General features: G+C 67.0%; 52 protein-coding genes and 2 pseudogenes (1 of these 54 running past the window's edge). 23 read left to right on the forward strand and 31 right to left on the reverse strand.

Annotated features, from left to right (window positions below):
* The coding region (locus E1263_RS10100) for a sialidase family protein (RefSeq protein ID WP_132166953.1) at positions 1-1237 on the reverse strand (1237 nt) is incomplete at its 3' end.
* Positions 1238-1315: 78 nt separating this feature from the next.
* On the reverse strand, positions 1316-2020 hold the full coding sequence (locus E1263_RS10105) for a FadR/GntR family transcriptional regulator (RefSeq protein ID WP_202868807.1): 705 nt from the start codon (positions 2018-2020) through the stop codon (positions 1316-1318).
* A 187-nt stretch (positions 2021-2207) separates the two neighbouring features.
* Between E1263_RS10105 and E1263_RS10110 the strand changes: the two genes are divergently transcribed.
* Genes E1263_RS10110 through E1263_RS10130 form a run of 5 tightly spaced genes read left to right on the forward strand, consistent with a single transcriptional unit; the run spans position 2208 to position 8707 of the window.
* Entirely contained in the window at positions 2208-3827 is a 1620-nt protein-coding gene (locus E1263_RS10110) for an ABC transporter substrate-binding protein (RefSeq protein WP_238161152.1), read from the forward strand.
* A gap of 11 nt (positions 3828-3838) precedes the next feature.
* Positions 3839-4798, forward strand: coding sequence for an ABC transporter permease (locus E1263_RS10115; protein ID WP_132166955.1), 960 nt, complete (start codon positions 3839-3841; stop codon positions 4796-4798).
* The gene (locus tag E1263_RS10120; protein WP_132166956.1) at positions 4798-6759 is read left to right on the forward strand and encodes a dipeptide/oligopeptide/nickel ABC transporter permease/ATP-binding protein; all 1962 of its coding nucleotides are present in this window, start codon (positions 4798-4800) and stop codon (positions 6757-6759) included. Before E1263_RS10115 ends, E1263_RS10120 begins: the two co-directional genes overlap by 1 nt.
* Complete coding sequence (locus E1263_RS10125) at positions 6756-7775, forward strand: oligopeptide/dipeptide ABC transporter ATP-binding protein (protein WP_132166957.1); 1020 nt, start codon at positions 6756-6758, stop codon at positions 7773-7775. Before E1263_RS10120 ends, E1263_RS10125 begins: the two co-directional genes overlap by 4 nt.
* Positions 7772-8707 (forward strand): dihydrodipicolinate synthase family protein, encoded by a 936-nt coding sequence (locus tag E1263_RS10130; RefSeq protein WP_132166958.1) that lies wholly within the window; start codon positions 7772-7774, stop codon positions 8705-8707. The genes E1263_RS10125 and E1263_RS10130 overlap by 4 nt, the downstream gene beginning before the upstream one ends.
* 4 nt (positions 8708-8711) lie before the next feature.
* On the opposite strand, the gene E1263_RS10135 is transcribed toward E1263_RS10130, so the two are convergent.
* The 5 genes from E1263_RS10135 to E1263_RS10155 form a co-directional block, all read right to left on the reverse strand.
* The gene (locus E1263_RS10135; protein WP_132166959.1) at positions 8712-9890 is read right to left on the reverse strand and encodes a hypothetical protein; all 1179 of its coding nucleotides are present in this window, start codon (positions 9888-9890) and stop codon (positions 8712-8714) included.
* A gap of 152 nt (positions 9891-10042) precedes the next feature.
* Positions 10043-10300 (reverse strand): hypothetical protein, encoded by a 258-nt coding sequence (locus E1263_RS10140; RefSeq protein WP_132166960.1) that lies wholly within the window; start codon positions 10298-10300, stop codon positions 10043-10045.
* Between the two features lie 202 nt (positions 10301-10502).
* A complete protein-coding gene (locus E1263_RS10145; protein WP_238161153.1) occupies positions 10503-11258 on the reverse strand; it encodes a GAF and ANTAR domain-containing protein in 756 nt (251 codons plus the stop codon).
* 12 nt (positions 11259-11270) lie between these two features.
* Positions 11271-12005: a GAF and ANTAR domain-containing protein gene (locus E1263_RS10150; RefSeq protein WP_165956563.1), complete on the reverse strand. Its 735-nt coding sequence runs from the start codon at positions 12003-12005 to the stop codon at positions 11271-11273.
* Between the two features lie 347 nt (positions 12006-12352).
* Entirely contained in the window at positions 12353-13081 is a 729-nt protein-coding gene (locus tag E1263_RS10155) for a GAF and ANTAR domain-containing protein (RefSeq protein WP_132166962.1), read from the reverse strand.
* A gap of 321 nt (positions 13082-13402) precedes the next feature.
* On the opposite strand from E1263_RS10155, the gene E1263_RS10160 reads away from it, so the two are divergent.
* The 5 genes from E1263_RS10160 to E1263_RS10180 all read left to right on the forward strand — a co-directional run bounded on the left by E1263_RS10160 (position 13403) and on the right by E1263_RS10180 (position 17088).
* A complete protein-coding gene (locus E1263_RS10160) occupies positions 13403-14473 on the forward strand; it encodes a fatty acid desaturase family protein (protein WP_132166963.1) in 1071 nt (356 codons plus the stop codon).
* Positions 14470-14694 carry a hypothetical protein gene (locus E1263_RS10165; protein ID WP_132166964.1) on the forward strand — a complete coding sequence of 75 codons (225 nt, stop codon included), beginning with the start codon at positions 14470-14472 and terminating at the stop codon, positions 14692-14694. Before E1263_RS10160 ends, E1263_RS10165 begins: the two co-directional genes overlap by 4 nt.
* Before the next feature lie 140 nt (positions 14695-14834).
* A complete protein-coding gene (locus tag E1263_RS10170) occupies positions 14835-15386 on the forward strand; it encodes a hypothetical protein (RefSeq protein ID WP_132166965.1) in 552 nt (183 codons plus the stop codon).
* 44 nt (positions 15387-15430) lie between these two features.
* A complete protein-coding gene (locus E1263_RS10175) occupies positions 15431-15982 on the forward strand; it encodes a flavodoxin family protein (protein WP_202868808.1) in 552 nt (183 codons plus the stop codon).
* Positions 15983-16122: 140 nt separating this feature from the next.
* Positions 16123-17088 carry an Acg family FMN-binding oxidoreductase gene (locus E1263_RS10180; RefSeq protein ID WP_132166966.1) on the forward strand — a complete coding sequence of 322 codons (966 nt, stop codon included), beginning with the start codon at positions 16123-16125 and terminating at the stop codon, positions 17086-17088.
* Between the two features lie 45 nt (positions 17089-17133).
* Here the strand turns inward: E1263_RS10180 and E1263_RS10185 are convergent, their stop codons facing one another.
* Positions 17134-17493, reverse strand: coding sequence for a hypothetical protein (locus E1263_RS10185; RefSeq protein ID WP_132166967.1), 360 nt, complete (start codon positions 17491-17493; stop codon positions 17134-17136).
* A gap of 99 nt (positions 17494-17592) precedes the next feature.
* Positions 17593-18033 (reverse strand): hypothetical protein, encoded by a 441-nt coding sequence (locus E1263_RS10190; protein WP_132166968.1) that lies wholly within the window; start codon positions 18031-18033, stop codon positions 17593-17595.
* Between the two features lie 166 nt (positions 18034-18199).
* On the opposite strand from E1263_RS10190, the gene E1263_RS44315 reads away from it, so the two are divergent.
* Both E1263_RS44315 and E1263_RS10200 read left to right on the forward strand, forming a co-directional pair.
* On the forward strand, positions 18200-18553 hold the full coding sequence (locus tag E1263_RS44315) for a DUF3892 domain-containing protein (RefSeq protein WP_475009298.1): 354 nt from the start codon (positions 18200-18202) through the stop codon (positions 18551-18553).
* Between the two features lie 94 nt (positions 18554-18647).
* Complete coding sequence (locus E1263_RS10200) at positions 18648-19574, forward strand: SMP-30/gluconolactonase/LRE family protein (RefSeq protein ID WP_132166970.1); 927 nt, start codon at positions 18648-18650, stop codon at positions 19572-19574.
* Here the strand turns inward: E1263_RS10200 and E1263_RS10205 are convergent.
* Genes E1263_RS10205 through E1263_RS10215 form a run of 3 tightly spaced genes read right to left on the reverse strand, consistent with a single transcriptional unit; the run spans position 19571 to position 21935 of the window.
* Positions 19571-20653: an ArsR/SmtB family transcription factor gene (locus E1263_RS10205; protein ID WP_238161154.1), complete on the reverse strand. Its 1083-nt coding sequence runs from the start codon at positions 20651-20653 to the stop codon at positions 19571-19573. The genes E1263_RS10200 and E1263_RS10205 overlap by 4 nt on opposite strands.
* Positions 20635-21339, reverse strand: coding sequence for a M23 family metallopeptidase (locus E1263_RS10210; RefSeq protein ID WP_202868809.1), 705 nt, complete (start codon positions 21337-21339; stop codon positions 20635-20637). Before E1263_RS10210 ends, E1263_RS10205 begins: the two co-directional genes overlap by 19 nt.
* Before the next feature lie 14 nt (positions 21340-21353).
* Positions 21354-21935: a hypothetical protein gene (locus E1263_RS10215; RefSeq protein ID WP_132166971.1), complete on the reverse strand. Its 582-nt coding sequence runs from the start codon at positions 21933-21935 to the stop codon at positions 21354-21356.
* Between the two features lie 190 nt (positions 21936-22125).
* Between E1263_RS10215 and E1263_RS10220 the strand changes: the two are divergent.
* Positions 22126-23007: pseudogene (locus tag E1263_RS10220) on the forward strand (bile acid:sodium symporter family protein); the annotation flags it as partial.
* 263 nt (positions 23008-23270) lie between these two features.
* Here E1263_RS10220 and E1263_RS10225 read toward each other — a convergent pair.
* Genes E1263_RS10225 through E1263_RS10235 form a run of 3 tightly spaced genes read right to left on the reverse strand, consistent with a single transcriptional unit; the run spans position 23271 to position 25548 of the window.
* Positions 23271-24995, reverse strand: coding sequence for a SulP family inorganic anion transporter (locus tag E1263_RS10225; protein WP_132166973.1), 1725 nt, complete (start codon positions 24993-24995; stop codon positions 23271-23273).
* Positions 24992-25330: an ArsR/SmtB family transcription factor gene (locus tag E1263_RS10230; protein WP_132166974.1), complete on the reverse strand. Its 339-nt coding sequence runs from the start codon at positions 25328-25330 to the stop codon at positions 24992-24994. The genes E1263_RS10225 and E1263_RS10230 overlap by 4 nt, the downstream gene beginning before the upstream one ends.
* A gap of 11 nt (positions 25331-25341) precedes the next feature.
* Positions 25342-25548, reverse strand: a complete 207-nt coding sequence (locus E1263_RS10235) for a hypothetical protein (protein WP_202868810.1) — start codon at positions 25546-25548, stop codon at positions 25342-25344.
* A gap of 228 nt (positions 25549-25776) precedes the next feature.
* Between E1263_RS10235 and E1263_RS43575 the strand changes: the two are divergent.
* Positions 25777-25935: pseudogene (locus E1263_RS43575) on the forward strand (glyceraldehyde 3-phosphate dehydrogenase NAD-binding domain-containing protein); the annotation flags it as partial.
* Entirely contained in the window at positions 25933-26454 is a 522-nt protein-coding gene (locus E1263_RS10240) for a PEP/pyruvate-binding domain-containing protein (RefSeq protein ID WP_238161157.1), read from the forward strand. The pseudogene E1263_RS43575 and the gene E1263_RS10240, both read left to right, overlap by 3 nt.
* 143 nt (positions 26455-26597) lie before the next feature.
* Here E1263_RS10240 and cydC read toward each other — a convergent pair whose 3' ends face one another.
* Genes cydC through E1263_RS10260 form a run of 4 tightly spaced genes read right to left on the reverse strand, consistent with a single transcriptional unit; the run spans position 26598 to position 32342 of the window.
* Positions 26598-28301, reverse strand: a complete 1704-nt coding sequence (gene cydC, locus E1263_RS10245) for a thiol reductant ABC exporter subunit CydC (RefSeq protein WP_132166976.1) — start codon at positions 28299-28301, stop codon at positions 26598-26600.
* Complete coding sequence (gene cydD, locus E1263_RS10250; protein ID WP_132166977.1) at positions 28298-29923, reverse strand: thiol reductant ABC exporter subunit CydD; 1626 nt, start codon at positions 29921-29923, stop codon at positions 28298-28300. The genes cydC and cydD overlap by 4 nt, the downstream gene beginning before the upstream one ends.
* Complete coding sequence (gene cydB / locus E1263_RS10255) at positions 29923-30939, reverse strand: cytochrome d ubiquinol oxidase subunit II (RefSeq protein WP_132166978.1); 1017 nt, start codon at positions 30937-30939, stop codon at positions 29923-29925. Before cydB ends, cydD begins: the two co-directional genes overlap by 1 nt.
* Before the next feature lie 11 nt (positions 30940-30950).
* Complete coding sequence (locus E1263_RS10260; protein ID WP_132166979.1) at positions 30951-32342, reverse strand: cytochrome ubiquinol oxidase subunit I; 1392 nt, start codon at positions 32340-32342, stop codon at positions 30951-30953.
* A gap of 237 nt (positions 32343-32579) precedes the next feature.
* On the opposite strand from E1263_RS10260, the gene E1263_RS10265 reads away from it, so the two are divergent.
* Entirely contained in the window at positions 32580-33641 is a 1062-nt protein-coding gene (locus E1263_RS10265) for a zinc-dependent alcohol dehydrogenase family protein (protein ID WP_132166980.1), read from the forward strand.
* A gap of 9 nt (positions 33642-33650) precedes the next feature.
* Here E1263_RS10265 and E1263_RS10270 read toward each other — a convergent pair whose 3' ends face one another.
* On the reverse strand, positions 33651-34460 hold the full coding sequence (locus E1263_RS10270) for a universal stress protein (RefSeq protein WP_165956565.1): 810 nt from the start codon (positions 34458-34460) through the stop codon (positions 33651-33653).
* A gap of 214 nt (positions 34461-34674) precedes the next feature.
* On the opposite strand from E1263_RS10270, the gene E1263_RS10275 reads away from it, so the two are divergent.
* From E1263_RS10275 to E1263_RS10285, 3 genes are read left to right on the forward strand one after another with little or no spacing between them, the layout of a single operon-like run.
* Complete coding sequence (locus E1263_RS10275; RefSeq protein WP_132166982.1) at positions 34675-35577, forward strand: universal stress protein; 903 nt, start codon at positions 34675-34677, stop codon at positions 35575-35577.
* Positions 35577-36560 (forward strand): universal stress protein, encoded by a 984-nt coding sequence (locus E1263_RS10280; RefSeq protein ID WP_132166983.1) that lies wholly within the window; start codon positions 35577-35579, stop codon positions 36558-36560. Before E1263_RS10275 ends, E1263_RS10280 begins: the two co-directional genes overlap by 1 nt.
* A gap of 29 nt (positions 36561-36589) precedes the next feature.
* Positions 36590-39283 carry a bifunctional acetate--CoA ligase family protein/GNAT family N-acetyltransferase gene (locus tag E1263_RS10285; RefSeq protein WP_202868811.1) on the forward strand — a complete coding sequence of 898 codons (2694 nt, stop codon included), beginning with the start codon at positions 36590-36592 and terminating at the stop codon, positions 39281-39283.
* A gap of 88 nt (positions 39284-39371) precedes the next feature.
* On the opposite strand, the gene E1263_RS10290 is transcribed toward E1263_RS10285, so the two are convergent.
* From E1263_RS10290 to E1263_RS10310, 5 genes are all read right to left on the reverse strand, one after another.
* Positions 39372-41921, reverse strand: coding sequence for a cation-translocating P-type ATPase (locus tag E1263_RS10290; protein ID WP_132166984.1), 2550 nt, complete (start codon positions 41919-41921; stop codon positions 39372-39374).
* Positions 41922-41964: 43 nt separating this feature from the next.
* Positions 41965-42837, reverse strand: coding sequence for a universal stress protein (locus E1263_RS10295; protein WP_132166985.1), 873 nt, complete (start codon positions 42835-42837; stop codon positions 41965-41967).
* Positions 42838-42879: 42 nt separating this feature from the next.
* A complete protein-coding gene (locus E1263_RS10300; protein WP_132167023.1) occupies positions 42880-43350 on the reverse strand; it encodes a DUF1003 domain-containing protein in 471 nt (156 codons plus the stop codon).
* Positions 43340-43831 (reverse strand): pyridoxamine 5'-phosphate oxidase family protein, encoded by a 492-nt coding sequence (locus tag E1263_RS10305; RefSeq protein WP_132166986.1) that lies wholly within the window; start codon positions 43829-43831, stop codon positions 43340-43342. The genes E1263_RS10300 and E1263_RS10305 overlap by 11 nt, the downstream gene beginning before the upstream one ends.
* Before the next feature lie 174 nt (positions 43832-44005).
* Complete coding sequence (locus E1263_RS10310; RefSeq protein WP_132166987.1) at positions 44006-44953, reverse strand: hypothetical protein; 948 nt, start codon at positions 44951-44953, stop codon at positions 44006-44008.
* A gap of 234 nt (positions 44954-45187) precedes the next feature.
* Here E1263_RS10310 and E1263_RS43195 point away from each other — a divergent pair, with 234 nt between their 5' ends.
* Entirely contained in the window at positions 45188-45355 is a 168-nt protein-coding gene (locus E1263_RS43195) for a hypothetical protein (protein ID WP_202868812.1), read from the forward strand.
* A gap of 27 nt (positions 45356-45382) precedes the next feature.
* On the opposite strand, the gene E1263_RS10320 is transcribed toward E1263_RS43195, so the two are convergent.
* Positions 45383-47362, reverse strand: a complete 1980-nt coding sequence (locus tag E1263_RS10320; RefSeq protein WP_238161155.1) for an APC family permease — start codon at positions 47360-47362, stop codon at positions 45383-45385.
* Between the two features lie 130 nt (positions 47363-47492).
* Entirely contained in the window at positions 47493-50327 is a 2835-nt protein-coding gene (locus tag E1263_RS10325; protein ID WP_132166988.1) for a X2-like carbohydrate binding domain-containing protein, read from the reverse strand.
* Between the two features lie 66 nt (positions 50328-50393).
* On the opposite strand from E1263_RS10325, the gene E1263_RS10330 reads away from it, so the two are divergent.
* Positions 50394-52607, forward strand: coding sequence for a M14 family zinc carboxypeptidase (locus tag E1263_RS10330; RefSeq protein WP_132166989.1), 2214 nt, complete (start codon positions 50394-50396; stop codon positions 52605-52607).
* A 382-nt stretch (positions 52608-52989) separates the two neighbouring features.
* Entirely contained in the window at positions 52990-53997 is a 1008-nt protein-coding gene (locus tag E1263_RS10335; protein WP_132166990.1) for a helix-turn-helix transcriptional regulator, read from the forward strand.
* 323 nt (positions 53998-54320) lie between these two features.
* Here E1263_RS10335 and E1263_RS10340 read toward each other — a convergent pair whose 3' ends face one another.
* Genes E1263_RS10340 through E1263_RS10355 form a run of 4 tightly spaced genes read right to left on the reverse strand, consistent with a single transcriptional unit; the run spans position 54321 to position 57379 of the window.
* Entirely contained in the window at positions 54321-55451 is a 1131-nt protein-coding gene (locus E1263_RS10340) for an OmpA family protein (RefSeq protein WP_132166991.1), read from the reverse strand.
* A 10-nt stretch (positions 55452-55461) separates the two neighbouring features.
* A complete protein-coding gene (locus E1263_RS10345) occupies positions 55462-56253 on the reverse strand; it encodes a hypothetical protein (RefSeq protein ID WP_132166992.1) in 792 nt (263 codons plus the stop codon).
* Positions 56250-56687 carry a hypothetical protein gene (locus E1263_RS10350; RefSeq protein WP_132166993.1) on the reverse strand — a complete coding sequence of 146 codons (438 nt, stop codon included), beginning with the start codon at positions 56685-56687 and terminating at the stop codon, positions 56250-56252. Before E1263_RS10350 ends, E1263_RS10345 begins: the two co-directional genes overlap by 4 nt.
* Positions 56684-57379: a hypothetical protein gene (locus tag E1263_RS10355; protein ID WP_132166994.1), complete on the reverse strand. Its 696-nt coding sequence runs from the start codon at positions 57377-57379 to the stop codon at positions 56684-56686. The genes E1263_RS10350 and E1263_RS10355 overlap by 4 nt, the downstream gene beginning before the upstream one ends.
* 98 nt (positions 57380-57477) lie before the next feature.
* On the opposite strand from E1263_RS10355, the gene E1263_RS10360 reads away from it, so the two are divergent.
* Positions 57478-57671, forward strand: partial view of a hypothetical protein gene (locus E1263_RS10360; protein ID WP_132166995.1) — the start only. It continues 862 nt past the right edge of the window; the window shows 194 of its 1056 coding nt (coding positions 1-194); its start codon is at positions 57478-57480; its stop codon lies off the right edge, out of view.

The raw sequence follows: 57671 nt of genomic DNA on the forward strand, positions 1-57671 counted from the left end.
GGCCGGGGATGCCCGGGGGAGTGCCGTTCGGTGTTGCGAGATAGGCCTCGTTGAACCGCGCGTACCGAATCGATTCGTACGGCGTCGCGACGCCGGCCTCGTAGAGCAGGGCGGCCTGGTCGCCGTCGAGCCGGACCAGGTCCGAGTACGCCGTCGGTCCCCAGTAGAAGACCTTGCCCTGCTGCCAGGTGTCCCAGGTGCGTGCTTCGTCGTACGACGATCGGACCGCCATCACCTCGCGAGCCGCCGGGTGGGCAGGCGCGGAGAGCAGGATCCGGTTGCGGCGGTCGCCGTCGTTGCGGGCGCTGAACCGAAGCAGCGATCCCTGGACATCGGGCATCGCGAGCCGGGGCAGAGTCCGGAACGGGCGATCGAAAGACTCGCCGCCGTCGCTGCTGATCGCGTACGCGCGGCTGCCTGGGTCGGTGCCGCGTTCTCGAGCCAGTGAATAGATCCGGCCGTCGGCCAGCTCGACCACGGTGACCTCCTGGGCGATCACTGTGCCGTCGTCGCGTGAGGTGGTCGCTCCGATGTGCCAGGTCTGGCCGGAGTCGTCGCTGTACAGCAGGTGCGTGCCGTAGACGTGCGCACCAACGCCGTCGTACGACTCGAAGTTGGCGCCGACGATCAGACGACCTGCGTGTGGACCGTGCTGGAGCTGGATGCCGTGCATTGGTCCAGTGGCGTACCAGAAGTTCCAGCTCGGAAGCTTTCCCTCGGTGAGCTCTCGGGGCGCCGTCCAGGTCGCACCGGAGTCGTCGCTGGTCTGCACGTAGGGGTCGCGGTCGCAGCCGTTCGGACACGGCGCCGCGCCGTTGTGAGTCGTCACCAGGACGATCCGGCCGGTCCGGTCGTCCACAATCGGCACCGGGTTGCCGTGCGTGTCGCCGCTTCCCTCGGACACCACCTGCAGCGGGCCCCACGTCTTGCCGCCATCGGTCGATCTCCGCAGTACGACGTCAATGTCGCCGTCGTCACCGCAGTCGGCGACCCGGCCCTCGGCGAACGCCAGCACCGTGCCGTTCGTCGTACGGACGATCGCCGGGATGCGGAAGCAGGCGTACCCGTTCGTGCGCTGCTGGAACAGCGGTGCGTCCTCGACGAAGGGCGCGGCGGCGGTCGGACCAGTTTCACTCACCGCCGGTGTGGAGGCTTGTGCAGGAGCGACGGACACAAGCAGCGCGCCGACAACGAGCAGAGCGGGAGCCGCGAGGCGACCACGACTGGACTTGCGCATAGGACTCTCCCTGGGCTGGACATAGGACGTGGGATGTCCTGCGCCAAGCTAGCGGACCCATCGCGGTTCGCCAAGAGCTCAGGGCCCCCGCGGACTGCGGTAGGGGCCGGTACCGAGGCGGTCGCGGACCTCGCTGAAGTGCGCATGCACGGCCTGCTCGGCCTGTTCGGCGTCGCCGGAACCGATCGCGTCGACCACCCGCTGATGCCTCGCCGCGGTCTCCTCAGGTGAGGGGCTCAGGGTTTCCACGTCGGTCTCGACGGCGCGGTAGACGTCCCAGAACAGGCCGACCAGCTCGCGGGCCAGCGGGACCCCCGCGGCGTTGCAGATGTGTTCGTGGAACTGGCGGTCCGCGGTGGCTGCGTCCTCGCCCTCGACGCGCATCCGGTCGACGCAGCCGGACAGTTTCTGCCGCAGTTCGACGCTGTCGCCACCGGCGACCCGGCGGGTGAGCTCGGTCTCCAGGATCTCCCGGATCTCGAGCAGCTCACTCAGTCGTTCGACGCTGCTGCCGGATGCCCGGGTCCGGAACAGCAGCCAGGGGTGCAGCGCTGCCGAGCTGGCTGAGCCGACGAAGGTGCCGTAGCCGTGCCGGATCTCGACGATCCCGTGGGCTTGCAATGCCTTGAGTGACTCACGGACCGAGTTGCGGCTGACCTGGAAGTCGGCCATCAGTACGTTCTCGGTCGGCAGTGGGTCGCCGGGTTGCAGGTTGCGCTCGATGATCAGGTCGGCGATTGCGCTGGCGAGCTCATCACTGCGTTTCGGCCGCGTCAGTGCCACAACGCACTCCCACTCTTCCGCTCCTGCATGGCCCCACATCCTACGTCCGAGGTCAGCCGGCTCCCGGGCTTGACCGGCCGGGGACAGTCTCTTAAGGTCGGCGCACATAGGACGTAGGATGTGGGATGACTGGCTGCAGCCTACCTCCTGCGACCGCGCAGTCACACCCCCTGTTGCTGGAGGCATCGTGAACGAGTTCGTACGACCCGGGTTCGACCGTCGGTCGTTCCTGAAGTACTCCGGTGTGCTGGGCGCAGCGGCGACGATCACTGGTGGGTTGTCGGCCTGTTCCGGTGGTCCGGCCTCGACGGGATCCGTCGGCGCGGGCGCCGACACCGACCTGGTCACCGCGGTGATCGGCTACGGGAATAACCAGAGCTGGGATCCGACCCTGAGTGCGTCCGCATTCACGATGGCTGCGATGCAGCACGTCTACGAGGGCCTCCTCGACACCGACCCGCTCACCCGGCAGCCGTACGCCGCATTGGGCACCGAGGTGCCGGCCGACCTCAATGCGACCTCCTGGAAGTTCACCCTGCGGGACGGGGCGAAGTGGCACGACGGTCAGCCGGTCACGGCCGACGACGTCGTCTTCACGTTCCAGCGGATCCTCGACCCGAAGCTGAAGGTGCTGACCTACAACTTCTTCGCGAGCTGGCTGAAAGAGGTCAAGAAGGTCGACGAGAAGTCCGTCGAGCTGCTCCTGAACTTCCCGTTCCCCGACGGTGCGCCGCGGCTGACGATCGCGAAGATCATGCCCAAGCACGTCTTCTCCCAGCCTGGTGCCTGGGATCTGGCCAAGAACGGCAAGGCGGTCGGGTCCGGTCCCTACAAGCAGGTCTCGCACCAGCCGAAGTCGAACACCACCTTCGAGGCGTTCGCGGATTACAACGGCCCGCGACCGGCGGCGTTCAAGAAGATGAACTGGCTGAGCATCGTCGACGCCTCCGCCCGGGTGGCGAAGATCTCCGGTGCCAGTGCGGAGGCGCAGATCTCCGACAACATCCCGTACGCCAACATCGAGCAGTTGAAGACCTCGGGCCTCACGGTCGAGGGCGGCAAGGGGATGAACCACCTGTTCCTGATGTTCAACACCGCGAACAAGCCGTTCGACGACGTCCGGGTCCGGCAGGCGCTGTTCACCGCGATCGACACCCAGAAGCTGATCGAGGTCGCGCTCAAGGGCCGTGGTAGGGCGAGTACGTCGTTCCTGAACGAAGACAACCCGGCGTACGCCAAGGCGAAGACCGTCTACAGCTACGACCCGGCGAAGGCGAAGGCTCTGCTGGCCGAGGCCGGCGTGACGGATCTGACGATCAACCTGCTCGCGGTGAACCTGAGCTGGATCGTCGACTGCCTGCCGACCATCGCCGCCTCATGGAACGCGATCGGCGTCAAGACCACACTGCAGCCGCAGGACACCGCCGCTGTGTTCACCAAGATGGACCAGAACGCCGACTACCAGGTCGTCGCGGCGGCGTCGAACCCGAACCAGTTCGGTGCGGACGCGGACCTGATCCTGCGCTACAACTACACCCAAGGCGGGTCGTGGATGAAGTACACGCGCTGGGAGAACAGCGCCGGGGCCAAGGCGATCTTCGCGAAGATGGACCAGGCGGTCCGGGCGACCGACGCGGACACCAGGACCAAGCTGACCCACGAGTACCTCGACCTGGTCGCCGAGCAGGCAGTGCTGTATCCGGTCGTCCACACCGAACTGATGACGGCCTGGAACGGAAAGAAGCTGAGCGGCGTCAAGGCGCAGCCCTATCCGGGGATCAATCTGCTGCAGACCAAGCGAGCTTGAGGTAGCCGACGGTGGCCGTCATCATCCGAATGCTGGTTCGCCGGCTGCTTTTGCTGATCCCGTTGCTGCTCGGCATCATCGCGTTCGTCTTCCTCGTGATGCGGTTCTCGAACAACGATCCCGCGGTGGCCTACTTCCAGGGCGCGAACCCGACCGAGGAGCAGTTGCACATGTTCCGGCAGGAGAACGGCCTGCTGGATCCGCTGCCGGTACGGTACGTGCACTTCGTCGGCGACCTGCTGCACGGTGACCTGGGCACCAGCGTGCTCACGAAGGCCTCGGTGCTCCAATCCATCACGACGGCGATGCCGTTGACGTTCCAGCTCACTGTGCTGGGACTGCTGATCGCAGTGGTACTGGCCTTGCTGCTCGGTGTCACCGCAGCGATCTTCAGGGACCGCTGGCCAGACCAGGCGATCCGTCTGGTCTCGCTGATCGGCGTCGCCGCGCCGTCGTTCTGGCTCGCGCTGCTGATGATCCAGTACGCCGCTGTCGAGCGTGGCTGGTTTCCACCGAGCGGATATGTGAATCCGGCCGACGGGGTCGGCCCTTGGCTGCGGACGATGACGTTACCGGCGCTCGCGCTGTCGCTGCCGGTGGCCGCTCAGCTGACCAGGATCATCCGTACGTCGGTTGTCGAGGAGCTGGACAAGGACTACGTCCGGACGGCGATCGGCAGCGGCCTGCCGCCGGTCGTGGTGGTGGGACGCAACGTCCTGCGGAACGCACTGATCAACCCGCTCACCGTGCTCGGTCTGAGGATCGGCTATCTGCTGGGCGGAGCTGTCGTGATCGAGCAGATCTTCACCCTGCCAGGGATGGGCACGTTGATGATCAACGCCGTCCGCGACGGTGATCCGGCAGTCGTCCAGGGCGTCGTACTGACGATCGCGATCGGCTTCGTGGTGGTCAACCTTGTGGTCGACGTGCTGTACCTGCTGGTCAATCCGCGACTGAGGAGCGCTGCCTGATGCGTGCACGCCTGGCCCGGCAGCTGTCCCGCCCCGGGATCAACTTCCGGCGGCTACCACTGCCTGCCTGGATCGCGGTCGCCGTACTGGCGGTGGTGATCCTGGCTGCGGTGTTCGCTCCGCTGCTGACGCCGTACGACATTCTGACGCAGGAGAACGCCGGCGGTGGGCCTTCGGGCGCGCACTGGTTCGGGTTGGACAGTGCGAACCGCGACATCTTCACCCGCCTGGTGTACGGCGCTCGTTGGTCGCTGATGATCGGCCTCGGCGCGACGGCGCTCGCACTGACCGCGGGCGCGATCATCGGAGCTGTCGCGGCCACCTCACGCAAGGCGGTCGACGAGACCGTGATGCGGATCCTGGACATCGTGATGGCGTTCCCGGGGATCGCGCTGGCCGCCGTGCTGGTCGCGGTGTTCGGTGGATCCATCCCGGTGCTCGTGTTCGCGATCGCCTTCCTGTACACGCCGCCGGTGGCCAGGGTGGTCCGCGCCAACGTGCTCGCGCAGTACGGCGAGGACTATGTGGTCGCGGAGAAGATCATCGGTGCCCGTACGCCGCACATCCTGCTCAGGCACGTGGCGATCAACTGCGCCGCTCCGGTGCTGGTGTTCTGCACGGTGATGGTTGCCGATGCCATCGTTTTCGAGGCGTCGCTGTCCTTCATCGGAGCAGGGGTCCGGCCGCCGGAGCCTTCCTGGGGCTCAGTGATTGCCGATGGCAAGAATATGGTGCTGCTGGGTGGATGGTGGGCGACGGTGTTCCCGGGGCTGCTGATCCTGGTCACCGTGCTGGCGCTGAACATCCTGTCCGAGGGCGTCTCCGACGCGTGGGCGGCGCCGGGCGGGCGCCGGGTGGAGAGCAAGAAGCAGGACAAGGACGCGGTGGAGACCGCGCAGCCAGGCTCCGGTGAGCTCGTCGAACTTCCAGGTCTGGACCTGGCGGCGGCGCGGCTGCGGGAACGAGCGCGGCCGTTGCCGGACGGCGATCCCGTGTTGTCCGTACAGCAGTTGGCGATCGGTTTCGAAGGCCGGCACGACGGAGTCGACATCGTCGACGGGATCAGCTTCGACGTACGGCCCGGTGAGGTGCTCGGCCTGGTCGGCGAGTCCGGTTGTGGCAAGTCGCTGACCGCGCTCGCTGTGATGGGACTGGAGCCGCGCGGTGCCAGGATTCGTGGCCGGATCCGGTTCGACGGCAAAGACCTGCTGAGCCTGGGGCGCTCCGAACGGCGACGGCTGCTCGGCCATGACATGGCGATGATCTACCAGGACGCGTTGTCCTCATTGAACCCTGCGATGCCGATCAAGGCACAGCTGAAACAGGTGGTGCGGCGCGGCGGACGGCGTACTCCGACAGAGCTGCTGGAACTGGTCGGTCTGGATCCCGAACGGACCCTGACCAGCTATCCGCATGAGCTGTCCGGTGGTCAACGCCAGCGCGTGCTCATCGCCATGGCGCTCTCTCGTGAGCCCAAGCTCATCGTCGCGGACGAGCCGACCACGGCACTCGACGTCACCGTGCAGGCCCAGGTGATCCAGTTGCTGCTGCGACTGCGAGCCGAGCTCGGCTTCGCCTTGATCCTGGTGTCGCACGACCTGGCGCTGGTCGCCGACGTCACCGACAGGGTGGTCGTGATGTACGGCGGCCAGATCGTCGAGACCGGCGTTACGGCCGACCTGGTCGGTGCGCCCGCTCACCACTACGCCCGTGGTCTGCTCGGCTCGGTCCTGTCGCTGGAGTCCGGCGCAGCCCGGCTGACCCAGATCCGCGGCGTAGTGCCGTCGCCTGCCGACTTTCCTGCCGGTTGCCGATTCGCCGACCGATGCCCGATGGTCACCGAGGTCTGTCGGACCACCGCTCCTGAGCTGGTTGGGCAGGTGGGACACCTGGTGGCTTGCCATCACCCGGCGCTCGCTCTCGTCGTACCCGAGCCGTTGGAGAAGGAGGCACTGCGATGACGGAGCCTGTGCTCGAATTGTCCGGCGTACACGTCGTCCACCGAGCTCGCTCCGGCGGTCTCTTCCGCAAGGATCGGGTCTATGCCCTGACGGGGGCCGATCTGGCGATTGCCGCGGGGGAGACCGTCGGGGTGGTCGGGGAATCCGGCTGCGGAAAATCCACGCTGGCCAAGGTGCTGGTCGGCGTACAACAACCGACCGCCGGTACGGCGTCCTTCCGCGGCCAAGACATCTGGTCGATGAAACCGGCCGAACGCCGGCACGCGATCGGCACCGGGACCGGGATGATCTTCCAGGACCCGTCGACCGCGCTGAACCGCCGGCTGCCGGTGCGCCGGGTGCTCCGCGACCCACTCGACGTACACCATCGTGGAACCGTTGCTCAGCGCAACGAACGGGTCAAGGAGCTGATGGCGCTGGTAGGGCTGCCCCGCAGCGTCGCCGACGCCCTGCCTGGCCAGTTGTCCGGTGGCCAGCGGCAACGGGTGGCAATCGCGCGGGCCCTTGCGCTCGAGCCGTCGCTGCTGGTCGCTGACGAACCGACGAGTGCTCTCGACGTCTCGGTCCGGGCACAGATCCTCAACCTGCTGCTGGATCTCAAAGAACGCCTGGGGTTGTCGCTGGTGTTCGTCTCTCACGACATCCAAACCGTACGGCGGATGAGCGATCGCGTGGTCACCATGTACCTCGGCCGGATCGTCGAGGAAGCACCAGCCGTCAGGATCGCTCAGCGGGCGCGGCATCCGTACACCCGGGCGCTCTTCTCTGCGACGCCTGGCCTCATCTCCCCGATCGATCCGATCCCACTGACCGGGCCAGTGCCCTCGGCGACCCGGCCGCCGAGCGGATGCCCGTTCCGGACCCGCTGCTGGAAGGCCGACGACAGCTGCTCCGGGTCGATGCCGGACTTCGAGCCCGATGCCGCCGACCCGGCGCACCGCTTCCGCTGCTACCACCCGGTCGTGGAGCGCGAGTCCACCGACGACCTGATCACCCAAGCATTGGAGCGTTCATGACCGTGCCTTCCCGCCTGACCGGTGTCATCCCACCTGTCTGTACGCCGTTCACGCCGGATCACGAGGTGGATACCTCCTCTCTGGTGCGGCTGGTCGACCACCTGATCGACGGCGGCGTGAGCGGATTGTTCGTGCTCGGTTCCACCTCCGAGGTGGCGTACCTGCCGGACGGACACCGCAAGGTGGTGCTCGACACTGTGGTCGGCCATGTGGCCGGCCGCTTGCCGGTGCTGGCGGGCGTGATCGACACGGCGACCCTGCGGGTGATCGACCACGTCCGGACGGCGGTCGCGGCTGGCGTGGACGGCATCGTGGTGACCGCGCCCTTCTACACCCGCACGCATCCGGCGGAGATCGACAAGCACTTCCGGATGGTCGCGGCGGCTGCGGGACTGCCAGTGTTCGCGTACGACCTGCCTGTAGCGGTCCACTCCAAGCTCGGTGCGGACCTGGTGCTACGGCTCGCAGCGGACGGCGTACTGGCTGGTTTGAAGGACTCCAGCGGCGACGAGAGCGGTCTGCGCAACGTCATCCTGGGGGCGCGCGACCGGGGCGACATCACCGACTTCAGCGTGCTAACGGGATCCGAACTGACCGTCGACAACGCGCTGTGGATGGGAGCCGACGGAGTCGTCCCGGGACTCGGCAACGTGGACCCCCACGGCTACGTGAAACTCTTCAAGCACGCTGCAGCCGGCGAGTGGGAGGACGCACGTGCCGAGCAGGAACGGCTGATTCGTCTGTTCGAACTGATCGGCGTCGGCGACCCGGCCCGGATGGGCCCGAGCTCCTCCGCTCTCGGAGCCTTCAAAGCAGCGCTACAGCTGCGCGGTGTGATCGCGAACGGCATGATGGCGCCACCCCAGATCCCCTTGGACGCCGACGAGATCGCCCGCGTCGAAAAGTACCTGGTCGCCGCGAACCTGCTCTGACTGGCTAGGTGTGGACTCTCGTTCTCTTCCGGACGAGTATCACCAGGGCCAGCAGGAGCGCCGGCAGCCAGCACAGCAGCAGCCACGGCAGGCGCCACCACCAGGTGAGGTGGTGGACCGAGGGGGAGTCAGCGGTTGACGATCCTGGGCTTCGTGCGGTGGCAGACCAGGCGAGGAACGCATCGCCGACGGGGAGGAGACCGAAGGCGTAGCGTTTTGTGGTGAGGCCTGTGATCGGTGCTCCGACGACCTCGCCTACACGCATCAGGGCGCCTTCGAGCGGGTCGCCTTGAATTCGGGCTGCACCGGCCGTCACCACCGTGGCGGACAAACTGATGCCCAGCACCAACGGTCCCGAGTCGACGTCCCCTGAACCGCTGAGCCCTTTCGGGAATTCGCGGACGCCAGGCGCGGAGCCGACGACGAACTTGTCCCGGAACAGCTGGTACTGCGACCGTGCGAACTCGCGGTCGATCTCCGGCAGGAACCGCTGGATGATGCTTTGTGAGGTTGCTCGGGCGCCGGTCGGTCCCGGCTCGGCCTGGTGTGGCATCAACCCGGTGCCAGGGTCCAGGCGTTGCCGTACCAAGTCGAGCCAGCGACTTCTGGACTGCGTGAAGCGTGGCGTCGTGATGCGATCGTGCAACGCCAACGAGGCGATCGCCACGGTGGAGTCGACCGGCCACGCCTGACCCGGATAGGCCATCAGAAAAGGAGAAGCCGACGCATCGAAGGCTTTGGCGATCTCGATCGAGGACTGGGTGAACTCGTTCATGGCACTGGAGTCGAGGGTGGCGATGGCGCCGCGCAGCCAGTTCGTCCAGCCGGCATGGAAGATCCCGTACGGCGGATCGAGCTGGCGCGTGAATGGCGCCGTACCGTCGGTCGATTGCAGGCGGTCGAGCGACCAGCGCGCCTCTCGAACGGCCTCTGCTTCGTACTCCGGGCGGGCTGTTGCCACCTGCACCCAGGTGAGTCCGTACAGCACGTTCAGGAAGAAGTAGCCCTCCGGGAACAGTCCCTGTGCCTGACGGTCGGCGCCGTCCTCGATCGCGCCCCGCAAGAAGTGCAGTTGCTTGACCGCTCCCACCTCTACGTCCGGTCGCGGTCCGGCGAGGCGCCAGGTTCCAGTAAGGCCCGCCAGAATTGTCACCACGATCAGTCCCCAGCGCAGTACTTTCACTGCGCGAGTCTCCCACCTCAGCGGCCGGACAGCTCCGAGCCTTGCGCAGCCGTGAGACAGCCAACGTAGTCGCCGGCCCGGGTTCACACCCTCGGGCGCGCCCTCACCCGGAGCGGACGCCGCCTCATCCAGGCGCGTTTCACCACTCCTGGTCAGGCCCGCAGGCAGCGCAGGTAGGTCAGTCGCGCCAACTCGTAGCGCGACGGCAGCCTGACGATGCCGCCAGGTCCGACGCACCGAGTGGAGACGACATCGACCACGACCATCTCCGCAGCCGCCGAGTTCCTGAGGATCGTTGCTGCCAACGCACGCAACGCGTTGCCGTGGATTGTCCAGACCGCCTGGAAAGCAGCACCGGAGCGTTCGGGAGCGAGCGGCGGCTCGGTCGTTGGCAACGAACGTCTGCTCATGACTTCCGGGTCCCCCTCGACGATGGATCGTCGCCGAGGTCCGTGCTGCTGATTGGGCTTCAGCCGCACGGCAGCTTGCAGTGCTCTCGCCCGCAGTTCCTGGAGTAGCGCGCCGCTGCTTTGGTCCGGCGAAGCGACGTGCCGGCGTCAGCGCTACCTCGCCCAGCGACCGCGGCCGTCGTACGACGGGATCCGCTGTGAATCAGGTCAGGTCTGAGGACGTGATGGTGCCATCGATGATCGCACCGGCAACGGCGTGTAGCTGCTGGCGGTTGCGACGGGCATAGGCCCGGATCAGAGTGAAGGCATCGTTGACGTTGATCCCGGCGCGTTCGGACAAGACGCCCTTGGCTTGCTCGAGCATGATGCGGCTGTTCAGCGCGGACTGAAGCTGTTCGGCCAGGAGTGCGCCTTGGCGCACGGTGCGTTCCTGAAGGAGGCCGACGGTGGCAATGTCGCAGAGCGCCTGGCCGAGGGCGACGTCGGCGTCGCCGAGGGTGGTGCGGTCAGCGCAGAAGAGGTTCAGCGCCCCGAGGACCTGCCCGCGGAGCCGTAACGGGATTGCATGGGTGGACTGGTAACCCGCGGCGATGGTTGCGGCGCGGAACCTGGGCCAGCGTTCTTCGACTTCGTTCAGGTCGATGTTGACCATTTGCTGACCGGTGGAGTAGCAGTCAAGACAGGGGCCTTCGTCGTTCTGCAGGACGAAGAGCTCCAGCAGCTTGGCCTCCTCGGTGGTGGAGGCCATGACGTGCAGCATGCTGCGCTGGTCCGCCAGGATCAGCCCGGCGGCGTCGGCCTGCAGAAGTTCGACACTACGCTCACACAAGGTGTGAAGGAGATCGATGACGTCGAATTCGTCGACGAGGGTGTCGGCCAGTTCGACGAACACCTCTGCGAGGCGCTGCTCCCTGCTCATGTGATGCCGCCTTTCCGGACCAGAAGGTTTCGTGTGCACGAGGTCAGTGTCTTATTCATGATGGTCGTCCTCGGGGTGGAAGGTCACCCGCCGGGCGACCACGTCTTCAGCTAGTTCTCGCAGCGGACGTTCTTCGGCATAGGCGCGGGCGCGGAGGAGCAGCAGCGCCTCGCTTATTCCGACCGATGCCTGGACGGTGATGATGCCGGTGGCTTGGTGGATCTCCCGATGGTTGTCGGCCGCGTCGGCGAGCTGGGGGGCCAGCCCGCCAGGCACAGCGTCGTACTGCAGGTCCAGCAGAATCGTCGCTGCAGCCGTTGCATGGTTGAGTGCTTCGGCCAACTGCAGGCTGTCCAGTGGGCCAGGTGTGTTGCGGTAGAGATCGAGGACGCCGAGCCGGATGGCGCCAACCTGAAGAGGGAACGCGAAGATCGCCGCGATTCCGGCTTCGGCAGCGGCGGGCGCGAAGCCTGGCCAGCGTGCTGCCGCCCGGGCGAGGTCGTGCTCCAGAACAGGCCGTCGCTCGTGAAACGCGGTCAGGCACGGGCCTTCGCCCAAAGTCTGCTGCAGGTTTTCCATCACCGCGGCCGGCCCGTCGGTCGCCGCGAGGGTGCCGCCGTGACCGATCGGCGTCATCAGCGCAACGCCCGCGCCGCTCACCGGCACCGAACCGGTCGCCGAAGCGCACAATCTGGACCACACCGTGTCGCCGTCGAGACCGGGCGGATCAGGCCGGTCGATCGCCAGCACCTCGAGCAGAATCTGCCGTACGCGCAGTGATGTCACTGCCTTCACACCTGTCCCTGACCGGTTATCGCGCGCCGTGAACGGCTGACCGTGACAAAGCGGCCTTGACGTCGTCTGTCTACAGTGCCCGCTGCGGCTGCCTTCAACCGCACGCCGCGCCGCACCGGTCGACGCAGGCATTGCTCGTAGCGTGGTCCGCCGCGCGTTCGGTGCGAGGAGCCCGCGAGGCCTTGGCCGCGGCAGGGTGGGGTGGGGTGGGGTGACGCAGGGCGGCTCGCCGTTTGAAGGCAGCCCCGGCGCTGCTGGTTGAACGCCGAGACCTGGGATGGGCGGTGGCTCGAGACACCGTCGTCCGTGAGTACGGCCGGTGCCCGGTTCGGCGCGTTCTATGCGTCGCGAGCGGCAGGACCTTGATCGGTGCGTATCGGCCGGTTCGAGAGTTTGCGGGTGTCGATCAGTTCCTGGGCGACGTCGCGGAGCTTCCGGTTGTTGTCCTGGGAGTAACGCTTGAGAACGGCGAAGGCCCGGGCGTTGTCGAGGTCGTAGCGTTCCATCAGGATCCCGATCGCCTGACCGACCAGGTTTCGGGCATCCGCTGCGTGGGCCAGGTCCACTTCGCGGCGTGCGCCGGCGATCGCTACCGCGGCGTGGTCGGCAAGGATGTGTGCCACGGCCAGGTCGTCGGTGTCGAATCCGTTCGGCTCGCCGGAGTACAGGCTCAGCACCGCCCGCGCTGAACCACCCACCAGAAGCGGCAGATGGATCGCCGAGCGGATCCCCTCGCCGATCAGCGCGTCGGCCCATGCGCCGGGCCATCGACGGTCGGCGGCGATGTCCGGAATCAGGAGCGCCGCCTGGTCGCGGATGACTGTCAGCAACGGCCCGTCGGCAGCCTGGATCTGGGTCTCGTCGAGCTTGGCCAGCCGAGGGTCGGTCAGCGCCATGATCTGCGGCTTTCGGCCCCGTCCCACCAGGACGACCGACGCGTAGGTGCACCAGACTGCCTGCAGCGCGAACTGCACGACTGCCTCAACCGTCAGATCGACGCCATCGGCATCCTGCAGTTCGGTAGCGAGCCTCCCGAAGGCCTCCGCCGACGAGTGATCTTGGGGCATGCCGTACTCCCATGACTCCGCACTTCCGCGCCCACTTTCTGGAGCGACCACATCGATCGTACGACGGACTTTGCGATCAATCAGGTTGGCGGCCCGCAGCCCGGGGTACCGGTGGGGTCTTGCGACCGCAGCCGAAGAGTTCGGCGAAGTTTCTGACCCCGAGTTTGTCGTCATCGTGAACCAGGCGCTTCCTGCGGAGGAGGCGCCGCCGCGGAACTGAATGTCCCTGGTCCCAGGACAGCCATCACGCCGTCTTCAGGTGACCTGCACCCAGCTACCGCCGTTCCGGCCGACTTCGGCCCCTCACGATTCGAGAATCTCATGACACCGAACAGTGCGCTTCTGAAGCGTCCGGTCACAACACCCCCAGGCAGCGACTTCGCACCGCTGCTGCGCGAAATCAAGGCGGCCGGCCTGCTTGAACGCCGTACCGGAACTTATGTGGTCTCGATCATCGTCAACCTGCTGTGCCTGGCCGCCGTTGTCGCCGGTCTGATGCTGCTCGGCAACTCCTGGCTCGTCCTGCTGCTCGCCGTGCCGGCGGCAGTGTTCACCACCCGGGCCGCATTCTTCGGCCACGACGCCGGCCATCAGCAGATCGGCCGTTCCCGCCGCACGCACGACGCCATCGGCCGGCTCCACGCGAACCTGCTGCTGGGGATGAGCTACGGGTGGTGGAACGACAAGCACAATCGTCACCACGCCAACCCCAACCACACCGATAAAGACCCCGACGTGGCGGCCGGCGTACTGGTCTGGACTCTCGGCCAGGCCGAAGGACGCACCGGCCTGCACGGTTGGCTCACCCGTCATCAGGCCGCCATCTTCTTCCCGCTGCTGACTCTCGAAGGTTTCAACCTGAAGATCTCCAGCATCAGCTACCTCCTGAGCCGGCGCCCGCTGCGCAAGGCAGCGCTGGAACTGGGCCTGATCGCCGCTCACCTCGTCCTGTACTTCGGTGGCCTGCTCACGATCATGTCGCTGCCGAAGGCGGTCACCTTCGCGGCCCTGCACCAGGCGCTGTTCGGGCTGCACCTCGGGAGTGTCTTCGCCCCGAACCACAAAGGTATGGAGATGCCCGGCGCCGAGACCCGCTGGGGCCACCTCGAGAAGCAGGTTCGTACCTCCCGCAACGTCAACGGTCACCCGGTGACCGACTGGTTCATGGGTGGCCTGAACTACCAGATCGAACACCACCTCTTCCCCAACATGCCGCGCGCCAATCTGCGCCACGCGCAGGGCACGGTCCGCGCCTACTGTCACCACGCCGGAATCCCATACCTGTCGACCGGCGTCATCGAGTCGTACCTGCAAAGCCTGCGCCATCTGCATGATGTCGGCACGGAGCTTCGCCGGCCGACTGCACTGGCCGCAGCGGCGCCCGCGTCATGAACGCTGAAACCAACTCCGCGGCCGCAGAGCCCGATAACCAGTCCCGGCTGGCACACCTGGACCTACCCGCTCACGTCCAGGTGTGGGCGTACGGTGCCTGGTGGCCCGGCTGGCTGATCGGGCGTGACCACCTGCCGCGGGGCTGGCACGGTCTCGTGCAATATCAGCACGGGCACTCTTCGGAGATCACGGAGTGGCTGCCCGCCGGCCGGATTCGGTAGCGACGGGTGGTTCTGGCTGTGGGCGCCGGGTCCCGACCTGGCAGGTCCTTCGGCACCTGTGCTAGGGACCACGGGCCCTGATGCAGACCGGTCCCGTGGCCGCAGCATTCAGATGTCACCTCGAATCTGAAGGAGCAACCATGACCATCACCCCGAACCGCCACCGCACCCCGGCCACCGCCGACTTTCTGGTCAACGCACCGAAAGCCGGTACGACGACCGGCCGCGTGGTCGCGGTTTTGCGGATCGCCTTCGGCCTGACGTTCTTCTGGGCGTTCGTCGACAAGTTGTTCGGGCTCGGCTACGCCACCCCCGCCGGTAAAGGGTGGCTCGACGGAGGCAACCCGACCGCCGGTTTCCTGAAGGGCGCCGAGGGACCGTTCGCCGGCTTCTACCACTCCCTGGTCGGCGACTTCTGGGTCACGCCGCTGTTCATGATCGGCCTGGCCGGTATCGGGCTCGCGCTGATCTTCGGCGTCGCACTGCGCATCGCCGCGGTGGCCGGAGTCGCACTGTACGTGATGATGTGGGGCGCTTCGTTGCCGCTGACAACCAACCCGGTGATCGACGACCACATCCTCGGCGCCATCACCTTGGTTGCCCTGGCGCTGCTCGCCGCCGGCCGCACCTGGGGCCTGGCCGACCGCTGGAACAACCTCAGCGTCGTCCGCCGCTACTCATGGCTGCGCTGATCTTCCTTGGAGTCGACGAATCAACCACTGAGGTGACCATGTCCGTGAAGCTGCAAGTCCTCGTCGTCTACGAATCGATGTTCGGCAACACCGAAATGGTCGCCGAAGCCATCGCCGACGGACTCCGCGCCGGTGCCGAGGTCGAGCTGGTCGAGGTCGGCGCAGCGCCGGCGAAGCTCGGCTCGGCGCTAGACCTGCTGGTGGTCGGCGGTCCGACTCACGCGTTCGGGATGACCAGGCCGTCGACGCGCACCGATGCATCGACCAAGGGACCGGTGGTGATGTCTCCAGACATCGGAATGCGGGAATGGATCGGCGCTCTCGCCGATCGGCAGGGGCGGGTGACGACTGCGACCTTCGACACCCGGATGATCAAGGGCAGCCGGTTGCCGGGATCCGCAGCACGCGGTGCCGCCAGACTGCTGCGCCGCCGGGGCTTCCCGATGCTGGTGCCGCCGGAGAGTTTCTACGTAGAAGGCGTTCTAGGTTCGCTCCTGGACGGCGAGACCGGTCGGGCGCAGCGCTGGGGCAAGGACCTTCAGAGCGCTGTGAGCCAACTGGCCACTAGCCCAGGCAAGTCACCGACGGCTCTGTAACAAGCATCGTGCCGGGAATGGTCCCGCCGGCCGCAGCGCCCAGACGTTACTGCCAAGCCCGCCAAAGGTCCCTTCTTCGGCTGGCGAAAGGCCCTGCTGCAGCGAGTGCCCATGAGGTGAGATGACGGAGCGGACCTGCCATGAGCGGAATCGCGTTGAGTGCCGACGATCGGGAGACCATGATCCTGGCCGCGGTGCTGGCACCGTCGATGCACAACACGCAGCCTTGGCGGTTCCGGTTCGCCGGCTCGGTGGTCGAGGTGTACCGGGACCGGGATCGCGAGCTGCCCGCCGAGGACCCCCAGCGGAGGATGCTGTTCGTGTCGCTCGGGGCCGCGATCCTGAACCTCCGGGTCGGCGCGGCCGTCCGCGGCTACGGCTCCCAGGTCCGCCACCTGGTCGACAAACGGCGCCCGGACCTGGTTGCGCTCGTCGAGCTGGGTGATCCGGACGGCAGCCAGCTCTCGGTGCTGGGACCGTACCTGACGAAGCGGCGGACGAACCGCCAGCCCTACACCGACGAGCGGGTGCCGGACGAGACCCGCGCCGGGCTTGATCTCGCGGCGCGGATCGAGGGCGCCCGGCTGCAGTGGCTGGATCGCCCCAGCCTGCGGTGGTGGTTGCACATGGCAACGAAGGAAGCGGGGGGCGCTGACGATGCGAGCCGGGCCCGGATCGCGGAACGCCGGCAGTGGGTCGGAGGCGATCGGTCGGTCGACGGTGTCCCGTCGCGTGCGCTCGGGCCGCGAGCTGCCCGCGGCCTGCCGGCAGCTCGCGACCTCGCGGTGGCTGCCGCCGATCTCGAGCGCCCGCTGGGAGTTTTCGAGGCCGAACCCCAGCTGGCCGTCCTGGCGACCCGATTCGACGGCCCGATCGAATGGCTACGGGCGGGTCAGGCGATGGAGCGAGTGTTGCTCGCGGCGGCAAGTCATGGCCTGGCCACCTCGTTGCTGAACCAGGTCATCGAACACGCAGAGCTGCGCTGGCAGATCAACGATCCGCTCGGCCTTTGGCAGCGGCCACAAGCTGTCCTCCGGGTCGGCTACGGCCCGCCCGTCCTACGAACTCCGCGACGTCCGATCGCCGACGTACTGATGCATGACTGAGCCGCCTCGGCCATCGCCAGTTGCTCGCGTATCTCCCCGGTCGGCTCAGGACCTGAGGGTGATCAGGATCAAGCTGAAAAGGAGCCCCAGACAACACAGGACCGCGCCGATCGCAGCCATCGGTTTCCCGCGACGGCGTCCGTTCAGGGCGACGACCGCGAGGACGAACCCGAGCAACGCGAACGGGAGGGGCGAGTAGGCGCGGATTCTGTCCAGATTGACGGGCAGCAGCCACACCCGGCACCCGATGATGCCCAAGACCAACGCGACCGCGGCAACTCCGGCCCCCTTGGGAGGCTCCACCGGCGGCGGTCCGCCGGGCCATCCACGCCCGTGCGGATCGGTCCAGGGCTGACCAGCCGGCGTTGGGTGTCGTTGCGGTTCCGGCGGCGGAACATAACTCATGAGCACTCCACTGAGGCGGATCGGAAGCTTCCCCACATCTCTATCAGCTGACCGGGTCCACCCGCACCTGGTCAGCGAGCACCGACAGGCGCGCGACGGCTAATTGCCGGACCGGCCGCCTTGGGCCCGCGGAACGTAACGCTGAGAGAGTAGCGAGACAGCTGCGACCCCGGCAGCGGAGCCGATCAGCACAAGCAGGGCACCGATTGCCCACAAGCCATCCGCGTTGCTAGCGGTAGCGGCATCAACCGCAAACATCAGCGTCAGCGTCAGCGGGATCGTGATGATCGCCAACCAGCCTTTGCCGGCGCCACCCATGATCGCGGCCAGGAGTGCGATCACCACCGCGAGGACAATGACCTGCCACGCGTCGTACGGGCCGGTCTCGTTTCCGGTCGCCGGGTCGAGGGTCTTTTCGGCGTGCCAGCCGAGCAACGCCAAGTACACCGCGGCGGATGCGACGATCGCCGCCAGGGCCCAGAGGGCGGTTCCAGCCGGAGCGCGAGTGTCTCCAGCGGCCACTGATCTACCTTCTGTCATTTCATGAGCATAGAGATTCTCCCCAGCGGCAGCGGTCCAGTGGGTGGTCTGGCCCTTCCAAATCGGCGGGATCGAGTGCCACGATGCGGGGGTTGGTATACCAGGAGGCGCGTGGCAGTCGATGAGCCTTGCAAGTTACCCGGCAGTGACGGTTACTGCGGTCGCAATGTCGCAGGAGCGCGAAGACCTGCGCGGTATCGCTCGCGTTCAGTGGTCGGCTCCTCACGGTGGGTTGGAAGAGAGCTCGATCGAGGACGTCATCCGGTGGCTTGAACACGGTGGCGGTATCGCTTATGTCGGCGAGCCGGACGGGCGTCGTGGGCCGCGGATCAGGGCCGTCGGCCAGAGCATGCAGCGTTACATCAGGAGCAACCCTGACGACGAGACGGCCGACGCTCTGCTGACACTGCCACGAATCGACTCCGCCACACCTCCCGATCGAAGGTCCAGGTCCCGCAGAGCGGCCCGCCAACCAGGATGGCTCTGGCCCACCGCCAGGCGAGCCAGACCGGCGATGTAGACAGGCCCGCAGCCGATATGGTTGCTCGACTCAGCCCTTCGGGCTGGGCCGAAAGCGGTCGCAGGGCGCCCGAGCGGGAACCGAGGCTGGGCGGATGAGAAAACTCATCGTTCTAGCAGTCCTGGCGATCACAGTGACCACCTCGACGACGGCGGCCGCGCGCCCCTGGCACGAGCCGCATCGCCCATCGACGTACGTCGTGTCGGAGACGCCAGGTGATACGCCCGAGGGGATCGAGGTCACGCGCGACGGCACCATCTACGTCACGAGTGTCGGGACCGGCGCGGTCTATCGCGGTTCCGTGCGGAGCGCCCGGCTCCAACTGTTCGTGCCAGGCGGGGCCGACGGCCGCACCCAGGCGACCGGCGTACATGTGGATCGCTGGGGCCGGATCCTCGTCGCCGGCGCGGGCACCGGGCGGCTCTTCCGGTACGACGCCCGTGGCCGGCTGCTGGCATCACGGCCGGCGGCGGAAGGCTCGTTCCTGAACGACTTCGCCTTCACCAAGGACGCCGTCTACGTCACCGATTCGGCGCACAACCAGATCTGGCGAGCGTCGATCACCCGGCACGGGCTGGGTGAGCTCAAGCCGTGGATCACGCGTGATCAGATCACCCCGAAGCCGTATTTCCTCAACGGCATCGTCGGCACTCCGGACGGCCGGACCTTGCTCGTCGGCGAACAAGGTCAGGACCTCACCTATCGAGTGGACATCGCATCGCGCGCGGTGCGGCCGGTCGAGGCCGACGGGGTTCTGTCCGGCGACGGTTACCTGCTCGAGGGACATCATCTGTACGTCGTCCACAACGCAGGCAACGGCCGGTACGTCACCCGGCTGGCCAGGCTCGACCGCACCTGGTCCAAGGCCACGATCCTCGCCGATTCGGCACCGGGCGCGGCCGGAACGACCCCGACGACGATCGCGCGGGATCGCGGCCGGCTGCTCTGGGTGAACAGCCAGCTCGACCAAGCCCCAGGGACTCCGCCGTACACCGTTTCCGTAGTACCGGATCTGAACTAGCAGTCCATGCTGAGCAGCAACTGAACAGCGACGGGGGTCAGCGAGTGGTGGGCAGTGCCACGAGATCGGTCGGTGGTCAGGAGACCGGCGATACGCAGAACACGGGCATGCTCGGAGGCAGAGGCGGTGGAGATGTTGAGCCGACGGGCCAACTGGCTGGTGCCGGCGGGGGCGGCGAGGGTTCGCAGGACAGCTGCGCGGGTGCGTCCAAGGAGTTCGGCCAGGGCATCGGCCGAATCCCGCTCGTCCGAGTCCACTGCGGGCAGGGCGACAGCCGGGTAGATCAGCAGCGGAACCACTCCGGGCTCGTCGAAGATCAGGCACTCCGAGACGAAGGGCGACGGGCAGAGCCGCAGGCCTCGGCCGGCCAGCTTCACGTCGTACTCGAATGGCATCGGGAAACTGAGGAAGCCGTCCTGCCAGGCGACCGTCGGGTGCAGAGTCGCAAGAAGCTCTTCGGTACCGCCGGTGAGGACCGTCCGCGAGCGGATGGCCAGATCGGCCGCGTGAGTGCGCCCCAGGTCGATCGCAGACGGTCCAAGGACGAGCCGGTGGAACTCGCGTACGGCGCCGCCCAGCGCTCGACGCGCATCGGCCTGGCCACGCAGCAGCGCTCGCATGTAGGGATGAATCTCAGCCGGCAGGTGCGGTTGGAGCTCGGCGCGAATCAAGTCTGCCGGGGTCTCCAGCAGACACTCGATCGCTGATTCCAGCCCGGCTCTGTCCACCTGCGGTGTGAGGAAGCCCGGAAACTGCCCGGTCGGCGAGATCAGCTTGAACAGCGGCCCCATCGCCGGCCGCACCCTGCTCGCGGCCACCCGCCGCCACCGCCGAGCCGCGGCGGATGTCTGACCAGGTCCGAGCGCGCGAGCGGCCAACGCCGCCTGCCGAAGCGGCTCGGGTTCGGGGAGGAAGGTCACCCGCCCAACGTCCGCCGCGGTGAAGTGGATCCGGATCACGGCCTGATTCTCGCGGCTCAACCACGTCTTCACCACCCCTCCGCCCTGGAAGCGCCCGACCTGCTGGTCGACGACGTCCGCGCTTTCTTCCGGACCCTTCGTCAGCAGTAGGACCGGCACCCGCGGTCGGCGCCATACGCGCGCTCGGTCTTCCCCACCAACGACACAGGCGAGAGCTGTCGTCCGGAATGCCACGCGTTGAGGAAGGTCTGCGGCGGCACGGCTCCCCGACGGATCCACCAGTGCCCGGCAGGCGTCGGCCAACTGATCCCGAAGTGCAGATGCGGCGGCGTCATCTGGGCACTCCCGGTCTTCCCGGTCAGGCCCAGCGTCTGCCCGGCCTTCACCACCAGCCCCGGCTTGATCCCAGCTCCGATGGCCGCCAAGTGCGATCCGTAGTACCGCACGCCGTCGACGCCGACGACGGAGATCGACAACCCGCCACGATCCCGCCCGACGTTCGTCTTCTTGTTCCAGGTGTCCACCCGGGTCACTTCATCGACCCGCCCATCCACCGGCGAGACGAACTCACAACCCTTGTCCGCAAAGATGTCCGACGCTGGATAATCATGATGACTCTGCGAAGCATCCGCCCGGCAACCACCAACCGGAAACACATACCGGGTGGCGCTGATGGCGACCGGCGGCTGTGTAGCCACCGACTTCGGAGGCCGGCTCAGCATCGGGGGCTGGGCAGGCGCCGGACCGGATGGCTTGCTGGACTCGGACTGGTCGAAAGCGCCGGTAGCGGTGAGTACGATCAGGCCGCTGCCCGCGACGACCAGCGCCGCGGACAGGAATGCCACCCAGACGGACCGCCTCACTGGAACCAAAAGTCGTTGACCACGGCAACTGAGTAGACGGTCTCGCAGGGGATGCCGTTCTGGTCGGCATCCATCCGCAGCGGACGGTTGTAGTACCACCAGTAGGCGACGGCCTGGGCGTACGTAGCTCCCCGGCCGGCCAGATCGCGGCACAACAGTCCGGACGTCAGTGGTGTCACACCGACCACCTCCCGCCCGTTCCAGTACGAGCCGATGTCGCTGCGTGGGTAGACGGTCTCGCAAGGGATACCGTTGCGGTCGGCATCCATCTGGTCGGGCTGACCGTGCAGCCGCCAGTAGTCGATCGCCGCGACATAGCTGTACCCCTTGGTCTTCAGGTCCCGGCAGAAGAGTCCCGCCGAGAGCGATCGGACGTCGCCGATCGCCTTCGGCAAGGTTCGTACCGGTGCAGGCGCCGCCGTGGTGCCTTTGACTGCCGGAGCCACGGTCATCGTCTGCACCGTAACCGGTACGCCGGTCGACGGCGGCGTCGACGCCGCCAACGTCGCGTTGCCGCTGTCCTTGTCCAGATGCGTCTTCTCGTAACTTTCCGTGACTTTCTCCGGTTCTCCATTCATGATTCCCCCGGGGCTCATTGAAGACCCGTCGCTCTGCGTTGTCCATGGCCTGGGAGGGGGCCGCGCCGACGACTTTGGTCCAGCGATCGTCGGTTGCTATCGATGATTGCCATGGGGGCGATGGCGGATCAGTGGGTTCCGGCGACTCCGGGCTTGTCCCTAGGGTCGAGCTGACCGCCTACCGCCCCAGGCCGATCAGGAGCCGACCATGTCGATCGACGCGTTGCTGGCCTTCATACCCCTTGCCATCATCATCGTGACCCTCGGGTTGGGGATGTCGCTGACCGTTGCCGACTTCACCCGGGTCGCGCAGGCACCGCGAGTGGTGCTGCTGGCGCTGGCGATCCAGGTACTGGTGATGCCGGCGCTGTGTTTCGGGCTGGTGTCGGCGCTCGGGATGGCGCCCGAGCTGGCCGTCGGGATGATGCTGATCGTGGCGGCCCCCGGGGGGACCACGGCGAACTTCTTCAGCCATCTCGCCGGTGGCGACGTCGCGCTGAACGTGACGCTGACGGCCGTGAACTCGGTGCTGTCTGTGGTCACGCTGCCGATCGTGGTGAACCTGTCGCTCGCGTACTTCCTCGGCGACGGCCAGATCGGCCTGCAGGCCGGCAAGGTCGCGCAGGTGTTCGCGCTGGTGCTGGTGCCGATCGGTCTCGGGATGTTGTTGCGCCGGGTGCGGCCCGTACTGGCGCTACGCATGGTGGCGCCGGTGAAGATCGCGGCGGCCGTGCTGCTGTTGCTGCTGATCGGCCTCGCGATCTACGGCGACCGCGCCAACGCCGCGGACAACCTGGCCCAGGCGGGCTGGGCCACGCTCGCGCTCAGCTCGCTGAGTCTCGCGATCGGGTACGTCGTACCGCGGCTGGCCCGTATGGAGCGTACCCAAGCCATCGCGTGCTCCATGGAGATAGGCATCCACAACGTACCGCTGGCCCTGGCGATCGCGTTGAGCCCGTCATTGCTGGGAAATGCCAGAATCGCCGTACCGGTAGGTGTCTACGGCTCGGTCATGTTCATCACGGCAGGCCTGGCGACAGTTCTCCATACGCGTCGGCGGCGCTTAGCCTGACCTGAGAGTGGGGTCGCCCGGCGACTCGTTCGCCGGGCGGGATGCTGCAATCGTGGCGGAGTGATTGTTCGGGGGACCCTGCCTGAACTTCGGCTGTATCCCGTCGAAGACGCGGGCAACGATTATGTTGCCGCCAGCAACCAGTACGGCGATGTTGCGTACGGCTGGGCGATGGAGGAAACCACCGGCTCTGCAAGCCGCGTCGCACGCGACGGCAATCTGCATGCAGAACGCAAGAGGAGCACGTTTGTTGCCGGTGGGCGTCATGAATTGCGGCTTGCTGTGGCGGTGTCAGGTTCGGCCGTCGGGGGGTGCAGGACGCCGGTGCTGAACAGGTGGGCGCGGGCGGCGTGGATGGCGTCGGGGGTGTTGGGGAAGACCTGTCCGGCAGCGTGCAGTTGGGTGATGACGGCGAGCGCGGCCAGTGGCCGGTTGTGGTCGGGGCGGATGCCGGAGATGAGGACGGTCATGCCGCGGTGCTGGAGTTTCTGGATGGCGTCTTTGAGGACGAGGGCGCCGCTGGCGTCGATCGCGCTGACAGCTGACATCCGAAGGATGACCACGGAGACGGTGGCGACCTCGGACAGTTCGAGCAGGAAGTGGTGAGCGGCGAAGAGCAGCGGGCCATCGATGCGGTAGGCAACGATGTGCTGGTCCAGCAGGGCTCGTTCTTCGGCGGTGTGGTTGCCAGGCAGGTCGGGATGGAGCGGCATCTGGCGCAGTGTGGCGCTGCGCGCGACCGCTCGAAGCGCAAGCGCTCCGGCCACGATCAGGCCCAGGATGACGGCCTTGACCAGGTCGAGGGCCAAGGTGGCGATCGCGGTCAGGGCCAAGACGATGGCGTCGGAGCGGGTGGCGCGAGCCATCGCCCGCACGGAGCCGACCTCGACCATCCGAACGGCTGTGGCCAGCAGTACACCGGCCAAGGCGGCGACAGGGATCCGCTCGACCAGGGGTGCAGCGGTGTAGATGATCGCTGCGAGGACTGCGGCGTGGATCAGTGCGGCCAGGCGTGAACCGGCCCCGGACCGGACGTTGACCGCGGTCCGGGCGATCGCGCCGGTGGCCGGTACACCGCCGAACATCGGTACGACGAGGTTGGCGATCCCTTGGCCGAACAGTTCACGGTCGGGGTCGTGGCGGTGGTTGACCCCCATGCCGTCGGCGACTGCTGCCGACAGCAACGATTCCAGTGCTGCCAGCGCTGCGACGGCAAGGGCCGCTCCGGCCAGCGACGACAGCGCTGAAAGGTCGATGAATGACAGTGACGGGGCAGTGAGTCCGGAGGGCAGCGATCCGATCCGGGCGATGTCGAGGCCGGCCAGCTCGGTCGCTACGGTCGCAGCGATGACCGCGAGGATGGAGAACGGGACGGCTGGGCGGAGTCTTCCACCTACGAGGATGGCCACCGCGACGAGTGCTGTGGTTCCGGCCGCGGCCCAGTGCGGGTGCGTCGCGAAGGCTGCCACGGAACGGGCGGCGACAACGGCGACCTGATCACCGTCAGGTGGGTGGACACCGAGGGCGGCAGGTATCTGCTGCAGTCCGATGACGGCAGCGATCCCGAGGGTGAACCCTTCGACGACGGGGGCGGGCACGAACGCCATGTAGCGGCCTGCTTTGGCGATGGCCAGGCCGATGAGGATCAGCCCGGCCATCAGCCCGACGGTCAGCACACCTGCCGCACCGTGGGCGTGCACGATCGGCACCAGTACGACGGTCATCGCGCCGGTCGGTCCGGAGACCTGCAGGCTCGAGCCACCGAAGGCCGCAGCCAGCGCTCCGGCGATTACTGCTGTGGTGAGCCCGGCAGCGGCGCCCAGGCCGGACGAGATGCCGAACCCCAAGGCAAGTGGCAACGCGACGATCGCGACAGTCAGCCCGGCGATCAGATCGCGGCGGGGCTGACGCAGCATCGCCGCCAGGTCGTCGCGGGCAGGAAGCAGCGACTGTGCCCGTTGCCGGACCCACGACGAGGAACGCCTCATCGAGTGGTGGTCTCGGCCCCGCGCAGCTCGGCGAGCAACTCACCTTGGGTCGTGATCAAGGTCGTCAGGATCCGGCGAGCGGTGCGCAGCAACTCGGCGACGTCATCACTGGCGATCTCGTAGACCACGCTCGATCCGTCCCGCCGGGACACGACGATGCCGTGCCGGCGCAGCACGGCGAGCTGCTGCGACAAGCTCGACGGCTCGATCGCGATATCGGCCAGCAGATCACGCACGGGCCGCGGACCGTCCTGCAGCAGCTCCAGCACCCGGATCCGCACCGGGTGACCGAGCATCCTGAAGAATTCAGCCTTGGCCTGGTACAGCGGAACCATCGCCGCGCCACTCATTGCTCGCTGCCAAGGTCAGCCGTAGCACTTTGAGCGGCGGGGAGGTCGATTCCGTTCTCCGTCGCGATCCGCGTCAGGCTGTCGAGCTCACCCGTCCGGACGTCGACAGAGTAGAAGTCACCCTCGATCCGGGCCTGCCCTAGCGCCTGCCGCGCGTCGAGCACACGCTGCCTCAAGTCGATCGCAAACTCACCTTCGCCCACGAACTGCCTCCACACTGGTCGATGATCTCAGAATGTATGCAATTGCAAACTTTTGCAAGTCGGCAAGTGGTGGGAGGGCGCCGGCTGGGCTGCGAAGTGGTCTGTCGGCCTCTGGCAGTGGGGACCTTTGGCACTGATCGGCTGGCCGCGACGGGTCTGGAATGGGACAGGCAGAGACGCCTGAACGGCTTCCCGTTCAGCGAAATGTCGCGGCTGAGGAGGCCAGAGATGACTGTCAGAGTGGGGATCAACGGGTTCGGGCGGATCGGCAGGGACTTCCTCCGGGCCGCGCTGGAGCGCGGCACTGAGGTTGTCGAGGTGGTGGCGATCAACGACATCGCTGATACGGCCACACTGGCGAACCTGCTCCAGTACGACGTCGCGATGACTGACTCGCCGTACGTCCATCGCGAGACCGGAGGCACCAGCTACACCACGACCGGCGCTGCCTACCTGGAGTTCGTGCGGGCGGCGAGACTCCGTCCGCTGATCGCGGCCCAGATCCGACGGCTTCGCGAAGGAGCGGACGTGGTCGCGGTCGGCGCATTCATCCGTACGGCGTTCTTCGACGCGCAGGTCGCTCCCAACCTGGCTGAGGCGATCACTCTCGAGTACGTCGCACTTGGCGGACCCGAAGCCGCGTTGTTCGTGAGTTGTCTTGCGGCGGACGAACCGCTCGACGAGTTTCTGACAGGTCCGCAGGAACTGTTCGTCCAGGTGAAGGGCAACCACACCTTGCTGTCGGCCTGCAAACGCTGCTGGGGCTCGGCCTTCACCGATCGGGCCATCACCTACCGAGAGGGCCAGGGGATCGACCACCTGTCGGTCACGCCACGGGTAGGCATCGAACTGATGCCGGTATCGGCGCCGGACCGCGAACCCGTCCTGATCAGCTCTGAGGGGTAGGGAAAGTCGAGCGGCTCGGGACCAAAGACCCTGGCGCCCGGTCAAGCGGCGGCCCTTCTCCGCGTGTCCACCACTGCCGTCCATCGGACGTCAGCCGCCCAGTCGACCGCGCGCAGCTGCCAATGCCAGGCGCGCCAATTGAGCTAGGACCGAGCAGGTGATCTGGTGCGAGCCGAAGGCAGGATGTCGGCGGGGTGGCCACGGCGGCTCACCTCGCCGTGCCCGAGGACAATCACCTCGTCCAGGTCCTCCAGACCGTCCAGGCGGTGGGTGACCAGCAGGGTGGCCCGGCCGCGGGTGGCGGTCAGGATGTCTCGGGTCAGTTCGGCGGCGGTTGGTTCGTCCAGGTGAGCTGTCGGCTCGTCGAGGAGAAGGATCGCCGGGTCAGCGAGGAGAGCGCGGGCCAGGGCGAGCCGTTGGCGCTCGCCGCCGGAGAGTTGGACAGCGCGTTCGCCAACGGTGGTGTCGAGTCCGCTGGGTTGCCGGCTGACCCAGGCCTCGAGCCGGGCCTGGCGGAGGGCATTCATCAGTTCCCCTGTGGTGGCGTCGGGTTTGCCGACGAGCAGGTTGTTGCGGATGGTGGTGTCGAAGAGGTGATCGTCCTGGGCGCAGACGACGACTTGCCGCCGGAAGCTGTCCTCGTCGAGCTCGCCCAGCGGGACTCCGCCGTAGGTGACGGAGCCGCGCTCGGTCGCCAGGAAGCCCGCGAGTGCCGCGACCAGGGTGCTCTTGCCGGCGCCGCTCGCGCCGACCACTGCGATCCTGCGACCGGGAGCGAGCCGCAGGGTGACGTCGCGCAAGGTGGGGTGGGCAGATCCCGGCCAGCGGGCATCCGCGCCGAGAATTGTCAGCGTGTGCCCGCTGACGGCCTTGTTGCCCCAGGCAACTGATGGATGGGGCAGGTCTTCCAGTGCGCGGAGCCGGTCGACGGCTCGGAGCCCACGCACGAGATGCTGAGCGGCCGCAGGCAGCGTAGTGGTCAGCTCGAAGGCAGCCAGTGGCGTCAGTGCGAGTACGGCGAGCAGTACGCCGGACAACTGTCCTTCGCGGACGGCCTGGATCCCGACCAGCAGTTCGCCGACCACGGTGAACGCCAGTGCGGCGCCACCGATGGCGACACCCAGGCCTGCGCCTGCCGCGGACTTGCGGCTCAAGGAAGTCAGCATGCGGTCGCGGCCGGCGATCCGGGCGAGAGCGGCCGGAGCGGCTCCGTAGGCGATCAGGTCGGCGGACCCTGTGAGTAGTTCGTGGACCGGATCGGTCAGGGCAGCCTTAGCCGGTGCCAGTCTGCGCTCAGCTCGGCCCGCGACCAACAGGCTGCCCGCAGGAGCAGCCAAACCCGCAACCAGCAGCCCGGCCAACAGCACCAGGCCTGCAGCCGGCAACAGCGCGCCGAGCATCACCACGGTTGCGGTACCTGTGATCAAGGCGATCGCGATGGGCAGCACAGCGCGAACCAGGAGGTCCTGCACGGCCTCGACATCGCCGACGAGGCTGGCCAGGACGTCGCCGGAGCGGAGCTTGCCGAGTCCGGCCGGTGCGGCTCGGTCGAGGTCGAGCCACGCCTGCACCCGGGTCCTGGCCAGCACGCGGAAGGCGGCATCGTGACCGACCAGGCGTTCGGCGTACCGGATGACGCCGCGGCCGATACCGAAGGCGCGGACGGCGACGATGGCGACCGTGAGGTAGAGAACGGGTGGCTGCTGAGCCGCCCGCGAGATCAGCCAGCCGGAGGTCGCCATCAGACCGATGGAGCAGCTGAGGGCCAGCGATCCCAGCGCGGCGGCCGCCAGCAGCCGCCACGCCTCGGGCCGCGCGATCCTCAGCAGCCATCGTGCCGAGGTCATACAGCTACCGCCGCCGGCGCAAGCTCGACCACTTGGTCGCACAGGCCAAGAAGCGCTGGACGATGCGTCACCAGTACGACGGTGCGGCCGGCGAATGCGGCCGGAAGGGTGTTGAGCAGCTCCCCTTCGGTATCGGGGTCGACGCCTTCGGTCGGCTCGTCGAGCAGCAGCAGGGGAGCGTCCAGCAGTAGCGCCCTGGCCAAGGCGACTCGCCGACGTTGCCCTGCCGAGAGACCGTTGCCCCGCTCACCGATCACCTGCTCCAGCGGTACGTCGACCCTTGCTGCGCCGGCTGCTCGCCGTACGGCGAACTCAGCGGCGGCCGGGCGTCCGAGCCGAATGTTCTCGAAGACCGTACCGGCGAACAGCATGGGGTCCTGGCCAAGCCAGGCGATCTGCGACCGCCAGTCGTCCAGGTCGGCCGTCGCGAGGTCGATGCCGTCGACAACTACCTGTCCGGCGTCCGGCCGGGTGAAGCCCAGCAGCACGGCGAGCAGAGTGGACTTGCCGGAGCCGCTGGGCCCCACGACTCCGGTTACCCGCCCGGGTGGAATCGTCAGGCAGAGTCCGTCGAGCGCGGGGCTGTCACGGTCGGGACTCGCCACCATCACGTGCTCGAGCTCGATGGTCCGGTTCGCCTTGAGGAGCGCGGTACCAGTCGCCGGGATTTCCCTGTCGAGCACTGTGAAGACCTGCTCGGCAGCGCCAAGGCCCTCGGCGCTGGCGTGGTAATGCGCACCGAGCAGGCGCAGCGGCAGGTACGCCTCGGGTGCCAGGATCAGAACCAGCAGAGCTGTTTGGAGATCGAGCCGGCCGTCGACGAGCCGCAGGCCCACTGAGACGGCCACGAGCGCGACAGACAGCGTTGCGAGCAACTCCAGCACCAGGGACGACAGGAAGGCGATCCGCAGCGAGGCCAAGGTGGCCTTGCGCTGCTTGGCGGCGAGCTTTTCGACAGTGGCAACTTGCACTCTTGAGCGGCCGAAGGACTTCAAAGTGCCGAGCCCGGACAGCACGTCCAGGAAGTGGTGAGCGAGGAGCTGGAGGGAAGCCCACTGCCTTGCCATCAGTTGCTTGGTGGTCAGGCCGACCAGGATCATGAAGAGCGGGATCAGCGGCAGCGTGACGAGCACGATCGTCGCGCTGAGCCAGTCCGCCGCGAACATCCGGCCGGCCACGATCAGCGGCACGAAGCACACCAGCACGAGTTGCGGCAGATAGCGGGCGAAGTAGTCGTCAAGGGCATCGATCCCGCGGGTGGCCAGGGTGGTCAGCTCACCGCTACGCTCCCCGGTCAGCCAGCGCGGACCGAGCCGCACCACCTGATGGAGCAGCCGCATCCGCAGCTCCGACTTCACCGCCGCCGACGCGTGGTGAGCGATCACTTCGGCGACCCAAGCCAGTAAAGCGCGTCCAGCCAGAGCGATCGCCAGGAGCGCGAGCTGCCCGCTGAGGTCGTCCAGCCCTGCGCCGTGGAGGAAGGCGTCGGTGATGATGGTTGCCAGCAACCAGGCCTGGGCGAGGATCGCCACCGCCTGACCTGCCCCGATCAGTACCGACAGCGCGAGGAAGACCCGGGTGGCCTTCGCGTAGCGCAGCAGCCGGGGGTCGACGGCGGGCATCAGCTGGCGACCTTCTGTACCGGGGTGGGGAAGTCAGTGCGGCCGAGCCGGGCGCGAAACACCCAGTAGGTGTAGCCCTGGTACAGCACCACGAGCGGGGTGAAGATGACCGCGACCCAGGTCATGATCTTCAGCGTGTACGGCGTCGATGCCGCGTTGAGCGTGGTCAGGCTGAACGCGGGGTCGGTGGTCGACGGCAACACATTCGGGTAGAGCGTCGTGAACAGGGTTGCGGAAGCCAGTGCGATGGTGGCGGCAGTGCCGAGGAACGCCCACCCTTCCCGGCCGAGCCTGGATGCGATCAGCCCACCGATCAGGCAGAGTGCAGCGGCCACCGCGAGGGCCCAGGTGATCCAGGAGCCATCGAGGGTCTGCGTCCAGCCGAGGAATCCCGCGGCTGCGACGACGCTTGCGATGCCGAGTGGCGGCACCACCTTGAGCGCCCGGTCGTGTACGTCGCCGTGAGTCTTCAGCGCGAGGAAGACCGCGCCGTGCAGGGCGAAGAGCAGCAGTGTGGTGAGTCCGCCGAGCAGGGCGTAGGGGTTGAGCAGGGTGAAGAAAGACCCGGCGAACTCGTGGTCGGCGCCCATTGGGACACCGCGCACGATGTTCGCCAGCGCGACACCCCAGAGCAGCGCTGGTACGGCGCTGCCGCCGACGATGACCAGATCCCAGCGACGGTGCCAGGTGGCGTCGTCGATCTTGCCGCGGTACTCGAGTGCGATGCCGCGGAGAATGAGTGCCACCAGAATGATCAGCAGCGCAAGGTAGAAGCCGGAGAACAACGTCGCGTACCAGAACGGGAAGGCCGCGAAGGTCGCGCCGCCCGCGACCAGCAACCAGACCTCGTTGCCGTCCCAGACCGGGCCGATGGTTCGTAATGTGACCTTGCGGTCGATGGCGTCGCGGCCCACGATCGGCAGCAGCATGCCGACGCCGAAGTCGAAGCCTTCGAGGACGAGGTAGCCGGTCCAGAGGACGGCGATGAGCAGGAACCAGATATCAGTGAGTGCCATCGGTGGCTTCCTCAGTACAGGAAGGCCGGCTCAGCGGCCTCCGGGTCGGACGAGTCGGCCTCGGCGGGAACCTCACGGGCGAAGCGGAGCAGGAGGAACACCTCGACCACCGCCAGTACGCCGTACAGGAGGGTGAGGACGATCAGCGAGGTGAGGACGCTGCCGGCGCCCACGCTGGGGGAGACGCCGTCGCGGGTCTGCATCAGACCGAAGACGATCCAGGGCTGGCGGCCCATCTCGGTGAAGATCCAGCCGAAGCTGTTGCCGACCAGGGGGAGCAGCGGGACGGCAAGGGCCGCGCGGATGAGCCACTTGGTTGCGCGCGGTCGCGGCCTGCGGAGGCGCCAGAGTGCGAGCAGGGCGATAGCCGCCGCCAGAACACCCGAAAGAATCATGAACCGGAAGCTCCAGTAGGTCAGCGGCACGTTCGGCGTGTAGGTCCCTGGGCCGAACCGCTGCTCGTACGCCTGCTGCAGATCGTTGATGCCTTCGACCTGGCCGGTGGTGGTGCCGGTCGCCAGGAAGGACAGCCCGTGCGGGACCTTGAGCGACCAGATCTCCTTGCTGCCGTCGAGTGAGCCGATCGTCAGGATCGAGAAGGGCGCCGGCGCGGACGTCTCGTAGAGCGCCTCCGCTGCGGCCATCTTCATCGGCTGGGTCTCGGTCATGATCTTGGCCTGGATGTCACCGGTGATCATCACCGCGGCCGCTGCGACGAGGGTCGTGATCGCACCCAGTTTGACGGCCGGCCGGAAGAGGTCGGTGTGCTTGCCAGGGCGACGCAGTAGGTGCCACAAGGCGATGCCCAGCATGAACGCGCCGCCGGTGAGGAAGCTGGCCGCGATCGTGTGCGGGAAGGTCACCAGCGCGACCTTGTTGGTGAGCACGGCCCCGAAGTCGTGCAGCTCAGCGCGGCCGGATGCCTGGTTGTAGGTGTAGCCGAGCGGCCACTGCATCCAGGAGTTGGCTGCCAGGATGAAGTAGGCCGACAGCTGGGTGCCGATGGCAACGAGCCAGATCGAGGCCAGGTGCACCTTCTTCGGCAGCTTGTCCCAGCCGAAGATCCACAGGCCCAGGAAGGTCGACTCCAGGAAGAACGCGAGCAGCCCCTCGATCGCCAGCGGCGCCCCGAAGATGTCGCCGACGAACTTCGAGTAGTCGCTCCAGTTCATCCCGAACTGGAACTCCTGGACGATCCCGGTCACCACGCCGATGGCGAAGTTGATCAGGAACAGTTTCCCCCAGTACTGCGTCATCCGCCGGTACTTCGTGTTCCCGGTCCGGTACCAGGCGGTGTGCAGCCCGGCGACCAGCGCGGACAGCCCGATGGTGATCGGAACGAACAAGAAGTGGTAGACGGTGACGATCCCGAACTGCCACCGGGCAAGGTCTATGGCATCCATGCTCCCGACCTTTCCAGCCGGCCCCCGCCGGCCCCAGAGCCGAAGGTCCCACAACCAACGGGACCCTCAGTCCGAAACGCTGTGCAACCACGGTCCGGCCACGCCGCCAGGGGTGAAGGGCCTGTCCACAGACGACGAAGGTCCTGCCGGGCTGGTGCGGTTCTGCTCTGCCGGATGGCAGTCAAAGGAGCGACCGTCAAAGAGACAGCGACCGTCAAGCCATGGAGGAGATCGACCATGAAGGCTCTTGTGTACAACGGACCTGGGCAACGGAGCTGGCGGGAGGTGCCGAATCCGGTGATCCAGGATCCGGAGGACGCGATCGTGCGGGTCGATGCCGTCACCATCTGCGGCACGGACCTGCACATCCTCAAGGGCGACGTACCGACCGTCGACCGCGGCCGGATCCTCGGTCACGAGGCCGTCGGCACGATTCTCGAGGTGGGCCCCGCGGTCCGTGGCGTGGCACCGGGGGACCGGGTGCTGGTCTCCTGCATCAGCTCGTGCGGACGATGCGAGTACTGCCGGGAGAGCCGGTACGGCCAGTGTTTGGGCGGAGGTGGCTGGATCCTCGGTCACCTGATCGATGGCACCCAGGCCGAGCAGGTCCGGGTGCCGTTCGCCGACCGTTCGGTCTACAGGCTGCCGGACGGCGTGAGCAACGAATCGGCGCTGCTGCTGGCTGACATCCTGCCGACCGCGTTCGAGGTCGGTACCCTGGCCGGCCGGGTGGGTCCGGGCGACACGGTCGTCATCGTCGGCGCCGGCCCGATCGGGCTCGCCGCGATCACCACCTGCAGGTTGTTCAGTCCGTCGAGCATCATCGTGGTCGACTCCGCTCCGGCCCGGCAGAAGGCGGCGCTGGATCACGGTGCCGATCTGGTGTTCGGACCGGACGTCGATGTGGTTGCCGCGGTCAAGGAGTTGACCGGAGGGCTCGGTGCGAACGTCGCGATCGAGGCGGTCGGCGTACCGGAGACGTTCGAGCTGTGTACCCAGGTGATCCGGCCGGGTGGCCGGGTCGCGAACGTCGGCGTCCACGGCGCACCGGTGACGCTGCATCTGGAGGAACTCTGGATCAAGGACATCACCATCACCACCGGTCTGGTCGGCACCTCGTCGACACCGCGGCTGCTCGCCATGCTGGCCGCCGGCCGGTTGCCGATGCCCGGTCTGATCACGCACCGGTTCGGACTGGACGAAATGCAGGACGCGTACGACGTGTTCTCGCGGGCGGGGGAGACCGGCGCACTGAAGGTGGCGCTGTTCAGCGACGAGTCCAAGGACCTCGAGGCCTGACGATGTCGGTCAGTGGACGATGCAGACTGGGCAGTCGGCGTGGTGCAGGACAGCCTGGCTGACCGATCCGAGCAGTAGTCCGGTGAAACCACCGTGGCCACGGGAGCCGACAACGACGAGTTGGGCATCGGCCGACAGGCGGAGCAGTTGCTCGGCCGGGTGGCCGACTACCTGGGTGATCTCCACCGGTGGTCCATCGGGGACCAGATGGGTGAGGGCGGCAAGCTGGTCCGCGGGCACTGCCTCGTGCTCTGCGGCGCCAGGTCGCTGGACGGAGACGACGCGAACGGTGAGTCCGTGCCGGCGGGCGTACTCGCGGCCGAACCGGAACGCTGCGACGCTGGGAGGTGACCCGTCGTATCCGATGACGACGTAGTTGCCGACCAGATCGGGTTGCTCCGAACGGACGATGACGACCGGGCAGCGGGCGTAGGCGGCCAGGCCGACACCCGTCGAGCCGACCAGCACGCTGAGGACCGAACCGACTTCCCTGCTGCCGATGACGAGAAGATCCGCTTCGTGCGACTCGTCGGCGAGGACTGGAAGAGGGAAGCCGTCCACCACGCTGGAGGCGGCGGTCAGGTCGGGCTGAAGTTTGTGCGCCAGTTCGAGCGCTGTCTCGGCGATCTGGTCAGCGGCTGCCCGGAGCCCGGGTGCGAACGCAGATGGGCCGAGCGGGACCCGGAACTGCGGCCACACGAACGCGTGGATCAGGTGCAGTGAACCGCCGGTGGAGGCTGCCTCGGCGGCAGCCCAGCCGATGGCACTCTCGGCCTGCTCAGAGCCGTCAACTCCGACGACGATTCGCGTCTTCGACATGGGTGTTCTCCTCCGTGATGGGTTACCTCCACAGTCGCGGTAGGTGCTGCCGTCGATGTAGGGGCGAAGGTCCTGACCGGGCAGGGCGTCGCACCGGGCACCAGTCCCGAGCCGACGGGTCTTTCGGCACCTGAGCGGGTGACTACGGGCTCTGCCTGCGATCGGCATCCACGGGTCACGATCGAAGCAGACTGCCGAACCGGAAGGATCCACCGTGTCCACCACGCTGTCACCCGAAATCGTCCGTCCCGTGATCGAAGTCGGTGTCGACGGCGCCTGGCGAGAGGCCGGCGCACTCGAGTGGGCGCTGCACGAGTCCCTGCTACGGCGCGAGCCGCTGCACGCTGTCCACGTCGTCGAGAACAAGACCCAACGCACCCGGTACTACGAGCCGGTCGTCACAGCCCAGAGTGAGACAGACCTGGTCAACGATGTTCGTGAGTGGCTGAAGGCCAACGGCGAGGATCTCGACCACCAGGTGGAGCTGATCGCGGGTTCGCCTGCCGTCAGCCTGACCAGCACGGCGCTGAGGAGCCGGATGCTCGTGGTCGGACGCCGGGGGATGGGCATTTTCAAGCGGTTGCTGCTCGGATCGACCTCCGAGGTGGCCGCCGGCCGAGGACATGGGCCAGTGGTTGTCGTACCTGCGGGATGGACACCTCCGTCGGGAAGCGCGCCAGTGGTGGTCGCTTTGGACGACTCAGGTGAGAACGATCCAGCGATTGAGTTCGCAGTCGAACTGGCCGTCGAGCGTCGCGTTCCGCTCTGGCTGGTTCACGCTTGGGATCTTCCCGCTGTCTACGGCTGGAATCCGGCGATGGATATGGCGGTAGGGGAGGACTGGACAGCCACCGTGGATCGGCACTTCGAGGCCGTCGCGCAGCAGTGGCGCCACAAGTACCCCGAGCTGGAGATCGTGCTCGATGTCCGTCGTGGTCACGCGGTCGAAAACCTGCTGAAAGCGGCCGAGGCCGTCCATGCACAGGTACTTGTCCTAGGCGGACACCATCGCGCACACCTGCCGTCCGTGCTGCTCGGCTCGGTCGTGCGGGGTGTCCTCCAGCACGCGATCTGCCCGGTCGCGGTAGTGCACTGTGCACAGCCGGACTCCGCGTGATGGCTGATTCCCTGGGCGCCGGTCCGGTGGTGGTCGAGGTAGACGGGTCAGCCGAAGGATTGCGCGTGCTCGACTACGCCTGCACGGAGGCGATCCGCGACGAGGCCGATCTGGTCTTGGTCGCCGCGCATCGGGAGTCCAGGGCAGCGACCAGCAGGGAGCCACAGCCATCTGCTGAACGGGCCGACGAGTTCTTGCGGATCGCCACCGCGCACGTCCGCCGCCAGATCGGAGAGGCCGTCGAGGTGCGGGCGGTCTGTGCGGCCGGGACACGAATGAAGGTGCTGTCGGCGACGGCCCGTGGCGCCCGTACCTTGGTCATCGGGCGACCACGGCATCGCGGACCGGAGCGCTTGATCGCAGCTCGCAGCAACCTGCTCTTGGCCCGTCGGACCGACTGCCCGCTGATCGTCGTACCAGGGTCGTGGAAGGTGGCTCCGTCTCAGCGAGATGTCGCTGTGGGCGTCGACGGTACTGCGCTGTCGGCCGAGGCCGTCGCGTACGCGTTCCGCGCGGCGGCTGCCCGTGGCGGCAACCTGGTCGCGGTTCATGCCGCACCCCGCCTCTCGGCTCCCGACGGCTTGTGGGTTCGGAAGGCAGAACTCGAGTTGGCCGAGGTGCTCGGACGCTGGTCCGCGGAGTACCCCGGCGTGAAGGTGACGCGGTACCTGACGTGCCGTCCGGTCGTTGCGGCGCTGCTGCACAAGTCACGCGAGGTAAGCCTTGTGGTTCTCGGCGCCCACGCGGGCCTCCTCCCGATCGGCGACCCGATCACCCGCCGCACCATGGCCGTCGTCGACGGACCGGTAGCGATCGTGCCGCACCGCCCGGCGGACAGAAGCCAGCACACCGAACCACGCTCCGTCGGCGCCTTCCTGAGCAGAGAAGCGGCTGCTGCGGTACCGGCCGCCAAGGCTGCCCTGCCAACAACGCCGCTCCTGGAGCCATCAACCAACGGCACACCAGTCACCGCCGGCCAGTAACCGCCCGGCCATCTCAAGGAGGATTTCGAGTGATCGTCACTGAGCCGCGTACTCCGGCGGGGTGGGATGCGTTGGCCAAGGATGGGGCCGTCGTCCACCTTCGCTCCGTGGGCGCTGACGACGAAGAGGCCTTGAAGGGTTTGAACCATCGGGTTTCGGAACGCTCGATCTACCTGCGGTTCTTCGCGCTCGACCGTCATGGTGCGGACAAGCAAGCCCATCACCTCGCGGTACCTCCGCCAGGAGACCGTCCTGTCGCGTTGATCGCCGAGGTCGAGGGCCGGGTCGTTGGTGTTGCAAGCTTTGAGCTGGTCCGGGCGGGTGAGGCGGAGATGGCGTTCCTGGTCGACGATGCGGCGCAGGGGCGCGGGATCGGTACTTTGCTGCTGGAGCAGCTCGCTGCGGTCGCCCATGACCAGGGGATTCACCATCTGCTCGCCGACACGTTGGCTGACAACGGCCCGATGCTGTCGGTGTTCACCAGGTCTGGTTTCGAGCAGGTCCACACCCTCGATCAGGGCGTCGTCGAACTGTCGCTGGACACCGGCTATGCGCCGTCGGGGATTGACCGGATGGCCGAGCGGGAGCGGGTGGCCGGGGACCAGTCGCTGCGCCGGCTGCTGTCTCCGGCTTCGGTCGCGGTGATCGGTGCGGGGCGCAAGGCGGGTGGGATCGGCCATGAAGTGCTGGCCAATCTTGTCGAGGGTGGCTTCACTGGCGAACTTCTCGCGGTCAATCCGCAAGCCAAGGAAATCATGGACATCACGTCGTATCCGTCGATCGGGGCTGTTCCCGGTCCGGTGGACCTGGTGGTGATTGCGGTACCGGCGGACCGAGTGCCCGCGGTGCTGGAAGAGTGTGGCCAGGCCGGCGTCGGAGGTGCGGTGATCTTGACGGCCGGGTTCGGCGAGTCCGGCCCGCAAGGACGGGAGATCCAGGATGGCCTCGTCGCCACGGCTCGCAGGTATGGTCTGCGGCTGATCGGCCCGAACTGCCTCGGCATCGCCAACACCGCGCCGGCCGTCCGGTTGGAGGCGAACTTCGCGACACTCCGCCCGTTGGCCGGAACCCTCGCGCTCGCTGCGCAATCCGGTGCGGTTGGTGTTGCTGTCCTCGATCATGCCAGCCGGGTAGGTCTGGGGATTTCGGAGTTCGTCTCGCTGGGCAACAAGATCGATGTCAGCGGCAACGATCTTCTCCTGCACTGGTGGCAGGAGCCCCGAACCGATGTGATCGGGCTGTATCTGGAGTCGTTCGGCAACCCGCGCAAGTTCGGTCGCTTGGCTCGGCTGGTCGGCCGGACCAAGCCTGTACTGGTGGTGAAGAGCGGCCGGTCCAGCAGCGGGCGTCGCGCTGGTGCGTCGCATACGGCCGCCGCGGCAACTCCCGATACGGCTGTCGACGCCCTGTTCGCCCAATCCGGCGTACGGCGGATGGACACGCTGGAGGAGCTGGTCGAGACCGCTCGGGTTCTTGCCGGCCGCCCGCTACCTCACGGTCGACGCCTTGGAGTCGTGGGTAACGCCGGCGGCGCCGGAGTACTGGCCGCTGACGCAGCGGAGACGTTCGGTGTCGAGATTCCCGAGCTCAGCGAACCCACCCGGAAGGCCATGGCTGAGACAACGGGAGCGCCAACGGCAGGCAACCCAACCGATCTGGGCGCCGCCGCGTCCACGGAGGTGCTCGAGCGAGCGATCAAGGTGTGGCTGAGCAGCGGCGAGATCGACGCGCTGCTTGTCGTCTTCGCCGCGACCAGAGCGGGCGACGTCGACGAGACGTACGCCGCGATCGCGCGAGCCGCGGCCGGTGCGACGATCCCGGTGGTCGTCAATTGCCTCGGTGCTCCCGGTGCAGCGCCACAGGTCGAACTCGAAGACGGCGGCCGGTTGCCCGTCTTCCCATTTCCTGAGGGCGCGGTGAGAGCGCTCAGCCAGGCCATGCGGTACGCCGAATGGCGGGCCCGGCCACAGGGCGTCGTACCGGTCCTGCCGGACGTTGATCTGGCCGCTGCCCGGGCTGTCGTCGCGGAGTTTCTCGCCGCTGTTCCCGAGGGCGGTTGGCTCGGTCCGCAGGCGGCCGAGCAGCTAATGCGCGCCGTTGGCATCATGATCGTGCCGACGGCGTCCGTGAGCCGCCGCGACGATGCGATCGCGGCGGGGGACCTGCTGGGGTATCCGGTGGCGCTGAGGACCGCGGCCGCCGGTGTCGTCCACAAGACCGACGTCGGTGGCGTGCACCTCAACATCGCTGACAGCGCAGCCCTCGGTACTGCCTACGACGCCGTGGCCGCCGCGATCGGTGATCCACACGTGGTGATCCAGGCCATGGTGCCTGCCGGGATCGAGCTGGTCGCCGGGCTGGTCCGCGATCCGTTGTTCGGCCCGGTCCTGATGGTTGGCAGCGGTGGAGTGCTGACCGATCTGCTGGCCGATCGCCGGTGGCGCGGGCTCCCGCTCACAGATCTGGACGCCACCGAGATGGTGCGGTCGCTGCGATGCGCCCCCTTGCTTGCCGGATACCGCGGCGCGGATCCGGCCGATGTCCCCGCGGTACTGGACGTGCTGCACCGGATTGCCTTGCTGGCCGAACACCTCCCCGAGGTCAGCGAGCTGGACGTGAACCCTCTCATCGCAACCCCAGCCGGCGCGTTCGCCGTCGACGTGAAGGTCCGCATCGCCACCGCCATCTCCGAACCTGGTGCCTACTCGCGCCGGCTCCGATGATCCCGCCGGTACTGCCGCGGCCGCTGCCCCCGGCGGCCGCGCTCCCGGCTGGAACGCGGGCCTGGCCCTCGCAGCCAGGCAAGAGCGGTCAGCCCCGGCTACGGAACCGGCGTAGCACCCGGACGACAAGACCTGGGACAGCTGCAACGATGAGGGCGACACCGAGCTGGGTGAGCGTCAGCGTCTCGAGTCCGAGCAGCTCACGCAGCGGAGCGAAGACCAGCGGCAGCAGCTGAGCGATTCCGGCGCCGGCCACCGCGAGATCGAGGAAACGGACCCGGCTCGTGCCCGGCGACGCCGGCCGCCGTAGCGCCATCACTACCCCGAGTTGCGCCATACCGAGGACGATGAAGGTCATCGTCTGCCAGGGGCCGTCGGTTCGTTCGGCCCAGACGCCGGCGGCGATCGCGACCAGCGAGATGAGCCCTCCGGTCCAGGCGATCCGTTGCCACAGGCCACCACCGAGGACGTGCTCGTCGGGCGCGCGGGGTCCGCGGCTCATCGCCTTCGGGTCGGCAGGCTCCGCGCCGAGGGCGACGCCGGGCAGGCCGTGAGTGAGCATGTTGATCCACAGAATCTGCGCGGGCAGCAAGGGCACGGTCAGCCCCAGCAGCGGACCGACGAGCATCACGACGACCTCGGCCGCACCGCCGCTGAGGGCGTAGCGCAGGAAGGTACGGACATTGCCGTGGATCCGCCGCCCTTCCTCGATCGCGGTGACGACGGTACCGAGGTCGTCGTTGGTGAGGACGAGGTCGGCGGCTTGGCGGGCCACCTCGGTACCGTCCTTGCCCATCGCCACCCCGATGTCGGCTCGCCGCAGCGCGGGCGCGTCGTTCACACCGTCCCCGGTCATCGCGACCACCTGACCCTCGGCTTGCCAGGCCCGGACGATGTCCAGTTTCTGTTCTGGCCGGATCCTGGCGTAGACGCGCGCCTGGGAGGCCGGGCCGGGGTCGAGTCCGTCGTCGATGTCAGTGCCCGTGACGACGTGGTCGCCCGGGTCGAGGCCGATCCGGTCGGCAACCGCGCGGGCGGTGCCGGGAGCGTCTCCGGTGATCAGGAGCAAGCTCACTCCGGCGTTGCCGAACGCGGCGACGACCTCGGCGGCGTTGTGGCGAACCGGATCGGTGATCGCGATCAACCCGGCCAGGTGCAGACCGGACTCCGCGTGGGCCAGGTCGACGTCGGACTGTTCCTCGCGATCGGCGACCGCGAGTACTCGAAGCCCCTGCCTGGCCAGATCGGCCGCCACAGCTCGGGCGGCGTCGAGATCGCCGTACTGGATGATCTGGCCGTCCAGCAGTACGTCGGGCGCGCCCTTGCAGACGACCAGGAAGCGATCCCGGCCGGTGAGCTGATGGACCGTGGTCATCCTCTTCCTGATGCTGTCGAAGGGGATCTCGGCAGTTCGGGGATGTGCCTTGCGATGGTCTGCTGCCACGACGCCGCCCTTGGCGGCAAGGGTCACCAGCGCCGCCTCTGTCGGGTCGCCGAGTGGTAGCCAGCTTTCGTGGTCGGCATCGGGCGGGCGCAGATCGGCGTCGTTGCACAGCACGATGTCGCGGAGGAGGCGAGTCATAGCTGCCGGGCTACTGGAGCCTTGGCCGACTGGCTCGATCGAGCCGTCTGGTGCGTAGCCGTGGCCTTGGGCAACAGAGTGACCGGACTCGGTCCACAATCGCTCGGCCAGCATGACGCCTTCGGTCATGGTGCCTGTCTTGTCGGCCGCGATCACGGTGACGGCGCCGAGGGTCTCCACGGCGGGGAGGCTCCGGACGACTGCCGCCTTCTTGGCCATCCGGTGAGCGCCGAGCGCGAGTGCGAGCATGACGACAGCCGGTAGCGATTCGGGGACGGCTGCCACCGTCAGGCTGACTGCGGTCACCAGCATCTCGCTGACCGACCGGCCGCGGAGCAGACCGGAGACCCCGACCAGTGCCGACAGGGTGAGGGCGGTGATCGTCAGTGTCCGGCTCAAGGATCGGAGTCGCCGTTGCAGGGGCGTCGGTCGGGGCCGTTGTGCAGACAGTAAGGCGGCGATCTGTCCCAGCGCGCTGTCCGGACCGGTTCGGGTGACGATGCCGCTGCCCCTGCCGTTGGTGACGACGGTTCCTGCGGACATCTCGATCGGGGTGTCGTCACGGAGTTCCTTGTCGACCGGTACCGATTCCCCGGTCAGAGCTGCTTCGTCGGCCTGCAGCCGGGAGGCGGTTACCAACTGGAGGTCGGCCGGCACGACGTCGCCGGCCTCGAGTAGTGCGAGGTCGCCTGGGACGACCTCGTCTGCGGCAAGTACCAGAGTCCGGCCGGACCGGATGACGCGCGCCTGTGGTGCGGCGAGCTGGCGCAGGGCAGAGAGGGCTTTCTCGGCCCGGAGTTCCTGGATCACGCCGACGGTGGTGTTCAGGGTGACGACCAGCAGGATGACCGTGAGGTCGGTGAAGTCTCGCAAGGTAGCGGTCAGGGCGGCGGCAGCGAGGAGGATCAGGATCATAGGGTCGCGCAGTTGGCCGAGGACCCGAGGGAGGACGCCAGGTGGCGCCGGCTGGGGGATCGAGTTCGGACCGTGTTCGCTGAGGTTTGCCGCTGCCGCCGCGTCGGTCAGCCCTTCTGGTGTCTTGAGGTCCAGTGTCATTCGCGCTGCTCCTGTTGGTCGTTGGTCAGGTCTGCCGAGATGGTCAGCGGACGATCGCGACCGGGCATCGGGCGTGCTGGAGGACGCTCAGGCTGACGGAGCCGAGGAGGAGGCTGGCGAAGCCGTCGCGGCCTCGTGAACCGACGACCAGCAGCTCGGCGTTTTCGGCTGCGAGTACCAGCGCCTGGGAGGGGTGGCCGCTCATCAGCCGTACTTCGAGTTCGACGTCTGGGTAGTCGGTCTCGGCGCCTGCCAGCGACTCCGCCACGAGCAGCCGGTCTTCGTTCGCGATGTCGGCCGGATCGAAGACGAGCAGTCCGAGTCCGCCGCTGAAGGTGGGTGCCGGATGCGGCGTCACGTTGACCGCCACCACCCGGGCACTCCGTGCCTCGGCCTGGTCGAACGCGAAGCCGATTGCCTTGGCCGAGGTCTTCGAGCCGTCGACGCCGACAACGATCGTGGGCCTGTCTTGCGTCCTGGGGGCCGGGGCAGGGACCACGACGACCGGGCCGGCGGCGTGCGTGCCGACCTGGGTCACCACCGAACCGAGCAGGATGTCGGTCCAGCCACCGAGTCCACGGGAGCCGAGGACGCTCAGCCGGGCATGGAAGGATTCGTCGATCAGGGCTGAGGCGGTTGAGCCGTCGATCAGGACGGCGTCCACTGTGAGTGGGGGGTGCTGCAGGCGGATGTCGTTGGCCAGAAGGTCCAGCGCTGCCTCTTGGACTCGACGCACATCGGCGATCGGCTCCGAGTCCGCAGTGGGGTAGCCCATCGGGCCGGGCTCGAAAACCCTCACGATACGTAGCGGTGCGAGCTGCCGAACAGCCTCCGCCGTTGCCCAGCGCAACGCGGCGCTGCTCCCGGGAGAGCCGTCGTAGCAGGCGACAACAGGGTCGATCGTTTTCAGTGACATGAGGTCTCCTCGAGCAATTGACAGTTCGGGGTGGCCACGCTCTCAGCCTTCGCGAGGACGGGTGGTTCTGGCTGTGGGCGGAGTTACGACCACGCTGCGGTGGATCTCCTCGGTCAGCGTGTGGATCGCGCGGGTGAGCCCGGTGTTCTCCTTGAGCTCTTGCTCCTGCTCCACGAAGTCGTGGTCGGCCTTGGCGTGCTGGAAGGCTGCTTGCCGGTTCTGGCCGATCATCACGAAGGCCGACAAGAAGATTGCCTCGAGGGAAACCACCAGGGTGAGCTTCGGCCACGGCTGTGACTCGATCAGTAGCATCCAGACCGCGAATCCCACTGCATGGAGATAGACGAACGGCATCGACCCGGCAAAGGCTGTGATCCGGTCGGCCAACCGGGCCTGGAGGTTGGCGGAGCGGGCGCGCTGGTGTGCCAGGACGACCGGATGGTGAAGCGGAAGGTCGCGGAGGATCTCCGGGAGATTGACTTTGGTGAGTACCGGCCGGCCGTTAGCTTTCATCGCGCTGTCCGTTTCGATCGCCAAGCAGAGCATCGTCGCCTGGCGGCGGCCAGATCATGACCCGGCGGCCGCGGAGCGATTCGACGGTGAGCCGGATGAAATGGGGCCACCGGCCGGGCACCCAGGAGCGGGCCGGAAGGTCTAGGGACACGTCGGTCGTCTCGGCGTCGGTCAGGCGGGAGAGGTGCCCGACGACGGTCACGGTCCAGCCGGTCTGGCTGACGGCGTCGATCGAGTCGGTTTCGAAGGCAACGATGTCGCCGCGTTCCGCGGCCCGGTACTTGTCGCCGTCCGCGGTGCAGAACACCACCGTTTCGCCGTCGATGGTGAAGTTGACCGGTCGGACGGTCGGCAGGCCGCCCTCGGTGAAGACGATGCGGCCGATCGGTACGGTCTGCATCAGCTTGAGGCAGTCGGCCGCGTCGAGGATCTCCAGACCGGCATGGTCGAATCGCTGCGCAGAGCGCTGTGGTGCCTTCATGGAATGGTCCCGCCGGCGGGAAGATCCAGCGGTTGCATCGGTCGTCATCGCGCTCATTTCCACCGTCGGAGGAGTTGTCTACCTCCATGGAAGCGCTCCGGTACTGCCGCGTGGCAGTGCCGGACTACCCCAGCACGAGGGCCATTGGGCCCACGCGCCGGGGGCTGTCGGCCACTAGCTGACGGTGACCCCGGCGGCTTCGAAGTCGTAGGTCTTGCCGCCGAACTGCAATGCATCGACTGCACCGGAGAAGGCGTAGTCGCGGCCCTTGCTGACGGTTGCCGTGAGCAGCTTGGCGTCGTCGCCGCCGTCATTGAGGTAGTCGAGCATCTCGGTCCAGGTGCAGCGGGCGCCGTTGATCGAGCACGCCGTACCGTCGAAGGCCGTACCGGACAGTCCCCAGTGCTTGGCAACGTCGGTGGAGGCGTTGAAGGCCGTCCACTGGTTGGCGGCGCCGTTGGCCGGTACGTAGACCAGCGACGAGTAGTTCGATGCCACGGCGGTCACGTTGGGGTCGATCTCGAAGATGATGCTTGGCATGTTGTTGCCCAGGGCATTGTTCTCACCGGTGGTGTAAACCGAGAAGCCCACCGTGCCGAGGTCCTTCACGTTCCCGCCGGCGAAGTCGGCCTCGTTGCCGAAAGCCACCTTGTCGGTCGCGGAGGCGGTGTGCAGGTTGAGAGCGCCGTCACCGAGCGGCGGCTGGGTGGATGTCGTGGCGAGCTCGGCGTCGGCCGCGCCGATCACGTTGCGGTGCACCGTGCCCCAGTGCTTGAGGTACGCCGGGCCTGCCCTGTTCAGCTTGGTCTGGACCGCCGGGGCGAGGTCAGCCTCGGCCACTACGCCGTCCTTGAGCTTGGCCGAGGTGTCGACTCCGTTCGCCGGAACCGCAAGCATCTTGGCGACGAACGCCTGCTGCAGGTCGCCCTCGCCGAGGCTGTAGTTGACCACCTGACTCTCGGAGACCGAGTTGCGGACCAGCGGATAGGTGACGGCCGTAGCAGTCTGGCCCGTGACGCCTGCGTCAGCGGTGCCACCGCCGAGTACCGAGATACCGACAGCGGTGACAACAAGCGTGCATGCGGATCCGGCCGCCACCAGGCGGTTCTTCGAGTTGGTCATGATTCCCCTTGCTTCCACCCCGAGCGGGACGGAATTGTGGTGCCGCCAGGAGTCGAACCCGGCCCATTCCCACACACCCAGCCGCAGTCCACGGCGGCTACTGTCCGTGAACGTATAGGTCTTCGACAGTGCTGTGAACGGTCAGGCGGTCCGCAAAGGTCCTACTTCGTCCGGCAAAAGACCCTTTGACCAGATCACCGCAGTGGCCATGCAGGGCAGGTCGGTCTGTCCGTTGTGCGCGTAGACGATCTCGACGTGCCCGGCCAGGCCGCCGACGGTTGCTGCCGGCAACGGATGGCGCCCGAATTGAAGACGCGCTACGGCTACTTCGTCGTACTCGGCGTCATGGCGGCCACCGCCATCGTTCTCTTCACAGTGCTCAAGCGCAAATATTGGCTGTGACGGCACTGCAGAGGGACCGCCGATGAGTCAGCCGACGTGGATGCCTGGTCTGCGGGCAGGGTCTGCTTCATGCTGGCGGATGATTTCGCGGACGACGGGTGCGGTGTCGCCGCGGCCGAGGATGAGATAGCGCAGCAGGTGGCTGAGCGGGTTGCCTTCGGACCATTCGAAGTGGCAGTGCGGGAGGACGTCGGTCGTATCGCGCAGAGCGAGCAGGATGGCGGCGATGGCGTTCGGTACGGCGGGGCTGTCGGCGCGTAGAACGCGGTAGCCGTCGATCTCGACGCCGCGGACGCGGAGTACGTCGCTGAAGGTGGAGGGGTCGACGACGTCGATCTCGAGGAAGAGGATGTCGGTGCGGTGGGGGACCGGGTCGGCGTCGCGGACGTCGGCCTCCTTGGCGGCGTACTCCGCGGCGTCGCCGGCCTGGCGCTGATTGGCGATGATGTTGAGGATGCCGTCGCTGCGGATCGATTCGGTGATGAAGCCGCGGGCCGCGTCATCGAACTCGATCCGGTCGGCGCGTAGTTCGGTGGTGCGGGCGACGCGGGAGATCAGTGAGACGGTGATGATGCCGGCGATGAACAGGCCGGAGATGGCGATGCCGTCGGGCTTCTCAATGATGTTCTCGACCAGGGCGTAGAGCAGGATCAAGGTGAGAACGGTGAAGGCGATGCTCGCCTTACGCTGCCGCTTGCGTAGGGCCGAGATGGCGACGGCGACCGCGCCGGAGACCATCATGACCAGGATGCCGGTTGCGTAGGCGCCCGCCTGGGCGTCGACGTCGGCGCCGAAGGCGATCGTGATCGCGATGCTGATCGCGGTGTAGACGAGCACGACCGGCCGGACGGCGCGGCCCCACTCGGGTGCCATCCCGTACGACGGGAGGTAGCGCGGCACGATGTTGATCAGCCCGGCCATGGCCGAGGCGCCGGCGAACCAGAGGATGAGGACGCTGCTCAGGTCGTAGACGGTGCCGAAGGCTTCGCCGAGTTTCTCGTGTGCGAGGAAGGCCATCGCGCGTCCGTTGGCTTCGCCGCCGGGCTTGAACTCGTCGGCGGGGATCAGCACCGTGGTGATGAAGCTTGTCGCGAGCAGGTAGACGCTCATGATGAGTGCGGCGGCGGTGAGTAGTTTCTTGGTGTTGCGGATCCGGTCGGCCAGCCGCTGTTCTGCGGTCTCACCCTTCGCGGCGACCAACGGCATCATGCTGACGCCGGTCTCGAAGCCGGACATTCCCAGCACGAGCAGAGGGAACGCGATGATGGCCGGTCCGACGACACCTCCGAAGCCTTCCCGGCCGGCGGTCAGGGCGTCCACCCAGCTGTCGAACGCGCCGGGAACCGTCGCGACGTCGTACAGGCCGACTGCCACGATCGCGGCGTTGAGCACGAGGAACACACCGACCAGCGGGATCGCGACGCCGACGGCTTCGCTGAAGCCCATCAGGAACACACCGCCGAGGATCAGCAGCAGAACGACGGTGATGATGACTTCCTGGCCGTGCAGGAAGTCCGGGGTGTAGGGGTTCTCGACCAGGTGCACGGTGGCGTCGGCCGACGACAGGGTGATGGTGATGATCCATGAGGTCGCGACGAAGCCGAGCAGGACCAGGACGAACAGTTTGCCGCGCCAGAACGGCAGCAGGTTCTCCAGCATTGCGATCGAGCCCTGACCGTGCGGGCTCTCCTTGGCGACCCGCCGATACATCGGCAGCATGCCGAGCAGCGTCAGGGCAACGATCAGCAAAGTTGCCAGCGGCGACAATGCACCGGCCGCCAGGGCAGCGATGCCGGGCAGGTACGACAGGGTCGAGAAGTAGTCGACGCCGGTCAGACACATGACCTTCCACCACGATTGCGGCGTCGCGTGGTCCTCGCCGGCCTCGGGCCCGACCGGCTGCACCCGATGCTGCAGCAGCCAGCCGGTCACGCCGCGCGCACCCGTCGACTGATCATGCGGGCCTTTGACAGTGGCGGGTACGGCGTACTCGTCTGGAGAGGTCACGCGCGTCAGAATGCCCGATCCGCCGGGGATCCCGTAATCGGTGTTAGAGCCTTGTGAGAATCGCCGAACGGGGCCAGCGAATCAACGCATCTGAGCCGGTCAGCAGCGGAAAATGTCCGCCCCTGCGCCGCTACGCGGTTGTGTACCGGATGACGTCGTTGCGGAGGACGGTGCCGGAGATCTTCACGATGCGCAGGGTGTGGTCCGTGTTGCTGAGGCCGGATCGGGTGAACACGCTTTGCAGGGTGCCGCGGGACGCGTTCTGCAGGTTCACTCGCTGGATGAGGACGTTGTCGACGTACACGTCGGCTTCGCCTTGGTCGGGGGCTACGGCCGTGAGCCAGGTGATGCTGGTTCCCTTGAAGGTGAATTCGAGGGATGCGCCGTTCGCGGTCGCTGCGTGGATGTCGTTGCGGTAGTCGCTTCTGAAGGTGAAGGCCAGGCTGCTGTAGCCGATGGGTTGGGCCGCGAGATTGCTCTTCTTGATCGTGACCACCGCACCGGACGTGGTGTAGTCGGTGCCGTTGACCAGCGTCGTGCCGCCTCGCTGGATGGAGGTCAGGTCGGTTGCCGGCCGGCCGAGCTGTACGACAGCGTCCGCTTGAGCGGATGTCTTCTTGTCGAAGACCGCGGTGTCCGGCGTAAGAAGGCTCGGTTGTCGTACGTCGATTCGGTCGACCAGCATGAACTGGCCGGACTTCTTGACCCCGCGGATTGTGTGCGTGCCGTTCGCCAGTCCGGAGATGCTGTAGACGACCTGCTGGGCGCCACGGCCGCTGGCCTGGCTGGCGTTGACGGTCTGCTTGAAGATGCCGTCGATGTAGATGTCGACCTCGCCTTGTGACGCATGCGTCTCGGTCACGTAGTCGACGCCCGTTCCGATGAAGGTCGAGCTGAAAGCGTCGCCGTTCGCTTCGGCGTACTGGACATCGTCGCGGTAGTCGCCGAAGCCGCGGCCGGTGCTGTTGCCCCACGAGCCGGTGTAGGTGATCTGCGCGTCGTTGTTGTTGAGTGAGATGGTGCGAACGCCGCCCGGCGTGCGGACGTTGAACTTGTCGAGCAGCATGAACTGGCCCGTCTTCTTCACGCCCCGGATCGTGTGGATCCCGTTGGCGAGGCCGGAGATGCTGTAAGCAACCTGCTGCGCGCCACGACCGCTGGCTTGGTATGTGCTCACGGTCTGTTTGAAGACGCCGTCGACGTAGATGTCCACGTCACCTTGTGACGCGTGCTTCTCGGTCACGTAGTCGACGCCGGTTCCGGTGAAGGTATACGAGAAAGCGTCGCCGTTCGTCTGCGCGTACTGGACGTCGTCCTGGTAGTCGCCGAGTCCGCGGCTCCAACTACGGCTCCACGTGCCGGTGTAGTTGATGGCCGGGTTGTCGTTGTTCACCTCGGTGGTACGGACGCCGGCCGCGGGCGCCGTACCGCCTGCCGTGGTGTCCACGGTCGTGACAGCCAGCGAGTCCGTGATCGTCGTGACCTCGCGGCCACCGTTGCGCGGCCAGGTTCCGGCGTACGCGACCCGCTGGTCGTCGTCGTTCACGCTGATCGTTGAGCCTGGCTGCGGTGTCACCTTCAGGAGCCGTACGCCGTGCGCAGGCACCGCGGTCGCCGTGAACCCTGACGCGAAGCTGCCGAGATCCTGCTTGGCCCACAGATCACGCACCTGCGCTCCACCGGCCAGACCGAGGTCGGACCAGTTCGCGGTCACCGTGGACTGTGAACCGCCGAGGTTGTACAGGGCAACGGTGTAGCTGCTGTCCGCGTTGAGCGAGTACCAGACCTGCTGGTCGGTCGCGGTCGACACCGGCTGTGCTGGGCGGCCTGCCTGGTTGACCGCGATCACTTCGGTGTTCGTCAGCAGGCTCAGGCCGAACTGATCGAGCTGCGTGAGGTCGTTGCCGACGTAGAACGGTGCCGCCGACACAGCCCAAAGCGTCGCCGCCGTCCGCCGCTCGTCCTGGGTCAGGCCGTCCATCGCGCCATTGCCCACGTTGAGTGAGTCGAGGTCGTTCCAGCCGCCGGGGCCGCCGTGCCGCCACCAATCGGCGAGCTTTGGGAACAGTCTGCTGATGTTCGGCCAGGCGGTGAGTGCCTGCCCGGGGCAGTAGCACTCGACGTCCCAGTCGATCCGCCAGCCGTTCGCGTACTGCTTCCAGTAGTCGGCGTAGTTGATGTCGAGCGCCCAGGACAGTTCGAACCAGATCCCGTGCGGGGTCAGCGCCTGCGACCAGCCGGCCACCTCGGCGCGCGCGTCGAGCGAGAGGTCGTTGTGCCCGGAGCCTGGCGTGACGCTGTCGAACTTGAGGAAGTCGATGCCCCACTGGGCGTACAGATCAGCGATCGAGTTGAGGTAGTACTGCGCGCAGGGCTTGGCCATGTCGAGGCGATGCCCGAAGCCCCAGTAGTCAGCCTGCTGCAACGGCTGGAGTGCGAGGTCACCAGTCCGGCACTCGGGATGTCCGAAGACCGGGAGGTTCGCCTGTCGGAGGGCGGGCGAGATGCCAGGGATGCTGTAGATCCCGACCTTCTGGCCGTTGGCGTGGATGTAGTCGATGACTTCCTGGAACCCGTTCGGGAACAGCGTTGTGCTGGGCTTCGGGCGGCCGTAGGCGTCGACACCGTCGTTCCAGCCGGCATCGATGTTGATGTACTTGTACCCGTACGGCTGCAGCTTCTGGTGCATCGCATCGGACTGCGCTTTGAGCTGTGCAGCGTTGATCCACGTCCCGCCACTGGGGGAGTAGACCTGCATGCTGTAACTGCTCCAACCCATGTACGGCGTTCGCGCGGCCTCGCCGGCGGGTCCTGTCAGCGGCTGCACAAGCGCGACGGTTGCGGCTGTCGCCGTACGGGCCTGTGCAGCGACCGAGGTCGACGACAGTCCTAGCGGGATGAGCGCGGCAACCACCAGCGCGGCCACAGACCCACGCAGGCGTCTGTGTCCAGGGGAAATGGGCATGGCGGAGTGACCTTTCTGTTAATTCACGGAGTTCAGAAAGTGTGCACTTCGCCGCGCGGCGTGGCTATGGCTCGCGCAGATCTGGCGAATCCGCTCGACTTCGGCTCTGTCCCGGGTGAGCATGTGCGCACGAGTCGCACCGCGCCGCCTGACAGGCAGCCCGCCGCCCGCGGTGCGACAGAGTGGGGGTACGCCGAAATGAACTGGACCAAGCGCCGCGGCACTGCCGTAGTGGGTTGCGCGGTCGCCGTCGCCGCGGCGGTCGCTGGGTTACAGGGGCTGCCTGCCCCGGCCCAGGCGGATCCGCCGCCGGACAACAGGTCGCAGCTGCTCGACGTGAGTACGCCGACCCGCGCCGATAAGGAGAAGCTGCTCAAACTCGGTTTCGACGTCACCGAGCAGGCCGACGCCGACTCCGTCACGGTGTTCGCCGGGGACGCCCGCGAGCGGAGCCTGCTGAAGTCCGCCGGCTACCAATGGACCGTCAAGGTCGCCGATGTCGAGGAGCAGAACCGTCTCGACCGCGTCAAGGACGCCGCGTATGCGGCCAAGACCACCGTCTCGCCGCTGCCCAGCGGGCGCGACACGTACCGTCGGCTGGCCGACTACGAGGCGGACCTGACGTTGCTGGCCAAGCGGTACCCGAAGCTGGTCAAGCCGATCACGCTGCCCTACAAGACCAGCGAGGGCCGCCCGGTCCGGGGCGTCGAGATCACCACCAACCCGCAGAACGTGACCGACGGCAAACCAGTCTTCTTCCTGATGGGCGCGCACCACGCGCGCGAGTGGCCGTCGGCGGAGACCGCGATCGAGTACGCCTTCGATCTCACCAAGAACTACGGCAAGAACAAGCGGATCACGTCGATCGTGCAGAAGACGCGCACCATCGTCGTACCGATCATCAACGTCGACGGCTACAACACCTCGCGCGAGGCCGCGCCCAAGGGTGACTTCAGCAAGTTCGATTACGAGATGAAGCGCAAGACGTGTGAGGCGACGGCCAAGACGCTGCCCGAGGAGCTCGGCGGCGACTGCGGCAATAACCCGCAGGGCGTGCAGCGCGGTACCGACCCCAACCGGAACTACCCGGGCTTCTGGGGTGGGCCGGGCGCGAGCACGAACTACCGCAGCGAGACCTACCGTGGTGACCAGCCGTCGATCCTGCCCGAGGTGCAGAACGTCCGCTGGGTCGTCTCCAACCGCCAGGTGACCGGACTGATCACCCTGCACACCTTCGGGAACCTGATCCTCCGTCCGCCGGGCGTCATGGCCGTGGGTGCACCCCCGGACGAGCCGATCTACAAGGCGCTAGGAGCGTCGCTGGCGGTAGACAACGGCTACACCAACCAGCCGAGCTACCAGCTGTACGACACCACCGGATCGACCGAGGACTGGAGCTACTGGGCAACCGGCGGCCTCGGTTTCACCTTCGAGATCGGCTCGTCCTTCCATCCGCCGTACGCCGACGGGGTCATCGCGCACTACCTCGGCCAGGCGCCGGCACCAGGCGCGGGTACGGGCGGTAACCGCGAGGCCCTGCTGACGATGAGCGAGGCCACCGGCAACGCCAAGCTGCACTCGACCCTCCTCGGTGCGACCGCACCCGGCCGCACGCTGAAGATCGCGAAGACCTTCCAGACACCCACCTCGCCGGTCATCCAGCCGGACGGTACGGCGAAGGACCCGATCATCTACACCGACAAGCTCGAGTCGACGCTGACGACCGGCATCGGCCCGTTCAAGTGGTCGGTCAACCCATCCACCCGCCCGTACGTCGCCGGCCGCTGGGGCCGCGACCCGGTCGCACCGACCCAGCCGTCGGTCACCTTGACCAACCCGGACGGCATTCCGGTCAAGGGCCAGGCCGAGACTGCGACGTTCACGATCAAGGCGCCGCCGGAGGCCGACAACGGCAAGGCCTCGATCAAGATCGGCTGGAACAAACCGGACGTCGACTGGGACGTCTACATCTACGGGCCGGATGGCAAGCAGGTCGCGCAGGCGGCGTCGCTGGCCGACCCAGAGGTCGCCGTCCTGCTCGACCCGGTACCAGGCCAGTACACGGTCCAGGTGGAGAACTTCGACGGTGGTGAGACGGCCGACTGGACCGGCTCGGTCGAGTTCGCCCCGCCGACACCCGCGTCGTACACCGGTGTCAAGGAGAGCTGGAAGCTGAGCTGCTACACCAAGGCCGGCAAACTCCTCGGCACCCGCGACGTCACCGTCGACCGCGGTAAGACCGTCTGGGTCGGCGACCCCTGCCGCCGCTACAAGGGCTGAGTCACGCAGCAGGCCCCTCGGCAATCGAGCAATACGCCGAGGGGCCCGCAGCGCGGAACCGCTGGGCCGGAACCTTGTCCGATCCGATGCACGGGGATGCCACGATCGAGGCGCTTGAGGCGGGGTGGGATCCGGTGGAATTGCGTAGAGATCGATCCGCCGGCGGATCGTGTAGTTAAGTCTCGTGTCCGAGGAACAACACGCACCTTAACCACATGCCTCGAGATCCCTGTGTGAGTCGTGCTCTTTACACGCCCTGGCCGGTTCCACAGATACGTGATCTGATGACACTCAGTAACAGATCGACCTCCGCGCACGATAGGTCCGGAGTGGGACTGGGGTGAACTGACCTGGGTACAGGTTCGCGAGTAGGTGGGGATGTGTGGTGTTGGTGTCCGCGGGGAGTGCGCGTCCGAACGTCAGCCCGAGTGTGGCGATTGTCCTGTACGAGGCGTTCAAAAAGATGTCAGGCTCGTTGGTCGGCAACCACTATGCGCTGTACGACTACGCGCGAGTGGTGATGACGAAGATCGCTCCTGTCGACGCGTTCTATGTCGGTCTGATCCATGCGGGGACAAGGGTTCGATTCCCTTACAACTACGACGGCGCGCGGCATGACGACTCGGATGTCCACACCATCGGTCGGGACGGACTGACTGCCTGGCTGCTGGCCAACAAGCGGACTTATCGGTTCGACTTCGACCATGGCTTCTTGCTGAATGGGGGAATCGGGTTCGGCGATGTCCACAAACGCTCAGCCGATGCTGTGACGGTGCCGCTCCTGTCTCGGACCCTCGATGGGTCCGAGGTGTTCGGGATGATGTCGATGCAGAGCTATGAGCCGGGCGTCTACAGCGGGGAGGCAGTGGCTGCCTTCGAGTGGATCGCCGAGGTGATCGGCCGGGTGCTGGCGCGTGAACAGGAGGATCGCGATGCACTCGGGGTGTTGAACTCTGGGACCGGCGACGCCCTTGGCGATGACTTCCTGACGTCGGATCAGATGGTGGAGTACCTGGTCGAGCAGATCGGAGCGGTACGGCGGCGGGCGGAACAGGTGCTGGACGATGCCGGCATGACCGTGGACCGGGCTCGCGGTGTGCTGGCTGATGTCACCACCGACTGCCTACGCATCCAAGCAGAGCTGGTCGAGATGACCTTGCTGGTTGATGACCGCCCTACCTTGCGGTTCAACACGTTGACACCTGCGGAGCAGACGATCGCTGTGCTGCTGGCTGACGGATTGAGTAATCAGGCGATCTCCGAGCAGTTGCGGCCGACGAGCATCAACACTGTCAAGACCCATCTGAAGAACATCGCCGGGAAGTACGGAATGAGCACTCGAGCGGAGATCGCTGCTGACGTGGTCAAGCACCTGGGGCTGGTGCACTAGCGTGCGGCTCACCCGCGGGGTGAGTTGAGCGACGGCGCTTCTCACCCGGCACGGTATGGCGTTGCTGACTACGCTCCGTGCAGCATCGGGGTGAACGTCGCTGAGCATCCGTGAAGCGGGGTTTCAGCTGGGGGAGTAGGTCTTCGCGCCGTCGCGCTGACGGTGTCGAATAGGTGGGGGAGGATGTCCGTGTGCTGGATACCGTTCAGGGGGATGAGGTCGGTGTGCTGAGCCGATGAGCAGAGTCGGCCAGTGATTGACGAAACCTGTTGGGGTGCGATGCATCGGGTGATCACTCGATGCGTCGCACCCCATTGGTCTGCTTAGCGAGGGCAGGTCGGGTCCATCAGGACCAAGCGCATTGAGATCGCCTCCACCGGGCCGTTCGGAGCGTGGTAGCCGGTCCAGTCGATGCCCACCCCTTGGGTCAGAATGCGCTGGCCCGGCACTCCCAGCTCGACCAAGATCCCTTTCGCGGCGTTGGCCCGAGCCTTCGACAGCGGATTGCTCGGATTGTTCTCCTTGTACGCCGTGGTGCCCGTGAGCACGATGTTGAACCCGGTCTGCTTGAGACCCTTCGCCAGCCCCCGAAGCGCATCCCGGGCGCGGTGCCGGTCGATGAAGGTTGCGCTGTCCGATGCGAAGCCCAGCTGCGCTTCGTTGAACTTGAACTGCCTGCAGAGGTTCCTCGGGTCCGGTGGAGCTGGTCGCTTCGTCACGCCAACGGTGGGTAGTGAGGCCGCACGGCGGCCGGCTGGCAACGAGTCCGATGCGATCTGGATCGGTTTCACTGCTCCCGCCTCGGCCAGGACGTCGGTCCATAGCGCGGTGAGCCGGGCGGAGTCCGGGGAGGTCAAGCGTCCTTGAGGTGCGGCTGTCTGGCCGAGTCCGGTCATCAGCACCGAGATTCCGTTGAGATCGGGCGAGTAGTGTCCAGCCTTCAGCTTTTTGCCGATCGTAACCGGGTCGCTGTCGAGCACCGACAGATCCTTCAGCGACAGCGGCCCGGTGGTGTCCAGGCCGCTGTCGATGGTGATGATCTGCTTCGGCCCGGGCAGCGAACTGATGTTGTCCCGGGCGACCTTGATCGCGGAGAACAAGCTGGCCTCTCCGGCGTCCGCTGGGTACTTCGTCACGATCGACGGGATCTCCTTGAGTAGCTTCTTGGTGAACTGCTCGCAGGCTTTTGTGGTCCCGTGTGTGCAGGCCAGGTCGCTCTTCGCCACCATCTTCGGATCCCCGGTCACCGAGACGATAACGAGCCGGTCGCCGCGCTCGATCGCGGCGTTCAGCGCAGCACTTGCGGCCTGCGTCAGCAAGGGGGCCGGCATGTTCTGCCGATTCCCGATGACCAGCGCCGTAGCACCGCCGTGCTGCTCGGGCGGGCCGCACCCGGTAAGGCCGAGCAAGGCGGCACAGACCAGACCGACGGTGAGAATACGTGGTATTTGCATGAGATGTTCCTCAGGTTCCGGGATCGGTGCGGCGTCGTGGGGTGTAGGCCAGCAGTACTTCCGTTGCCTCGGGCTCACCGAGGTTGCGGCTGATCCGCTCGACCTTCTCCTCGTGGGCAATGCCGGCGAAGCCCTCCGCCAGTTGTTCCTCCAGCAGCTGCGCCTCTTGCAGACGAGTGGCGTCGGATCGAAGATCACTCAGTAAGTGACCCTCCGTCGTGGCCGACTCGCGCTCGCGCCCGAGGCGCCGGAGCAACCAGTCGCGCTCTCCGGACAGTTCGTTGAGCAAGCGTTGGCGGTGCCGGTCATACGCATGCTTCGACGCCAGGATCGCGGTCGCCGAGAACACGATCGCCAGCAGGACGGCGACGAACAGCCGTTCGCGAAGGGAGTCGGAGTCCGCAGCGGAGGTACCGGCGAACGGATCATCGATGCCTGTACCGAGGGTAGTTGTGTCTCCGATCGGGCTGAAGGTCAGCCGAATGAGCGCCATCGCTGTCCCCAGAGCCAGCCACAACAGGCCGGTCAGCAGGAGGACCGGAAGCGTTATGTGCTCACGTCGTCGACGTTGGCTGAGAGCAGCGCCGAAGATCCAGGGCAGGAGGATCGAGACTCCTGTACAGCCGGCCGTGACCACCAGCGCGATCGTGTCGCTGGCATCTTGCAGCAGCAGTTGCGTGTTGAGATAGAAGCCCCAGCCGTCGACTGTCGCCAGCCCGAGTACCAGCACCCACCAGCCGACTTCCCGCGCCCAACGGTTCCAGCGCTGCGGTGCTATCGAGGTCACGTTGTAGATGCTCATGGTCGGCCCTCCGTCTGCTCCGCCTGCATGGCGAGCTCCACGTCCTTCAGCCGGGACTCGAGTTGTTCGATCCGGGCGTTCGTGCGGTCCAGGCGGCCCTGGCGTTCGGCGAGTTCGTGGCCGTACTTGCGCCGCCGCTCGAGGTGTTCGAGGGCGATCTGACGCTGCCATTGGTCCCGGACGAGCTCGACCCGGTCCTCGAGCACCCGCGGTGTGCCCTCGTCGATCGCGCCGTGGGCGTAGAGCTCGTCGACCCGGTCGCGGATCTCGAGCACCAGGCCGGCCGGGTCCGGACACGACGGATAGGCCTCGAACAGGGCCGGCTTCTGCCGGTCGATCTCGAGGTCTGCGACCGGCTGCCGGAGCCGCCGGAACCAGGCCACGATCCGCTGGATGATTCCGGGCACTGCTTCGTCCACGGACATGCTTGTCATTCCGACACCTCGCCGGCCCAGCCGCCCATCCGGACGAGCTGCTCGGCGAGTTCGGCCGGTACGGGCGGCACGTCTTGATCGAGCCGATCGGCCAGGAAGCTTCGGTGCCGGTGATGCTTGACGAGGCTCTCGTCGAAGGTCGACCGCCGGAGCACCGCCAGCCGGTGGACCAGTTCGAGCTCCGTCTCGTACCGCAGGTTCATGGTCCGCAGTTTGGCCACGAGCTTCGCCTGCCGCTCAACCGCGGTGGCCAGTTTCGTGGACGTCTTCGAAGCTGCCGCCGCTGCCTCGGTCAGGGCCCGCCGCCGCACCCGCGCCCGGCGTGCGCGCGCCACCTGGTCCAGCTCGGGCGTCGATGGCGGCGTCGATCGCAGCTGGTTCAACTGCTTGCTGTCGCGGACCTCCTGGTCCCGCAGCTCAGCGATCTGCCGATCCAGTACGGCGAGTTCCTCGACCGTCGACAGAAGCTCGGACGTCAGGATCTGCCGCAGCCGGCTGAGTGCTTCGTCCCGCTGGGCGAAGAAGAGCTCACGCTCCTGGGTGGTCAGCGGTCCGGTGTCCAGTTCGAGCAGTGGCTCGTCCCGCCGGGCCACCCGGAGCGCATCCCGGCGCAGCCGGCGCCGCTCCCGCCGACCTAGCTGCTCAGTACCGGACGTCAGCTCGGCCACGTCGGTACCCCCGCCTACTCGCATCGTTGCTTCCCTTCGCCACGCAAGGCCTACTGCCTCGCACTGACGGACAAACCGATCCCGGCTCTGTCCGTCAGGGCGTGAAGACGAGAGGAACCGGTGTGAGCAGTCAACGAGTGGTCAGCTTCGAGCTGACCGAGGCCCAGCGGGCCCAGGTCCGCCGCGTCGTGGCCCTCAACCGAGACATCAGCACCGGCCGGGTCGAGCGCGCCCGGAAACGGATGCTCGCGCAACTCGACCGGCTGACCGCGACGGTCCCGGCCGTGGCGCTGCCGTCGCGGGCAGCCGTCGACGC

It is taken from the genome of Kribbella antibiotica (assembly GCF_004349055.1).
In the GTDB taxonomy this organism is placed as follows: domain Bacteria; phylum Actinomycetota; class Actinomycetes; order Propionibacteriales; family Kribbellaceae; genus Kribbella; species Kribbella antibiotica.

Coding starts and splice junctions, on each gene's coding strand:
- E1263_RS10190 (WP_132166968.1), bottom strand. CDS start 18,033: ATGACAGAAGGTAGATCAGTGGCCGCTGGAGACACTCGCGCTCCGGCT.
- cydC (WP_132166976.1), bottom strand. CDS start 28,301: ATGACCTCGGCACGATGGCTGCTGAGGATCGCGCGGCCCGAGGCGTGG.
- E1263_RS10130 (WP_132166958.1), top strand. CDS start 7,772: ATGACCGTGCCTTCCCGCCTGACCGGTGTCATCCCACCTGTCTGTACG.
- E1263_RS10260 (WP_132166979.1), bottom strand. CDS start 32,342: ATGGATGCCATAGACCTTGCCCGGTGGCAGTTCGGGATCGTCACCGTC.
- E1263_RS10185 (WP_132166967.1), bottom strand. CDS start 17,493: ATGAGTTATGTTCCGCCGCCGGAACCGCAACGACACCCAACGCCGGCT.
- E1263_RS10200 (WP_132166970.1), top strand. CDS start 18,648: ATGAGAAAACTCATCGTTCTAGCAGTCCTGGCGATCACAGTGACCACC.
- E1263_RS10265 (WP_132166980.1), top strand. CDS start 32,580: ATGAAGGCTCTTGTGTACAACGGACCTGGGCAACGGAGCTGGCGGGAG.
- E1263_RS10340 (WP_132166991.1), bottom strand. CDS start 55,451: ATGCAAATACCACGTATTCTCACCGTCGGTCTGGTCTGTGCCGCCTTG.
- E1263_RS10170 (WP_132166965.1), top strand. CDS start 14,835: ATGACCATCACCCCGAACCGCCACCGCACCCCGGCCACCGCCGACTTT.
- E1263_RS44315 (WP_475009298.1), top strand. CDS start 18,200: ATGTCGCAGGAGCGCGAAGACCTGCGCGGTATCGCTCGCGTTCAGTGG.
- E1263_RS10155 (WP_132166962.1), bottom strand. CDS start 13,081: ATGCCCCAAGATCACTCGTCGGCGGAGGCCTTCGGGAGGCTCGCTACC.
- E1263_RS10280 (WP_132166983.1), top strand. CDS start 35,577: ATGGCTGATTCCCTGGGCGCCGGTCCGGTGGTGGTCGAGGTAGACGGG.
- E1263_RS10295 (WP_132166985.1), bottom strand. CDS start 42,837: ATGTCACTGAAAACGATCGACCCTGTTGTCGCCTGCTACGACGGCTCT.
- E1263_RS10345 (WP_132166992.1), bottom strand. CDS start 56,253: ATGAGCATCTACAACGTGACCTCGATAGCACCGCAGCGCTGGAACCGT.
- E1263_RS10290 (WP_132166984.1), bottom strand. CDS start 41,921: ATGACACTGGACCTCAAGACACCAGAAGGGCTGACCGACGCGGCGGCA.
- E1263_RS10165 (WP_132166964.1), top strand. CDS start 14,470: ATGAACGCTGAAACCAACTCCGCGGCCGCAGAGCCCGATAACCAGTCC.
- E1263_RS10355 (WP_132166994.1), bottom strand. CDS start 57,379: ATGCGAGTAGGCGGGGGTACCGACGTGGCCGAGCTGACGTCCGGTACT.
- E1263_RS10225 (WP_132166973.1), bottom strand. CDS start 24,995: ATGAGGCGTTCCTCGTCGTGGGTCCGGCAACGGGCACAGTCGCTGCTT.
- E1263_RS10230 (WP_132166974.1), bottom strand. CDS start 25,330: ATGGTTCCGCTGTACCAGGCCAAGGCTGAATTCTTCAGGATGCTCGGT.
- E1263_RS10140 (WP_132166960.1), bottom strand. CDS start 10,300: ATGAGCAGACGTTCGTTGCCAACGACCGAGCCGCCGCTCGCTCCCGAA.
- E1263_RS10310 (WP_132166987.1), bottom strand. CDS start 44,953: ATGACCAACTCGAAGAACCGCCTGGTGGCGGCCGGATCCGCATGCACG.
- E1263_RS10215 (WP_132166971.1), bottom strand. CDS start 21,935: ATGAATGGAGAACCGGAGAAAGTCACGGAAAGTTACGAGAAGACGCAT.
- E1263_RS10160 (WP_132166963.1), top strand. CDS start 13,403: ATGACACCGAACAGTGCGCTTCTGAAGCGTCCGGTCACAACACCCCCA.
- E1263_RS10325 (WP_132166988.1), bottom strand. CDS start 50,327: ATGCCCATTTCCCCTGGACACAGACGCCTGCGTGGGTCTGTGGCCGCG.
- E1263_RS10350 (WP_132166993.1), bottom strand. CDS start 56,687: ATGACAAGCATGTCCGTGGACGAAGCAGTGCCCGGAATCATCCAGCGG.
- E1263_RS10270 (WP_165956565.1), bottom strand. CDS start 34,460: ATGTCGAAGACGCGAATCGTCGTCGGAGTTGACGGCTCTGAGCAGGCC.
- E1263_RS10240 (WP_238161157.1), top strand. CDS start 25,933: ATGACTGACTCGCCGTACGTCCATCGCGAGACCGGAGGCACCAGCTAC.
- E1263_RS10330 (WP_132166989.1), top strand. CDS start 50,394: ATGGCTCGCGCAGATCTGGCGAATCCGCTCGACTTCGGCTCTGTCCCG.
- E1263_RS10300 (WP_132167023.1), bottom strand. CDS start 43,350: ATGAAAGCTAACGGCCGGCCGGTACTCACCAAAGTCAATCTCCCGGAG.
- cydB (WP_132166978.1), bottom strand. CDS start 30,939: ATGGCACTCACTGATATCTGGTTCCTGCTCATCGCCGTCCTCTGGACC.
- E1263_RS10125 (WP_132166957.1), top strand. CDS start 6,756: ATGACGGAGCCTGTGCTCGAATTGTCCGGCGTACACGTCGTCCACCGA.
- cydD (WP_132166977.1), bottom strand. CDS start 29,923: ATGCCCGCCGTCGACCCCCGGCTGCTGCGCTACGCGAAGGCCACCCGG.
- E1263_RS10305 (WP_132166986.1), bottom strand. CDS start 43,831: ATGAAGGCACCACAGCGCTCTGCGCAGCGATTCGACCATGCCGGTCTG.
- E1263_RS10120 (WP_132166956.1), top strand. CDS start 4,798: ATGCGTGCACGCCTGGCCCGGCAGCTGTCCCGCCCCGGGATCAACTTC.
- E1263_RS10180 (WP_132166966.1), top strand. CDS start 16,123: ATGAGCGGAATCGCGTTGAGTGCCGACGATCGGGAGACCATGATCCTG.